Genomic DNA, 57,671 nt, shown 5'->3' with positions numbered 1-57,671 from the left:
GCCTTTAGTCACGGTTTATAATAGTGCATTTATTGGACTGTCAATTTTGTTAATGCAGTATTTCTCTTTGGCGTATCTTTGTTTTCTTAGTGGTGCAATCAATTACGGCGTGTATCGTAATTTGATTCGACGATTTTCACTTGATTTGTTTTTTGAGGAGTGGGGCAACAAGGGCGAACGGCTTGAAATGAATACTAATCAAAAACTGTAGCTTAAATTAAAAAAAAGAGGTGTTCTTATGAAAATAAAAAATCCTGTCTTATCCGGCTTTCATCCTGATCCGTCCATCATCCGAGTAGGAGATACGTACTATATAGCTAATTCAACGTTCGAATGGTTCCCTGGAATTCGTTTGCACGAATCAAAAGATTTGGTCCATTGGAAACTGCTGGATGCTCCTCTCGATTCAGTAGAGATGCTAGACATGAAGGGAAATCCGTCGTCTGGTGGAATATGGGCACCAGACTTATCCTATGCAGACAACAAATTTTGGTTGGTGTTTACCGACGTCAAAGTTGTGGATGGGGCATTTAAGGACATGACCAACTATTTGACTACCGCAACGAACATCCATGGACCGTGGACTACACCGATTCGATTGAATGGCGTTGGCTTTGATCCCTCTCTGTTTCATGATGAGGATGGCAGAAAATACCTCGTGCAACAGACGTGGGATCATCGAGAGTATAAAAATCCTTTCAATGGCATTACACTGACCGAATTTGATGTAGAAACTATGCAGTTGAAACCAGAAACTGCTCGAATGATTTATGAAGGAACGAATGTAGGATTAGTTGAAGGGCCGCATCTATACAAAATAAATGGGCGTTACTATTTATTTGTGGCAGAAGGTGGAACTGTCTTTACCCATCAAGAAGTCGTAGCTAGGTCCTCTTCACTGGAAGCTGATTCGTTCGAAACCGATCCTCATGGTCCTTTTCTAACCAATTACGATACGCCTCATTCATACTTGCAAAAGCAAGGACATGGGGCACTTGTGTCTACTCCGTCAGGCGAATGGTACTATGCATCGCTATGTGCAAGACCCTTACATCGAGAAAACGAGTCGGTGACAAATCCTCGCGGATGGTCAACTTTAGGACGTGAGACCGCCATTCAAAAAGTTGAATGGGATTCGGAAGACTGGCCAAGAATCGTTGGTGGACATGGGGGACAAACAAGCGTGGAGGCACCTAAAGATGCAGCACCTACCGAAGTTTTGAGTAGCCGCTCTCATTATGATGACTTTAGTGAGAAGCAGCTCAATAAAAACTGGCAGACCCTTCGTGTACCATTTTCAGCAGAGATGGGCAGTGTAGGCGATGAGAAACTAGAACTAATTGGAAAAGGAAGCTTAACAAATCGCCATGATCTTTCAATGATCGCACGCCGTTGGCAAACCTTTTATTTTGATGCAACAACAAAAGTAAAATTTGATCCATTTTCTTACCAACAAATGGCAGGACTAACCAATTACTATAATGACCAACACTGGTCCTTCATTTTTATCACTTGGAATGAAGAAAATGGAAAAGTAATTGAAGTAGCTGAAAACAATCAAGGAACCTATACGTCCTACTTAAGAGAAAATGCGATTACCATTGCAGATGATGTGGATTTTGTCTGGTTCAAAACAAAAGTCCGCAAGCAGACCTATAGATATGCCTATTCCTTTGATGGAGAAACATGGCAAGATTTACCAATCGAATTTGATTCTGCTATTCTCTCGGATGATTATGTATTACAAACTTGCGGCGGATTCTTCACCGGAGCATTTGTCGGACTAGCAGCGGTTGACTATGCAGGCTATGACACAAAAGCTGTGTTTTATGAATTTGATTATCGAGAGATGGATGAGGAAGGGCGCAGTTAATTATTATATTGATTTAGAGTAAACTCATTTTTTGTGAGTTTACTCTTTTTCGCTAATTTCTTTCAGTTGGCGGATGAAAAAGTGGATACCCTTAGGTGCTGCATTTTTTTTCAATCCTGATTGGCGATCTTAGTTTTCTGAGATTCCCCTATAAAGCTCATCTAACAGCTCCTAACCTTATATACATTTACATATCTAACTCTTATCTTTTCGCTTTTAGTTAGTTAAAACGCAAAAAATAAATGTGAATCCGAGCTATTTTTAAATAATTAACTAGATAATCTTCCGATTGGAACGGTTAAACAGTGAATGATTGTTAGAAAATAGATTAGGGAATGCAAGTTGTGATAAGTAAACTCATAAAAGAAGAATGCTAGAAAAGTAGAGAAAAAATAGGATTAATGAAATAATCGAGATCCTTATTTTTTAACAATTTTCGAAAACCATAAATGAATTGAAGGAAGCTTAGTGTGGGTGAAAGAATAATTACAAAAAAATATTGACTTAAAAAAATGGCTATGGTAATCTATAAACGAAAATAGTGGGAACGTTTCCAAAATGCATCTTCGTTAAATTTTTATTTTTTTAAACGAAAATGGAAACGTTTCTAAAATGTATTGGGAGGAGATTGAATTGGAAAAGACATTGGGACCAGGTGGTGAGATAAGGGCGGCACAACGGGATAAAAAAAATATCTCGAAGTGGGAAAAATTAAAGAAACAGTTGCGGCGTGATAAGTGGATGTACTTGTTGCTCTTACCAGGTATCATCATGACGTTTATCTTTAAGTATGTGCCAATGTACGGTGCTGTGATTGCATTTAAAGACTATAATCCTATGCTAGGAATTTTGGAAAGTCCTTGGTTAGGACTAGATCACTTTAGGGAATTTATCAGTTCACCAAATTTTACGCTTTTGCTAAGCAACACATTAAAAATTAGCATTTATGGTTTATTGTTAGGTTTTTTTCCACCAATTATTTTAGCACTGAGCTTGAATCAAATTATCAATAAAAAAATAAAACAGAAAATCCAGTTGATTCTATATGCGCCGAATTTTATCTCAGTAGTTATTATCGTGGGGATGCTGTTTTTGTTCCTATCCGCAAATGGACCTATTAATGGGTTAGTAGAAAAGGTTACGGGGCAACCAATTATGTTCATGTCTAATCCAGCTTATTTCAGAACGATTTATATTTTATCGGGAATTTGGCAAGGAATCGGCTGGTCATCCATTCTTTACACCGCAACACTGGCGGGAGTCAGTACCGATTTATATGAGGCAGCAAATATCGATGGGGCAAATATTTTACAAAAGATTTGGCATATCGATTTGCCTGCATTGAGGCCTGTGATGGTGATCAGCTTCATCTTGGCCGCCGGCGGTATTATGAATGTAGGATATGAAAAAGCCTACTTGATGCAAACTTCAATGAACATCCCTGCCTCAGAAATCATTTCCACTTATGTATACAAAGTCGGCTTGCAATCAGGTGATTATGCCTACTCTGCTGCTGTTGGTCTGTTCAATATGATTATTAATGTCGTTTTATTACTGATTGTCAACAATATAACCAAGCGGCTAAACGATGGTCAAGGCTTGTAATGAAAGGAGAAAATTATGAATAGTGCTTTATCAAAAATCGACCGTCAAATCTTATGGTTGAATCGAGTGATTGTAACTTTTTTAGTCGTCATCACCATTGTTCCGCTGATTTATGTACTGGTAGCTTCTTTTATGGACCCAGCTACTTTGATCAATAAAGGTATAAGCTTCAATCCGAAAGATTGGACAATACAAGGATATCAGCGGGTACTTGCAGATGACTCCATTTTACGCGGTTTTATAAATTCGTTGTTTTACTCTTTTAGCTTCAGCTTATTGACTGTATTTATTACGATGATCACTGCGTATCCTTTGTCTCGACCTAACTTGGCGGGGAAAAAGATCATTATGACTTTTTTTGTCATTACAATGTTCGTTGGTGGCGGCTTGATACCTACCTATTTATTGGTAAAGAACTTGGGCATGTTAGATAGTGTATGGGCGATTATCGTACCAGGTGCTATAAATGTGTGGAATATTATCTTAGCCCGTACCTATTTTAGTGCTTTGCCAAAAGAACTTTCTGAAGCTGCTACTATCGATGGCGCCAATGACTTGCAAATACTGTTCAAAGTCATGCTTCCATTAGCTAAACCAATTATGTTCGTATTGTTTTTATATGCCTTTGTTGGGCAATGGAACTCATATTTTGATGCCATGATTTACATCAAAGATCCCGACTTACAGCCGTTGCAACTCGTATTAAGAAATATTTTGATCCAAAACCAACCCTCACAAGACATGGTGGGAGCCAATACTGCCATGGCAGAAATGAAACAAATTGCTGAGTTGATCAAATACGCAACGATCGTCATTTCTAGTCTGCCATTAATCATAATGTATCCTTTTTTCCAAAAATATTTTGATAAAGGTGTTTTAGTTGGTTCTGTTAAAGGGTAAGAATTGTTCACTATTTGTATGAATAAAAATTATAAAGGAGATTTTAAGATGAAAGCAAAATGGATGCTGCCAATCGTTTTTACTTCCGTACTAATTTTGGGGGCTTGTGGAGGCTCAAAAGAAAAGAGTAAATCAAGCCCTGATTATGAACTAGAAAATGTCTCTTTTCCATTGAAAGAAAAAGTATCTTTAAAAATGATGTCTCAAAGTGCCCCTTTGGCTCCCAATGATCCTAATGACAAATTGATTTTCCAACGATTAGAAGAAGAGACCAATCTCCATATTGATTGGACAAACTACAGTAGTGATTTTGCCGAAAAAAGAAATTTGGATATCGCTAGTGGTGATTTACCAGATGCCATCTTCAACGCCGCTGCAGGTGACTATGATTTATTAAACTGGGCGGAAAGTGGTGTTATTGTACCAATTGAAGATTTGATCGAAGATTATATACCAAATCTGAAGAAAATTTTTGATGAAAACCCCGAATACCGACAAATGTCTACTGCACCTGATGGTCACATTTACTCTATGCCTTGGATTGAAGAATTAGGCGAAGGAAAAGAGTCGATTCATACAGTAAATGGGATGGCTTGGATCAACAAGGAGTGGTTGGATAATTTGGGTCTTGAAATGCCGCAAACCACTGATCAGTTGATGACTGTGTTGGAGGCTTTCAAGACGCAAGATCCAAATGGTAATGGTGAAGCAGATGAAATTCCTTTTAGCTTTATTAACAATGGAGGAAACGAAGACTTAAAATTTTTAATGGGGGCATTCGGTCTAGGTGATAATGATGACCACTTAGTCGTTGATAACGATGGCCAGGTACAATTTACTGCTAACAAAGAAGGGTATAAAGAAGCCATCAAATATTTCAATGAAATGAATAATAAAGATCTTATTGATAAAGAGGCTTTCGAACAAGATTGGAATACGTATGTTGCCAAAGGGAAAGAACATAAGTATGGCGTGTACTTTACTTGGGATAAAGCAAATATCACGGGTGCAGATGATAGTTATGACGTCTTGCCAGTCTTAGCGGGACCAGATGGAACGAAACACGTTACTCGTACGAATGGCATGGGTTTCTCAAGAGATCGTTTCGTAATTACTAGTGCGAATAAGAACTTGGAACTTACAGCTAGGTGGATAGATAAAATGTATGAACCGTTACAGTCTGTCCAAAATAACTGGGGAACCTACGGTGATGAAGCACAGGCGAATATTTTTGAATTAAAGGATGATATGTTAAAACATTTGCCTTTAGAGGGGACAGCACCGGGGGAACTAAGACAAAAAACCGAAGCTGGAGGACCATTAGCAGTTCTTGATTCTTATTACGGCATAGTCACTACTATGCCAGATGATGCGAAGTGGCGTTTAGATTTGATGCATGACACGTATTTGCCATATATTACAGAAGACAATATCTATCCGCGTGTCTTTTTAGAAAAAGAAGAAACAGATCGATTAGCAAAAATTGAAACAGATATGTGGGATTACATCTATCGCAAAAGAGCAGAGTGGATCACCGGCGGTAAAATCGATGAAGAATGGGAAGAATACCTTGCTGAATTGGAACGTGTAGGTTTGGAAGAATGGGTTCAAATAAAGCAAACTGGCTATGATAATTTTTTGAAGGGAGCACAATAAGTGTTAGTAGAAGAAACGGCGATTTTGGATAAAGCAAATCGATTTATTGAAATGATGCGAGGAAAAGTTAACCCTCAGTATCGACAAAACTATCATTTTTCCGCACCCATCGGGTGGATAAATGACCCCAATGGGTTTATATATTACAAAGGGCATTACCATCTCTTCTATCAATACTATCCTTACGATAGTCGATGGGGGCCCATGCATTGGGGGCATGCGCGCAGTAGTGATTTGGTCCATTGGGAAGATCTACCAGTAGCGTTAGCCCCAGATCAACCTTATGACAGCGGCGGGTGTTTCTCAGGAAGTGCAATTGAAAGAGACGGAAAACTATATTTATTTTATACAGGCTGTCAAGAAATTGATGGTATTAGCCATCAGCATCAATGTTTGGCGGTCTCTGAAGATGGTATTCATTTTAGCAAATACAGTGGTAATCCTGTGGTAGCAGAAAAACAGCTAGGTGAGAATGGGCTGATACAAGAATTTCGTGATCCTAAAGTAATTGTTCACAACGATGCTTACTATATGGTAGTAGCTACTAAATCTACACAGTCTACTGGTAGAATAGTGATGTTTCAATCGTCAGATTTGTATACTTGGCACTTTTATTCTGTGTTGCTAGAAGGGACTTCAGAGCAAGGAATAATGTGGGAATGTCCTGATTTATTCCATTTAGACGGACGAGATGTCTTAATCATGTCACCGATACAAATCAAGAAGAACGGACTGGAATATCATAATATCAGTTCTACCATGGCTTGTATTGGTGAGGTAGACTGGGAAACAGGTCAGATGATAGTTGATAATTTCCATGAAATGGATTTTGGAATGGATTTTTATGCACCACAAACAACAACAGATCCTAATGGTGGACGGGTGATGATTGCTTGGATGCAGATGTGGGATCGTACATTGCCTACACATGAGTTAGGCCATCTTTGGGCAGGCTCTATGAGTTTGCCCCGAGAGTTAAGAGTGAAAAAAAATCGATTGGTACAAAAACCCATCTCAACTGTATATAGTCATTTAGTTTATCAACAAGGCAGTGAAAATATCGCAGTGACTGACACATCAGTCGTATTTCGAAACGCACTGTCGGATTCTTCATATTTACATCTAGTCGCAGATTTGGAGAAAGCAGAAGTTTTTACAATTGAATTACTGCGGTCTAAGACGGATTGTCTCAAACTAGCCTATGACACTGCTACACAGGTTTTTGAATTGGATCGTCAGAAACTAGGAAGAGAGCTTACAGGGGCGGAAGAAGACCCTCTGAATGTCCGAAAAGTTGAAGTACCTTTGATTGATAATCAGCTCGTTCTTGAGATTTTTAGAGATACCTCATCAGTTGAAGTCTTTATTAATGGGTTAGAAGTTATGACGGCTACTTTCTATGAGCTGGAAAAAGCTCGAGATATCTTGTTTCATTCGATCGGAGAAAGTCGTATTCAAGCTTTTGAAACAGCGAGTGTGAAATAAATGTTTGATTGCTTAGGCGATGAATCAATTATTTAATAGGTTTTGAAGGATAATTTTTTAGAAAAGAACAGATAGCTAGATTTCCCATGGATTTGCTATTAGTATTTTGAAAAAATTAGTAATTTATGACAAAATTCATTATACTAAACTTGTGCAGAAATGTGAGGGATCAACTATGAAAGCAACAATGAAAGATGTCGCAAAATTAGCAGGTGTCGGAGTAGGAACTGTTTCCCGGGTATTGAATAACGGTTCTGTTAAAGCTTCTACTAGAGAAAAAGTTGAAGCAGCAATGACAGAGTTAAACTATCAACCAGATTTTTATGCCCGGGGGTTAAAGATGAAGCATACGAACACGGTTGCTTTGATTCTACCCACTGTATGGCATCCATTTTTTGGCGAATTTGCCTACCATGTAGAAACAGCATTAGAAAGACAAAACTACAAGCTTTATTTGTGTAACTCCAGTGGGAATAGTGAAAAAGAACAAGAATATATCCAGATGGTCAGCCAAAATAAAGTAGACGGCATCATTGGAATTACTTATTCAGATATCGATGAATACATTTCGAGTAATCTGCCTTTTGTTAGTATTGACCGTTATTTCACTGAAGAGGTGATTTATGTGACCGCTGACAATGCGGCCGGTGGACGTTTGGCTGCAAATGAACTTTATCGCCGAGGATGTCAGAATGTAGCATATATCGGTGGGTACCAAGAAACACCGAATGAAACGAAGAGTCGTCGAAAATATTTTGAGATCGAGTGCCGTCAACTGGGGATTTCCTATAAAGCGTTAGATATGTTAGAACCTTTAGACCATCTCTCAGAACGTGTAACAAATTTTTTGTTAGAGAATCCCGATATCGATGGGATTTTTACGATCAACGATCCAATGGCATTAGCTGTCATTGATATGCTTGAAAAAATAGGGAAAAACGTACCAGAGGATGTCCAAGTTATCGGATTTGATGGTCAAAAGATGACAGAAGGAGATCCTTATCTAGTCTCAACGATTGCCCAACCTACAAAGCAAATGGCGGAAGTGGCAGTGGCAAAATTAATTGCTGTCATTAATGGAGAGACAGTAGAAAAACGTACCGTATTGCCGATTGAATTTGGCGAAGGTGGCACAACGAAACCTTTAGTGAGAAACGATTTTGCTTAGTGCAAATACGTTTCTTTTTTTGAAGATAAGTGAATGAAAGGTGTAGATAAAATGTTATATGGTGGAATTGAAGCTGGTGGAACAAAGTTTGTCTGTGGGATTGGTAATGAACAATTACAAGTGATAGAACGGAAAAGTTTTCCTACCACAACACCAGAAGAAACGATGAAGCAAGTGTTTGATTTCTTTGATAAGTACAAAGGAAATATCGCATCAATTGGTGTAGGAGCATTTGGGCCAATTGATATTCAAATCGAATCAAGAACTTACGGATATATCACCAACACACCGAAGTTAGCTTGGCAAAATTATCATTTTGTCGGAGCTTTGGAAAACGCCTTGTCGGTTCCCATCTATTGGACTACCGATGTAAATGCTGCTTGTTATGGAGAATATATGGCAGGTTATGGAAAAGGTAAAAACAGTGTTCTGTATTACACCGTTGGTACTGGTGTTGGTGGTGGTGCTGTAGTGGGTGGGAAAATAGTCGCAGGTTTCAGTCATCCTGAAATGGGACATATGCTCTTACAACGTCATAATGAAGATCAATTTGAAGGAATCTGTCCTTTTCATCATGATTGTTTGGAAGGGTTAGCCTCAGGACCCGCGATTGAAAAGCGCTTTGGAAGAAAAGCCCAGACCATTTCATTTGATCATCCTTATTGGACGATTGAGGCAGATTATCTTGCTCAGTGTGTGTATAACACAACGTTACTATATGCACCGGAAGTAATAATTTTAGGCGGGGGTGTAATGAAACAGCCGCAACTACTCGAGTTGATTCGCCAAGCGTTTAAAGAAAAAATGGGTTCCTACGTAGATACGCCCACTCTCGAAGAATACCTACTAACTCCAATGCTTGCTGACGATGCAGGTTTGATCGGCTGCTTAGCTTTAGCAATAAAGAAGTTGGAACAATAGCAGCATGTTAAAGAACGTGTGAGAGAGTTTTTATAGCAGTTAGGATAGATAAAAAGGTTAACTAAAATGAGAGCTAGAAAAAAGGATGGCTAATAATAGATGTTCATATATATTTTTTGCGTAATCGAATGTCGCAAATAAGAATTTTTTCTTTCGTTCTCGTCTTCAGTTATATTGTTGTCTAGCTGCCTCAAAATTACTTCTTAGTGCTTGTTTTTTTCTATTAGCCCGAGCAAAGAAAAAGGAAACAGAATGTCTTATTAAAGCCAATTAGGCCTACGCCTAATTGGCTTTCTATATTCCTGTGCTAATTGTGTTTGGGTGGGATGAATATCCTTTTTATTAATAATAGTGACGGTGTAATGAACGGTTTTGCTAACGGTAAAGATTCAACTTTCTACAAACGCGAACATCCTTTGAATTTGATTTACTAAAAGCTGGGTAGCTTCTCATCAGTCATTCTCTTCATTGGGGTTAATAAAGTGTTGTCAGTCATCCTGCCCTATTCTCAACAAGTACCTGCCTAATGCCTTCTTCAAACGTTGTGATCTTAAAATGAGGAAATGCCTTTTTGAATTTATCAGAGACAAAAAGATTATCCACCGTGTATCTAGGTAATAACTCACTTAGTTCGCGCGCGTTTTTACTGAATAGCTTAGCAAGTTTAAATTGCCACAAAGGAATGACACGGTATTTCAATGGTTTGCCTTCAATTTTTTCGGCGAGATCGATCATGTCTTGGAAACTATGAGGTGTATCACAGGGCAAATGCCAAGTCTGGCCATAGGAACTAGGCGTATTTCCGATAAGGGCCATTGCTCGGCTAGCATCAGGTGTCCATATAAGTGTGCGTAAAGTGTCCTTATTGACAGGTATTTTGACGGGAGCATTGTGGACTATATTGTTTAAGACGAGTGTATTGGTAATGCTCTGGGTCTTGCCTGGGCCGTAAAACTCGGGGGCTCGACAAATCACCGCATCTAAACGGCCACTTTCCATCTCGGATAAAACCAATTGAGCCATTTTAGAGCGCACGAGGGACTTCCTGCCTGCTGGAAAAAATGGCGTGTCTTCCTTTTGGGGTGTACGATCCTTTGGATACATATAAGTATTATCAAAAAAACCAGTTTGCTCTGTGCTTCTTGGCAAGCGCGGATGACATTTTCTGTGATTTTCATAAAATTGGTTTCCCACAGCTCTGCATCCATCGGTAACCCAACAGTGAAGTAAACAATCTCACTATGTTCAATCGCTTTTTTCGTTTGCGAAAAGTCCATCAAATCTGCGGAAACGATCTGATCTGTAGGATTGATTTTTTGAGGCTTCCGGCTAACTAGCCGAAGCTCATTTGTGTAATTTTTGTATAGTTCTTTTGCTAGTTCATAGCCGATTTGTCCATTGCTTCCTAAAATTGTTTGCATGACTGTACCTCCTCAAGATATAGTTTTGCTACAGCACGTACAGAAAAAGGATTTTGGCCAGTGATGATCCGCCCATCTTTTAGGGCAAATGCTTTATAAAAGCGTCTTTTTTTGAATTGAGCGTTTCTTTCTTCTGCGGCGGTTTGATTAAAGAAAGGAACTTTGTTCATTTTCCCGGCGAGAAATTCTTCGGTTTTCGTAAATCCTGTGATTTTTTTCCCAGAAATCAAAAAGCTTCCTTCTCTATCTTTTATATTTAGTAAACCAGCGATTCCGTGGCAAACAGATAAAATATACCCATTGTTTTCATAAATGGCTAAAGCGAGTTCTTGCAGCTCTTTATTATCAGGAAAATCCCACATGACACCATGCCCTCCGGTAAAATAAATCGCATGGTAGTCATTTGGATTTACTTCTGCGGGTTTTTTCGTTTGAATCAAGCCGTTTTGAATGAAATTTTCTTCCAGATAAATGTTCATAATGGCTTGATCTATATATTTCATGCTTCTTGGATCTAGAGGAACAAAGCCTCCTAATGGACTTACGAAATCAACGTCAACCCCTTGTTGATAGACCTCATCTAGAAACTCGGCACTTTCTCCTAACCAAAGTCCGGTAGCCTCGTTCGTGCCAGCATATTTTTGAATGTTTGTTTCAACAACTAATACTTTCTTCATGAATGGTCCCTCTCGTTCATAATGTGAAGGACTTTTGTTAAAAAGGATTGGAGTTTTTTTATTTCTGTTTGCTCATGATCGAGATAGTAATAATTTTTTGTTCCTTCTTGCCTGAAATTCACGATTTTGGCTTCTTTCAAGATTTTCAAATGATGTGAAATGGCGGGTCTAGATAAATTGGTGGCCTCTAATAAGGAAGTGACCTGTAAGCCAGCACAATTTTCCGCTTCTAGCAACCGAATGATGATAGCTTGTCTTTTTTTGTCACCTAGCGCGATTAAAAAATCACTTAACTCAGAAAAATCTTGTTGCAGATTGGCATAGTCTATCATAATTGTCTCTCCATTATCGTTTAAAAGTTTAAACCATTAAACCATTTAAAGGAGATTTTTGCAATAAAAGAAGCTCGAGAGCATTCCTCTTCTCCACCATCGCTAAGGAGATTAGAATGTTTTGTAAGCAAATAGATAATAATGGAAAAGCATAAGAGCGTTTGAGCCTTTTTGTGTTTAGAAGCAGCTTATTTTTTTATGAAGTGGTTAAGAGCCGTGTGTTGCTCATTTTTTGTTGTTGTGTTATGTATGTAACATCTAGACAAAAGACGTAGTGAGATATGAGGCGGAGAATATGAGAGACTTACAGTTAGCATTTATCAGTAATCGCACAACTAAGCGCTTATTTCGAGTTTTGAGTGTGATGGAACGAGATCGTTTATTTACAATTGGTGAAATGGCAGAAAAGATGCAAGTCACACAACGCACAATTGCAAATGATCTCAAGTATGTGAAAGACTATTTTGGTGATTGTATCACCCTAATTTCGGGGAATAGTGGCTTTCTTTTTGAAGAGAAAAAACCTTCCGTGTACCAAGAAAAGAAACAAGATTTGCTAGAAAATGAGTGCTTATTTGAAATCATCGGTCATATTTTTCAAGGGGAATTGATGGATATTGACGAGTTGGCCCATCATTATCATTTTTCTGAGAGCACGTTTCGACGGTTGTTGGGTCAATCGAACAAAATATTGAGCAGTTATCGGTTAAAATGGGTGTCGAATCCATTGACAATTGAAGGGAGCGAAGCGGATTTACGGAAATTCTTCAAAGACTTTTATTACGAAGGGATTGATACTGCCCATACCCTTGTTCCCGATCCCGCATTGCATGAGTTGGTCTTAACCCAGTTAAACAACAAACTAGGACAATATGATATTGGCTCTGGAACAACACCAGCTGCTTTTTACTATACTTTTTTTATTGCAATCAAACGGGCGAGCCTTGGTTTTCCGATAACAGTCCCGAAATACTTGATTGAATTAGCCTACAAAGGAAATAGCTTCTCCCTCCTGTATTCTTTAAAAGACGGAATCAACAAGCTTTACGGCGTAGAACTAGCGAAGGAAGAATTTGCATGGATTTATTTAGTTACTATTTGTAAACGTACCTTAGATCGAGAAGCATCGGAGGAAAAGTTCTACCAGCAGTTTCATCAAGGATCAGAAATTGCCAAACTTACGGAGGCTTACTTACAAGAGTTTGAGCTCACAAATGAGAGCTATGCCAAGATAAAAATTTTCATGCAATCCTTCTTTTTGTCTAGAAAAGTGAACTATGCGTTAGCTCCTGCATTGAACAAAGAGGCACAGGATATCAAAGAATCTCTCATGCGTTCTGACAATGAAAACTATCAACGGAATTTACGATTTTTAAAGAAGCATCAAAGAAAAGACTTTTTGGCTGCACCATATCTTGAAGATATTTGTGTGAGTTTAACGATCTACAGTGATTTGATTTTTGATTTTTATTCACCAACAAAAAGAATTTATTTTCTTCTAGAAGGTGATCACTTCATCTGCCAACAGATTCGAACTCGTGCAATGCAACAGTTTGGTACAAAGCACACGTTGACCTTTTTGCCATTGCAACATCTGACACAAGAAATATTAAATGCCGATCATATTGATTTGATTGTCACAAACTATAATCGGTACCTCTTAGACTATATTATTGAAACAGATTACTTGTTATTGAAAGCTGTCCCAGATGAGCATGACTGGCGGAATCTGGAAAGAAAAATTGATCCGTATCGAAAACCATTTCTCTAATCTCCGTACACTCGTTAAAAGTATTAACGAGTGTTTTTTTTCATTTATTTCATCTGTCTATGAAAATGTTGATTCCAATTTGACCAAAAAATCAGGTAACCTTAATCATGTAAGAAAAAGGTATGCATACAAACTTACAAATAAAAGTATCAAAAACCTTCGTTTTTTAGAATAGATATTTGTTATGTATTCTCTAAAATAGAAAACCTAATCTAATAACTTTTCCAAGACATTCGATCCGATCGAATGTCTTTTTTTGTCGTCAACCCAAAAACGAAGAATTTTGAGATACAACAAAGGGGAGGATCATGATTGAGAAAACAAAAAGGTGGATAATATTTATGGGAATACTCTCAGTTTTATCATTACCGTTGGTAAACGCTGCAGAAGTCCAGCAAGTTGAAACAAATGGGACCATTGGATTTACTGGTGTCTATGAACCCATTGGTACACCTGATCCAGCGCCGCCCGAAACTATTGTCAGACCACCAATTACCGAAGTGGCCAAACCAGATGGTACGTTGCCACAAACAAACGAAATAGGACATTCATGGCACGCTTGGCTAGGCGTTTTTCTAATCAGTTTCGTCTTCCTCTTATGGAAACAAAAAAGAAATCATAATAAAAATCTAAAACAATAAGAAAGCAGGAATAACCAAATGAAATTTATTCGTTTAGCAACAATTGCCGCACTATCAACTACTATTTTAGCAGGAGGAGCAGCTTCTGTTTTTGCCGATGAAATGAGAGAAGTAACAACCGAAGGTCAAATCCAGTTTACAGCGGATGAAGACGGTGATTTGGAAGTCATCCCTCCTGTACCTGATCCGGATGTGATTATTCCACCGATTATCGATCCAGTTACAGGTCCATTGTCTATCGTACAGGCACCTACAATGAACTTTGGTACTCAGGTCATCTCCAACCAAGATCAAACATATAATATGGTTGCAGAGACTGCTGAACTCGCTAATCCAGAAGAAGGTGGGCCTACTGACGTTCCATATATTAGTTTTGCTCAAGTACAAGACGTTCGTGGAACCAATGCTGGATGGGATCTAAAAGTGAGCTTAAGTGATTTTGAAGCTCCAGAAGCACAAAATAAAATTCTAACGGGAGCGCAAATCACCTTTGCTAATGCTCAGTTAAGTTATGAAGGTAGCAATACTGATAACGAACCTACAGTGCACCAGGCTGGACTAACATTACTTCCTAATGGTGCAGCGCGTTCAGTGATGACTGCGGCACAAGGACAAGGTGCAGGAGCTTCTTCAGTTATCTGGGGAGACCAAGCAGACTTGACTGCCCAATTTGAAGCAGAGGACTTTAATCCTGAGACAGACGTTGTAGAAAACAACGCAATACAATTGTCGATTCCAGGTTCAACAGCCAAAGATGCGACAACGTATACGTCAACGCTAACTTGGGAATTAAACTTAACACCTGGAGACGAACTATAAAAGCCTTGTAACCATTTGTTTTGAAACTCTCGGCAGCGTCACAGTAAAATTGTGACGCTGTTTTTCTAAGAAAGGAGACGTAACCTTGAAACAAACAACTTTAGCTCATCGTTTTCAAAGAGCCTATTGGTGGGTACTTACGCTTCTTTTTCTTCTTTTTGGAATTTTTCCATCAGTAGCTCAAGCGGAGGAAACACTGTCATTTTATGTCACGCCTGAATTTCCTGAAAGCCAGGTAGAAGGATCAAATAGTTATTTCGATTTGAATCTAGCAGCTGGAGCAACAGAAACCTTAGCATTGAAACTGCAAAATGTTAGTAGTGACCCAATTCAAGTGCAAGTAACCCCTCATACAGCGTATACCAATGTTCATGGAGTCGTTGAGTACGGAAAAGATGCCCAAGAACCAGATAGTAGCCTTACTTATTCATTGGACGAATTGATTGACTCATCTGGCGTCATTGAACTGGCAGGAAATGAAACCCAAAAAATTAGTGTTCCTTTACATATGCCAGAAGAATCGTTTGAGGGATTTTTAGCGGGAGGTCTACGGATTTCGGAAGTCAAAGAGGAGCAAGAAGAAACGGCAATCAATGAAGAAGGCGTAGCGATCAAAAATGAATTTGCCTATGTGATTGGGATTGTTGTCAGCAATTCTCGGGATTCAGTTCAACCGGATCTCGATTTATTAGCTGTTTTTGCAGATCAGTTGAATTATCGGAATGTGATTAGTGCAACGATCCAAAACTTCACGCCTACCTTTGTCAATCGAATGGCGGTGGAAGCGACAGTACAACGAGCAGGAGAAAACGAGGTTCTTTATGAAGCGAGTGAAGAAATGATGCAAATGGCGCCTAATTCTAATTTTGATTTTCCAATCTCGTTAGAAGGCGATCGCTTTCAAAGTGGCGACTATGTATTGAAATTAAGAGCAATATCTGGTGAAGATGAGTGGGTATGGGAGAGACCCTTCACAATTAAAGCAGATGAAGCCAGGGCATTGAATCAAGCAGATGTGACCATTGATTCAAGTATGAATTGGTGGATGATTGGCGCAATCATTTTACTTGTTCTTTTACTGGGGGTCATTCTTTATCTACTTATTCAAAAAAAGAAAGCAAACCGAAGCGAACAAGAGTAGTAAAAAGGAGTGAATGGAATGACCACGAGATTAAGAAGACCGCTGCTTCTATTAGGGGCGTCTATTCTAATGATGCAAGCATTGATTCTATCGATTGGCATGGTCTACGCTGAGACAACGATGGACACTGAGGAACAAAAACAGGTAGAACACCCATCCATGAAAAATCTTCTAAAAGAAGAACAGGCTAGTGATGCGCGCTTTTTCTTTACTCAGGCGCGGATGCAAGGCACGGTAGAAGAAACCATACAAGTAACCTTCTTTTCTGATCAAGAAGTGTCAGAGGCACGAGTATTTTTACCTGAAGAAGCAACGCTTATCAACGAGCAGTTACCGGCAGGGGGATCAGTCGAACAGATAGAGCAGTCTCAGGAATGGCTGGTTCAGTCAAAACGGGCGCAAAATACATTTGTTCTTCCTTTAGTATTTGAACAGGCGGGACGCTATGAACTGTCTGTGGGAGGAGCAACGGCTTATCTTGAAATCAGTGAACAAGAAGATAGTATTGTGGAGAACCCTACTGAAGGAATAGAAGCTTCTGATGATTCTCAAACAGTACAAGCGGATCTGGAAGCGAAAGAGAATGCAGTAGAAGAGAATCAAATGAAGGAGCAGCCATCACAAAGTTTAGATAATGAATACAGTTCAAATGCTACCGTCACAAAAGATAATTTTTTGCAGCATTTTGACTTACAGGGTTCTGCAACGTATGATTCCGAAACAGGGGAAGTAACCTTAACTACAGCTAGTAATAATCAAGTTGGAAATGTTACATTGAAGGAAAAATTAAGTGTAAATTATCCATTTGTTTTGACAGGGAAGGCAAATATTGGTTCTAATACGAATGGTGCAGATGGTATGGCTTTTGGTTTCCATAGATCTGAAAATTCTGCTGTTGGAAATAGTGGAAACGGTATGGGGATTGCTGGCCTAACAGGAGGCTTTGGATTCAAATTGGATTCAAATTTTAATACAACTCAGGGAGCGGGTGCAGCTAGAGATCCGGCTGCTTTAGGTGGGGCTCCTTTTGCTGGATACGTTTATCATGAGACGAATGGTTTATTGACTACTTATATGGGAAGCGATGCTCCAGCAAAGCGAACAGGGACATTGAATGGCGCTTACGATGATATAGTCATTGAGTATCTGCCAAGTGAAGAAGCAAATATTTTCCGTATTAACTATAAAGGAGAAACCTGGGAACGAGATATATCCGATTGGCAAGGAATCGATACTACTGCATTATCTTTTTTAATCTCAGGAAGTACAGGTGCAAGAAACAATGTTCATAGCTTTATATTTGAACAGATGGACTATGTAATAGGGACAGGAGAAGTTGAAGTCAGTTATCGTGATGCAGCTACAAATGAAGAAATAATACCTAGTCAATTGTTAGAAATTCCTTTTAAATCAGAGGCAGTTCTTAATCCAAATTCAGGGATTGATGATGAACCGTACCTTCTTGGTTATGACTATAGTCATGTTGAGACAGATGCACTTTATTTCGATGAAACAAACAATACGATAAAACCAGAGGCTGAGCGTCGGAATGTTACTTACTTTTTTAATCGTGCTGAGTCCGAGGTGACAATTCATTACATTGATGATGCCGGGACAGTTATTTCGCCATCTGATACAATCATTGGTTATGTGAATGAGGAGCTAGAAGTAACGATTAAAGAAATAGAAAACTACAAGTTTTTATTTGAAAGAGACAATCAATTATTGAATACGGTATTTACTCGAGAGCAACAAAATTATTGGCTCGTTTATATCTTACAGGGCTCCATGCCACCAGTAGATCCATTGGATCCTGAAATAGAAGTGAACCCAGAAAATAAACCAGAGCTGCCAGAAAATCAAGGGCTTCTGAGTATTGACTTCATTTCCTCCTTTAACTTTGGCTCACAACCTATTTCAGTTCATGACCAAACCTATTACGCGCAACCACAACGTTTATTGGATGAAGACGGAACTGTAAATGAGATGGAAGAGCGCCCTAACTATGTTCAGATCAGCGATCGTCGATCAGCTACTGAGCGTAACGGCTGGCAGCTATCGGTTACCCAGACGAAACAATTTGAAGGATTAAAAAATCAACAGCTTACAGGTGCGAGTATTACTTTCTCAAATCAACAATTAGTGACCGCTCAAGGTGGCAATACCCCTTCTTTACAGACAGCCAACCCGTTAACGTTGGTACCAGGAAACAAGCGAGCACTGATTCGTGCGGAAGATACTGAAGGAACAGGCACATGGATCTATCGTTTTGGAGATGAGCATACCGCAAGGGAAAGTGTTACGCTCAACGTACCGAAAGGTTCAAATCCTGAAGCCACAAGCTATTCCACAACCCTGATATGGGAATTGAATACTATTCCTGACAATTAAAAGAGAAATTTCTTTTTTCCTTTTTCTGCCATTTATTAATGAGACCGCTAGATTGGTTCGAAAAAAGATGAATAGTTCGTGTATGATCCTGGTTCATTCAAAAGAAAGTCAAGCCATGACGAACAAAGAATTAAACGAGAAACTAAGCGTCATGCCACCAATAGTTAAAGGAAATATCAAACAAATCAAGACATATTTCAAAGAAATCTGTGGTTATGATCTAAGTGTAGAAAAGAAGAATTCTATCGTATTCAATGTGTCATAGAGTTTGCATAAATACAAATTATCTTAAAAAAGGCTTCAAAAAAAATTTTTTGAAGCCTTTTTTTGTTTTCCGCAAGTATTAAGATTAAGAACTAACGCTATTGTCTAATGACATAGTTAAGGGAAAACGTAAAGGTCTGATGTCAAAGCTAAACCTTAAAGGAAAAGACAGGAAAAAACGAATAATTTGGAAGTTACTATTTTTCGCTAATGAATTTAGACAGCAACATTATGGAGATAAAAGAATCACGATTAAGAAAGTTCACGATTGATAAAAACTTGCTAATAAATGAAACTATTTGACCTGTTCTTTCGTCATACCCTATAGAACAACGAAAGAGAGGAAATACTATGAGAAAAAAATTATTGTTAATAGCTATATTCTGTGCACTGATTCTTACGTTAGTAGTGGGTGCCATGTATAAGTACCTAATGAGTCAAGTGTATGGAGAAGAACAAACAAATTTTGAAACGCAAGTCGAAAAAACAATTAAAACTGAATTTTTTGATCGTGATATCACTCAGATTGAAGAATCAAAGAGTGGCGATAATCAATACAATAAATATTACCTGTACTATTCTGCGACTGAAAATAAAAATATTATAAAACAATTGGAAGCTCAAACTCAGGTTGCCTCGAAACAATTGAAGGATTCTCGGTCAATGGTGCTTTCCTATGTCAATGAGGAAAAGGTGAATGATGCCCTTATTAATCGACAATTAGTAACAAAGGAATATATTTGGGATGATAAAACAAAGTCTTTGAAATATTTAGGTGAATTAAAAGAATTATCTGAAATACTCTTATCCAAAAATCGAAATGAGCCTCGATTAAAAGATATTGTCAACGATGAATCAGACTTGCTTGCGATAAACAGAGTTGTACAAGAACAACTACTTAGTACTCGAACTAAATTAAAATCAACAATTGATGAGGAAGAATTAGATCAAGTGTTAACAAATGACTTTTTAAGCAAGGATAGTAAGATAACCATTCTCCCCCACTCAATACAAATCGCTTTTGATAAAGAGGTTTTAGGGTTGACAACGATGAATGTCGACATTGAAAAAATTCTGCCTTTTATTAATCCAGCGATCGTTTCTGATAATAATCTGCCGAAAAAATCCTTAGACCAAAAAAGAAACTATATCGCGCTCACCTTTGATGATGGACCTAATGATACGTCTACGAAAAAATTACTAGGAGAGTTAAAAAAAGAAAAGATCAAAGCAACTTTTTTTGTTTTAGGTCAGATGGTTGATAAGAACCCAGAGGTCGCGAAAAAAATAGTGGGAGAGGGGCATGAAATTGGCAGTCATTCATACACTCACCCAGACTTGACTCAAGTAACCCTGGATAAAGTCAAAGAAGAAGTACTGAAGACTGATAAGGCAATATTTCATGCTACAGGGGTATTGCCAAAACTCTTTCGACCACCTTACGGAGCAGTAAACGGCGCCGTTGCCAAAACCATCGGATTGCCTATTATTCAATGGAATGTAGACTCTGAAGATTGGCAAGTCAAAAATAAAGATTTGATTGTAAATAAGGTAATTGATACTGTAGAAAATGGATCAATCATTTTGATTCATGATATCCATGAACGTTCCGTAGAATCCATTCCAGAAATGGTAAGTCAACTAAGAAAAAGAGGCTATGAGTTTGTGACTATAAGCGAATTGCTCTCTTATGGACAAAAACCACTAAATCAGTATTTTGGTTTAGCTGACCAAAGAGAAATTAAATAGCAGTCTTTTCTAGTCCCTTGGAGAGTTGTTAAAGGAGTGATCTTTATTTTTAAGAATAGAAGTCAAACAAAAAAAGTGCGCTATTATGAGCATCTACTAGAAGAACTGATAGAAGGTAAATATGATCAAATGTATCGAATTGCCTACAGTTATGTTTATGATCATGAAGATGCTTTAGATGTCCTGCAAGATAGCTTTCAAAAGGCGTTAAAAAGCTTTAGAAACACAGTAGAAATTGATAATTTTCAAGCATGGTTCTATAAAATTTTAGTAAGAACCGCGATTGATCAATGGCGAGTGAAGAGACTAAGACCATTTGGGTTAGCCTTTGAAGAAACTATAGAACTAAGTCATTTTCGTTTCGATCAAAGTGAATTTCTTGAACTAAAGGAAATTCTAGAGAGAACGCCTAGTCCGGAAAGAGATATCATCATTTTAAAATATTTTGATGGATTTACCTTGCAAGAAATTGCTCAAATACTTAATTTAAATGAGAATACGGTGAAAACGAAGATGTACCGTTCTCTTGTTCAATTTAAGCATCTTTTAAATTAAAAAAACAAGATATGAAAAGGAGAATGAGCGAAATGAAACAGCACACGTTTGATGGAGAAAACCAAGAACAATTAAAGCGTGAAATAGTTGCGCGTTTTCAAATAGAAAAGGCAAAGGTATACGAAGAAAAGAAACGAAAAGTACTTAGAAGAGGCGTCGAAAGCGTGATCTTGGTGGTTTTTAGTTTTTTGATTATGCTTCAAAATACTACCTTTAGAGGTTTTGCATCAGAAATACCTATTTTGGGGGATTTGGTATCAATTATAACTGGGGAAACGCTTCTGTTCAGTCAAGAGGAAGCAGAAATCACTATTGATGTGCCTAAGATAACAGAAGAAAATCAAGTGTATTCGCAATTAAATGAAAAATATCTCCGTGAAGGACAACGAGCATATCAAAGTTATATAGACGTAATAAATAGGGTGGACGAAAAACAAATGTATGTCAGTGGTACCTATGATGTGAAAGTCAATGATAATCGATTTTTAGTAATCGACCGTACGTTTGAAGAGACAGTGGGGAGCACCAATGTTGAACATCGATTTGATACATTCGATAAAAAGAACGAGGTCTTATTATCATTAAAGATGTTATTTAAAACGGAAAACTATTTAGAGGTGCTGGCTCAGGAAATTGAGCACCAAATGAAAGAGCGGATGAGAGTAAATAGCGATATCAAATATTGGGTTTTAGACTATAATGATACAAATTGGTTGGAGAATGATCCGAATTTTTATATTAATGAAAATCATGAACTAGTTATTTCGTTTGATAAATATGAAGTTTCGGCTGGATACATGGGGACACAAGAGTTCATAATACCTACTACAGTATTGAAGCCGATCTTAGTTGACGAAAATTTTTTTAATTAGATCGATAAATCAGTTTAAGCTTATTCGGAAAATGATTTCTGGATAAGCTTTCTTTTTTTCGCTAGCAAGAGCGGAAAATAAAGCCTACTTTTCTAATTGGCTTTGATACCATGAGGGAAAAAATCGATGAACCCAGAGACTCTTTTATACACGTTTACTACAAAGGCAATAAAAAGTCCCTTGTTGTCTGCTTTTGTGAGTAACTTTTCCACAGTGTGGAACTCCCTGAGCCTTACTACCATTATTGGATTTGAAAATAATTAGAGATCTAATTATTAGGTAGCGAATCTTTTTATTGACTTTCCTTTTTAACCGGTGTATATTCTTTTCGAATAGTTAGATATCTAACATTTGGCGAAGGGGGAGTCGTTTTGGAGGAACTGATCGTTTCGAATTTGATGCGTTCCATTATGAATAAGTCACGGGAATCGATGGAACTGCGTATAAAAGACCTGGATATCAGTCAGCAGCAAGGAAGAATGATTGCGTATATCGCACAAAATGAAGACAAGGGATTGATTCAGAAGGATTTGGCCCAAGTGTTTCAACGTCGTGATGCCAGTATCACAAGTATGCTTCAAGGGTTAGAAAAAAAAGGGTATATCGAACGCCGCATCCCAAAAAATAATGAGCGGCAAAAAAATATATACGTTTTACCTAAAGGAAAAGCGTTGATTGATCAAACCAATGAAGCTTTTTATGCGGCAGAAAAAGAACTGGTCAAAGCACTGAATGCAGAAGAAGTCGAAGAACTGACTCGTTTGTTAAGAAAAATCGATCAAAGTCTATGAGCAATAAGCAGCCAATCACTGCTTATTGCCTAAAAGTTAGAAATCTAACAGTTAACTATCTAATAGAAGGAGGAATCATCATGGAAGAAGTCACAATGAATGAATCCAATATTTACTACTTAAGCGAAAGTCCGGTGCGAAAGGCAATTGCCCATTTATCGATTCCGATGATGGTTGGTATTTCAACCACGACGATCTATAATTTGATTAATGCCTATTTTATTGGGTTGATCCATGATACCAATATGATGTCGGCGATTACCTTGGCGATGCCCATTACGATTCTGTTGATGGCCGTTGGGAACATGCTGGGTGTTGGTGGAGGAAGCTATATCACACGACTACTAGGCAATGGAGACACTCAAAAGGGCAAGAAAGTTGCCGGCTATGCGTTTTACTCAAGCATCCTGCTCGGTGTGATCATAGGGATTGTCGCAGTAATTTTCATGGATCCGTTTATTCATTTACTAGGAGCAAGTGGGCAGACATTTTTGTATACAAAACAATATTCACTGATTTTGTTTGTAGGTGGAGCATCGTTCATTTTAAATTTTGCTTTGGAACAGTTGGTGCGTTCAGAAGGGGCATCAAAAGAATCAATGTATGGCATGTTTGTCAGTGTTGCAGTGAGTATCCTACTTGATGCATTATTGATTCTCGTCTTTAACCTACATGTGATCGGTGCAGGGCTATCACTGGTGATTGCGAACATCGCTTCAACAACGTATTATGTCTGGTTCCTAGAAACGAAAAGCGAGACATTGAAGGGCTTTTTAAAGAGCATGAAACTTTCAATCAAAGATCAGCTAGAAGTTTATAAAATAGGGATATCCGAGCTGTTTAAATCAGCTTTCATGATCGTCACCACATTATTGTTGAACAATTTTTCTGCTGAGTATGGGGACAATGTTGTGGCTAGCTTTGGTATCGCTGTTCGAATCACGCAATTACCGGAATTTTTAACAATGGGTCTATTTTTGGGCGTCATACCGTTATTTGCTTACAGTTTCTCTGCCCATAACACGAAACGAGTGAAAGAAGCACTAAAAGAAGTATCTTTGTGGATAGGTGGGATCTCCATCTTTTTTGCCTTGATTGTGTATTGGTTGCGAGTGCCTGTGCTGGGGTTATTTACAAGTGATTCTCGTGTGATCCAAGTTGGCTTAACGATTTTAGGGGCCCAGTTGGTTTCTTCGATCTTTAATGGTTTCTCTGGTTTATTCACGGGCATCTTTCAGGCATCTGGACTAGGTGCTCAGACCGGAGTGATGTCCACGATTCAAGGAACATTCTTTATTCCGATCGTTTTATTGCTGCATCATTGTTATGGATTGGATGGATTGATTTGGTCAATGACGATTACAGAAGGTATCGCGTTTGTTGCGGGTGTCTTAATGATGATTCCTTATCTAAATAAACTAAATAAGAATGATCTGCCCGCCATGCAAAACCAACAACGTATATGAATCAGATACATTCGGAATATTTGTTTATGGAAGAAAGGAAAACGAAAGGTTTCTTTTCGAACATCCTATAAGGAAAGCCCAACGAAGTTTGCTTTGTTGGGCTTCTTTACTTGCTATATATTTCCTTTTCATTAAAGTAAGAGGAGATGTTGATTCTGTTATACTTACTATTGAAAAAAACTCCATTTCAAGGATAAACGATCTTTTTCATGTATCAATAGAAGAAAAGCGTCTAAAACAAATGCTATTAGCAAAATTATCAAGCGATTGAGGAATCTACTATGCAAAAAAAAATTTATAAAGTTGTCTCTATCTCGAATAACAGTCGTCTGTTTGCGATTTTAATGGCTTTTTCAGGTGGGGCATTAGATGTCTATTCTCATAATTACTTTCATGGATTAGTTGCTACCCAGACGGGGAACATTATTTTGATGGCTTCGAATTTATCCCAATATAATTGGCAGCAAATGCTGCCTAAGATTGTATCGATCATTTTGTTTACGGTAGGATTTTTATTAGGTATTCTTCTAAAGCGCAGCAATTTCAGTCATTATTGGCGCAGTTACACCATGCTACCTGTTATTTTATCGAGCTTGATCATTCCATTGTTGTCTCAAAACTTGCACCTTTTTAAAATTGGTCTGCTTGCTTTTGGCAGTGGCTTGCTGATGCTGACGTTTACTGGAACGCAAATCGAAGGAAATCCTTATACGATCATGATGACCTCAGGAAATTATCGGAAAATGCTAAATGAATGGTATCTGTATCTGACCTCACGGAATAAAACGTCGCTTCAAAAACGCAATGCCCATAACTATACGATCGTCGTGCTCTCATTTGTCATTGGTGCTTGTTTACTAGCCTTTATCAGTCTTATTTTGAAAAAATATTCAATTTGGATCGTAACCTTCACGTTTCTGCTGGCACTTTTTATTGAAATCCATCAAGCGAAAAAGACGATTCGATAGTCAAAGAAAAACCGTCAGAGGGACTCCTGCTGACGGTTTTTCTTATAAGCTGAAACAGGAATATTTTTTAGAATGTCCTCACAGCTCCGCAATCTCCCGTACGGTATTGATGGTTCGAATCGTAATCTGTTTGCCGACGCTGGTGCTGGCTGTTTTTTTCCACCAATTGGTTTTTTGATAGTCTTTGCGGAGGTAAGACCAGAAGACGACGTCTTTGTAAGGGAAAACCTGTTCAAGCTCGGCATTCGGAGCCCCGAGTTTTTCAGATAACTCCTCGTAGGTCAGCGAAGGCATCAAAAAGATCAGGTTGTCATAGATGGTTTTATCTTCCGTTCCTGACCAGTCGGGCATATGGGTCAAGCGTTCCTGCAGCTCTGATTGGCGAATGATATAAATAGCGATATCAAAGGAAAAGTCGCGTTTGACCATTGCTTTAATCGTTTCGGCAAGGGCTTGTGGATCATCCTCTTCACTGGAAAAAATCACATTGCCGCTATTCAAATAAGTGACCACATTGCTAAACCCCAATTCTTCAAAACCGGCTTTCAATTCTTTCATAGAAATTTTGTTCTTTCCACCGACATTGATGCCTCTTAATAAAGCGATGTATCGTTGCATGGATAACCCCTCCTTTAAACCCCTTCTTTTAGCTGATTATAGAATGGATGGAGCGGAAGCACAATCCTGGCTTCTCAGCTACCCAAAATACGTGAGCGAGAAACGACGAATGCAAGCTTATTGGTGGAGTGGCTATGGCGCATGTATTTTTGCGCTGCTAATTAGTAAAAACGAATAAACAGCCTGTAAATGATAACAACTCTCACAAATCTGCTCAAGCAAGCGAATTTGTGAGGGGCACTTTCAGTCGTTTTCTCTGTTTCTGGCTTCGTTGTTAATCCACCGCAATCCTCACAGACACGGTCTGTACGGGGACATCATAAAAGGGATCTTCTCGTCGGCCTAAAAAGTCTTGGGCTTGTTGAGGGAAGAGGGCGTACATCAGCACGTCTTCTTCGCTTTTGGCATACTCAGCGATTTCTTCCCGAAAGGCTGGCAGTTGTGGTGCCAGTAGATCAGCTGGTCTGACGGTGATCACTTCAGCATCTCCGATGATTGTTTCTTTGATTTCGTCGGTGATGGGTGCTGGCGATTGACCGTAAAGTCCTTTGACGTAATCTTTGATCTCACTTGGGACAAGTTTGTAACGTTCTCCTGAAATCACATTCATCAAGGCTTGGGTACCGACCATTTGCGACAATGGGGTCACTAGTGGCGGATAGCCCAAGTCTGCTCTGACTTTTGGCACTTCTGCTAGGACTTCTTCATACTTGTCTTGCAATCCTTGTTCCGTCAATTGGCTGAGTAGGTTTGACAACATGCCACCAGGTACTTGATAGATCAAGGTTTTAGGTTCAATATCTTTGACTTTTGGATTCAGCAGTCCTTCTTCACGGAAGCGATCACGAACGGGATTGAAATGTTCAGCAATCTCAGCGACTTTCTGCAAATCAAGTCCCGTAGCAAAGCCGCAATCTTCTAAGGCGATTGCCACAGATTCGGTTGCTGGCTGACTGGTGCCGCCAGCAAAGGAGGAGATGGCGGTATCAATGATGTCTGCACCGGCTTCCGCAACTTTTAAGTAAGTCATCTCAGCGATGCCGCTGGTGGCATGGGTATGGACTTCTAGCGGTAGATCGACGGCATCTTTGATTCGGCTGACCAGCTCGTAGCCAGTTTGCGGTGTCAAAACGCCTGCCATATCTTTGATACAGATGGAATCGGCGCCGAGGTTTGCCATTTTATGGGCAAGGTCGACGAAGTAATCCACCGTATGGATTTGGCTAGTAGTATAAGAGATTGCCGTTTGACAGTGTCCGCCGGCTGCTTTTGTGGCGCGGATGGCGGTTTCTAAATTGCGGACATCATTTAAGGCATCAAACAAACGAAGAATGTCGATGCCGTTTTCAACCGATTTGGTAACAAAGTCAGCAACGACGTCATCGGCATAGTTTTTGTAGCCTAAGAGATTTTGTCCCCGTAAGAGCATTTGTAGTTTGGTCTTTTTCACTTCTTTGCGGATTGCGCGCAATCTTTCCCATGGGTCTTCATTTAAAAAACGCAGACAAGCATCGAAGGTTGCGCCGCCCCACATTTCAAGGGCATGATAGCCTGCTTGATCCATGGTTTTTAAAATCGGTAGCATATCGCTGGTAGGCATTCGTGTAGCGATCAGACTTTGTTGGCCGTCCCGCAAGACGGTTTCGGTAAATTGGATTTTTTTCATTCTTTCACTCTTTCCTGAATGATTTTACGGATCTGCTGCTGCATATCTGCTACGCTATGAGTTCTAGAACGGCCACAAACTTTGGCATCTTGTTCACAGACGTAGCAGCTTCTTGTCGGCAGTCCGATTTCGGTGCGGCTGATAGGTAAAAGCTGGTCTTGGGTTTTGGCTAAGACATCCAGATCCACCAATCGACCATAAGGATGATGGGTCTCAATCTGAACCATCATTCGTTTTAGTTCATAAGGATCTGTGGGTAGTACGAGATAATATTCCGGTCCAGTTTCCAAACTACGGTAGAGGTTTGCCAGTGGAATCAGTTCCTTGACGGCCTCTTCGATTTCCGTAATGAGTTCTTCAAAAACGGCGGTCAATGGGGCAGAATTTTTCACGGGACCGGGAATATTCATGGTGGCAACAAGCAATGCCGCTTTTTCATCCGCAGCGAGAAGCTCCCGTTGAAGCGAGCTTCTATTTTCTCGTGCCTGCAGCATATCGGTTAGCGTCACAGGGGTTCCTGAAAATAGGGCATCAGACATTTTTGACCACATCAATGATCGTGCCATCGCGGTATTCGATCAAAGCGACGGTTTTTTCCCCGTACTTGATTGGTTCGGGTTGACCGACAATGCTGTAGGCTTTTTCTTTTAATTCTTCAATGGTGTACTGGGGAATATCCAATGCTTCAAAATGGCTGATCAAGTCTTTGCGAGCAGGATTGATGGCGATCCCGATTTCCGTGACGACGACATCAATACTGGCACCCGGAGTGACGATCGTGTTGACGGTATCGACGATCGTTGGGATTCGTCCCCGCACGAGAGGAGCGATCACTAAGCTCATTTTGCACGCCATACTAGTATCTGAGTGTCCGCCAGAAGCACCGCGGATCACACCGTCAGAACCGGTGATGACATTGATGTTGAAATCCGTGTCGACTTCCAGTGCGGAAAGAATGGCGGTATCCAATTGATTGATAAACGCCCCTTTGCTTAATGGTGAGGCATACATATTGGCATCGATCTCGTAATGATTGGCGTTCTTTCCTAGCGATTGTGCGGAAGGGTGATCAAAGTCTTGGACATCGATCAGTTTTTCTACTAATCCTTCTTCTAACAGTTCCACCATGGCATTGGTAATGCCGCCGAGGGCAAAGCTGGCTTTGATCTCATCTTTGATCATTGCTTCGCGTAAAAAACGAGAGACGGCTAATGCGGCACCGCCCGTTCCAGTTTGGAAGGAGAAGCCTTGTTGGTAGTAAGGCGAGCTGGTGATGACCTTGGCTGCATACTCAGCAATCAGTAATTCCTTTGGATTTTTGGTAAAGCGGGTCGCACCTTTTGCGATCCCTGCAGGATCACCGATGGCGTCGACTTCCACGACATAATCGACATCCGTTTGGGGAATGCTGATTGGGGTATTTGGAAACGGCACAAGGGTGTCGGTGATGATCACGACTTTGTCGGCGTATTTTGCATCGACCATCGCATAGCCCAATGAGCCGCAGGTTGCTTTTCCGACGGTGCCATTAGCATTGCCATACGCATCTGAGCTAGGCGCCCCTAAGAAAGCGACATCGATGTGGATATCGCCGGCGGCAATCGCACGAGCCCGACCGCCATGAGAACGGATAATGACCGGTGCATCCATAATGCCTTCGGAGATTGCGGCACCGACTTTGTCCCGCAGACCGCTGGAGGTGATATTGGTTACGACGCCAGATTTGATATGTCCGATCAATGGTTCATGGACATTGGCGATGGAACTAGGGGCAATCGCAAGATTTTTGATGCCCATTTTTGCGATCTCGTCTAAAACGAGATTCATGATAAAATCCCCTTCGCGAAAATGATGGTGGAAGGAGATCGTCATGCCGTCCGTTAACCCTGTTTTTTCAATGGCTTCACGAATACTGCCCACGACCTTGCTTTTGCCCGGCAGGACTGGCTCGATCTTGCGACTCGCTTCTTTGTAGGCATGGATATTGGCTGTTTCATTTTCAAAGACCCCGTATTGGGTGGCATAGCATTCAGGGATGTCTTTTCCTGCTTTGTTTAACACCATAATTACACTTCCTCCTCGGTAATCAATTTCGCTGCTTTGGCAAGGGCGATCACGCGTTCCGCTCGCTCAACGATTGGCTTATCGACCATTTTGCCATTCAAGGAGATCACACCAGAGCCTTTGCTTTCGGCTTCGCGAATGGCCCAGATCACTTCTTTGGCCTGTTGGATCTCGGCTTTTGAAGGCGCATAGATCCCATTGACTAGGGGAATCTGCCGTGGATTGATTACTGATTTTCCGTCAAAACCAAGCTGCTTGATGCGAGTCGTTTCAGCAATAAAGCCATCGGTGTCATTGATATCAGAAAAGACGGTATCGATGGCGGCGATCCCTGCAGCTCTAGCTGCATGCAAAATCATACTGCGGGCAAACAACAATTCTTGCCCATCTGGGTAGCGACGGGTTTTCATATTGGTGACATAATCTTCTGCCCCTAAAGCGATCCCGATCAAACGATCGGAAGCTGTAGCGATGTCTCGGGCATTTAAAACGCCTTCGGCAGACTCGATGGCAGCCATCATTTTGGTGGTTCCTACAGGCAGATCGTTTTCTTCTTCTACTTGTGTGATCACAGCGGCAACGTCAATGATATCTTGGGCGGTTTCGGTTTTCGGTAGACGAATGACGTTGACCCCCGCTAGGACCATCGCTTCGATATCAAGGGCACCCACCGTGTCGAGGCCGTTGATGCGTACGACGGTTTCGATGGCAGAATAGTCAAAGGTTTTTAAGGCAAAATGCACCAGTGTCCGAGCGGAGTCTTTTTCATTCAAGGAGACCGCATCTTCTAAATCAAACATAACGGAATCGGCGCCATACAATGGTGCATCCCGTAGCATGGCAGCATTGGCTCCTGGTACAAACATCATCGTTCTTCTTAAACGTTCCATGTGTCGATCTCCTTCCAAGCATACTGTTCTTGTTCGGCTGCCCGATGAACGGCGGTCAGAGTTCGGGCTTTGATGGTACAGTCCAATGCGCCTTTATCGGTGGCGGTGATTTTGGCCTGTGTCACGCCTAGATGGTTCAGCGTCTCAAGGATGACGGCGCGAATTTGTTTGCCGAATTGTTTTTCGACACTGCTATCGAGGGTCAGCTCGATGGTTTGGGTTGTGGTGGGCTCGATCGCGATCAAGATATCACTGGATTCAACGGAGCCGGCAACCGCACTTTTTTTGATTTCCACTTATTATCACCTCTAAATATAGTTATGCTGCATTAAAAATGAGAACGTTGTTTCTGGCAAAAATTGCTGCAAGGAAGGTATATCTTTTTCTGCAATCGCTTTCCGAACGTTTGTAGCCGAAACGGTTGATTGGTTGATCTTCAGACGGTCGATCACGATCAGTTCAAGCTCGGGAGAAAAAACGGCAGCCATTGCCTCATTGTAGAGTTGGGTCACGGGTGAGTAAGGCTCTGAGCCTACAAAACGCGTGGTGATCGCCAACAGCGGGGCAATTTTTTCTTTGAAGAGGGTAGCATCAAAGGCGGCTTGTTTTTTGGCAATCGCCTCAGGTGCTTGCTCCTTTAAGAAATAACTGGGAAAGACCGCTGAAGAGACGAGATAGTTGTTGGTCGGCAGCACCGTTACATTTGACAGGTGAGCCAAGCCCTCCGTCACCATCTGCAGCCGTTCACTGGCAGAAAATTGTGAACGGTCTTCTGACAAAACGAACACATAAACCTGCTCCTTTTGACTCGCAGCTGTTTCAACTAAGTACAAATGTCCCTTGGTAAAAGGATTGGCGTTCATTACGATCGCGCCGTTGTTTTGTCCGATTCGCTGCCGTTGCAGTTGTTGGGCATAGCTTTCATAAGAAGGAACGCCTTGTTCCATGAACAAGATGTCTTGCGCAGCGAGCACTTCACGAAACCCGAGAGATTCAAAAAACAGACGATTTTTCGGTGCTGTATAGACGAAGGACTTGGTATAGCCCTCGTCTTTGATATGATCGCTAAGGTGCGAAATCAATTGCGTCAACAGATGTTCGGAGCGTTTTTTTTCACAGACCACCACATACTTGATGATATTGGCATAGCAAGAAGCAGTAGCAATCAAGGTTTGCTGGTCAAAAATGCCCACGGTATAGGCAACTTCTTCACCGACGGCTAAGCCAGCACGGGTGATCAATTTTTGCCATTGCAAAAAGACTTCCGGATCTTTTTGCAGCCAGATTCTTTTTAGGGTATACATACAATGCCTTCTTTATTTTTTTACTGGGAAGAGCTTCGACAAAAGCAAGGATGCGAAGTAGATGATCAGGATCACGACAAAGACGCCGCCCCAACCGAATAACAACAATTCAAATGAAGTCAGTAAATCTTGACTCATAGTTTTCCTCTCCTTTCTAGTAACCTAAGCAATCAGTGCCAGCAGTAAGCCACCGGCGATGACCGAAGCAATCTGTCCTGAAACGTTGGCACCGGCTGCATGCATTAAGATAAAGTTTTGCGGATCTTCATCTGTCGCCATTTTTTGGATGACACGGCTAGACATTGGAAACGCAGAGATTCCGGCTGCGCCGATCATTGGGTTGATTTTTTCTTTACGGAACAAGTTCAGCACTTTCGCAAACAACACGCCGCCGACCGAGTCCATAATGAAGGCAACCAGCCCTAAACCAATAACCATCAATGTATCGACTTGTAAAAATTCTTCATATTGCATTTTCACAGAAATTGATAAACCTAGGAGGATACTGATGATATTCACCAGTTCGTTTTGAGCGGTGATGGACAAACGATCTAAGACACCACATTCCCGCAAGAGATTTCCGAACATCAAAAATCCGACCAATGGCAATGAAACAGGAGCAATCAACCCTGCTACGATCGAGATCACGATCGGGAACAAAATTTTTGCCGTTTGCGAAACTTCACCGGCACGATACGTCATGCGGATTTTTCGTTCGTGCTTGGTCGTCACAGCTTTGATGGCTACCGGTTGAATGATCGGTACTAGCGCCATGTAAGAGTAAGCTGCTACCATGATCGCACCCATATATTTCGAGTTCAGCGTATTTGCGACAAAAATCGACGTTGGTCCGTCAGCGGCACCGATGATCCCGATGGAAGCTGCGTCGTTTAAATCAAAACCAAGCAGCACGGCAACGATGATCGTAAAGAAGATCCCGAATTGCGCAGCGGCACCAAACAATAAAAGAAATGGATTTTGCAGCAATGGACCGAAGTCGATCATCGCACCAATCCCGATAAACAAAAGCAAAGGGAACAATTCAGTTGAGATCCCCATATCAAACAATACTTGGAACGGGCCAGCTTCTCCACCAGCACTTAACACACCTGAGTTCGGGAAGTTCACTAACAACGTGCCCAATCCCATAGGGACCAACAAGGTTGGTTCATATTCTTTCTTGATCCCCAAATACATCAATAGACCACCGATGAGCATCATAACGATCCGTCCCGGCTCCGATCCTAACCCGACTACACCTTCAATTAACGTTTCCACTACGTCACTTCCTTTTCAATAAATTAGCCGATCGTAATCAGCAGTTCTCCTGGGTTGACCATGTCGCCCGCATTGACTGCAATGGCAACAACGGTTCCTGCTTTTGGTGCCACGATTTCATTTTCCATCTTCATGGCTTCTAAAATCATCAATGACTGGTTTTCTTGCACAGTATCCCCCACATTGACCAAGAGGCGTAAAATCGTTCCCGGCATTGGAGAATGAATCGGCTCGCCGTCAGCAGGAAGCGTAGCTGGCGCTGGCTGTGGTGCTACTTCTGGTTCTGGTGTGCTGACTGGTTCTGGTTGAGCGGGTGCCGCTGCTGGAGCCGGTGTTGGCACTGCTGGGGCAGGAGCGGTAGGTTGCGGGGCACCGATTTCTTCCATTTCGACAAGGTATTCTTGCCCATCGATCGCTATTTTAAATTTACGTAACATGTTTTTCCCTCACTTGTTTTCATTTTTTTTGGCTATTTTTTTGATTGTGAACTGAGAATCTGATAGCTCTCCGGCGGCGATACTGGCGGCAATCAGGGTGACTCGCTTAAATTCAGGATTGCGTTTCTCAATTCTTCGAATGACAAACTGACTTTCAGGGGAAGACTCGGCACCTAGTGCGGCGGCTATCAGACTGACTAACGGATAATCTTCTGCAGGCGCCGGCTGATAGCCCGACACTTCTTGCCAATCAGACGCGGGTGGGTCCGCTATCATTTCCCTTGGCTTCAGAGGAGGACTGACAGGCGCATCTGGTTCATCATGCGTTTTTTTGAACAATCTTTTAATAAGATTCATGGGTTTCTCCTTTCTCAATGATTCGTTCCCTTTCATTATAGAAACTCCCGTTCAATCAGCGAGATTTATTTCGGCTGAAAATTGTTTTTTCAGTGTTCCTTTTTTGAGAAAAGAGTGAAAAACCGATATAAACGTTGATTTATCAAGGTTTTTCTTGCGTTAATATTCTGTTAAGAACTTTTTAAACGAAAAATAAGATTTGAAAAGAGAAATTGTTTTTTTGCTGTTCTTTTTTTAAACGGGTCTTTTTTTCTATTTCTTGATTGTTTATTCTTAGACGTGTAAAGCATTCAATAACATTATTTCCTTTAAGAAAAGAAAAATATTCACAAACTAGTGACGCTTGTCGCTAACAAATTACGGGCCTGTAATTTTTTTAAAATGTTTTTTGATAACGCTTACACATTTCGATGCATGAAAGGAAGAAGAAAATGTTCTTAACAATTTTGTCCTATGCCATGATTATTGTCTTCATGTTTGTCATCATGAAGAAAAAAATGTCACCCTTTACATCCTTAGTAATTATCCCATTACTATTTACCCTCGTTGCGATGGTTGCTGGTGTTTCCGAAAAAGGCAACATCGGTGATTTTGTCCTTGAGGGCATCTCGACAACAGCCAACACAGGAATCATGTTGCTGTTTGCGATTTTGTACTTTTCCATTATGTTGGATGCCGGTTTGTTTGATCCAATCACGAAAAAAATGATTTATTTTGCTAAAGGCGATCCGATGAAAGTCTTGATGGCAACGGCAGTCGTTGCCGCTGCGGTCTCTTTGAACGGTGATGGAACGACCACTACCTTGATTTGTTGTTCTGCGTTTATTCCCATCTACAAGAAGCTGAATATGAAAATGATGAACCTTGGTGTCTTGATCATTTTGCAAAACACCATCATGAACTTATTGCCATGGGGCGGACCGACTGCCCGAGCAATGGCCGTGCTGGAAGTTGATGCGGATATCCTTTCTTATTTGTTGCCAGGAATGATTTTGTCTCTGTTATATGTGATTTTCTTCGTGGCTCGCAGAATGGGGATCCAAGAACGGAAACGTTTAGGGGTTACGGAACTGACGAACGATGAGATATTAGAAATGACGACTGTGACTGATCCTGATACATTAGCGATCCGCCGTCCGAAAAACTTTGTCTTCAACGGTATCTTAACGATCGTCTTGATTGGCTGGTTAGTAGCAAGCTCCTTTATTTCTAGTATCGCTTTACCACCAATCTTGTTATTCCTTGTAGGTACTTGTATCGCATTGATGGTCAACTACCCAATTTTGAAAGATCAATCGTCACGGATCGGTGCCAACGGCGGCGACGCTGTGCAAGTAGTAATTTTAGTTTTTGCAGCGGGCGTCTTCATGGGCTTGTTCCAAGGCTCTGGGATGGCTACTGCCTTAGCGAATAGTTTCACGCAAATCATTCCTAAACAATTGGCTGGTTTCTGGGGCATAGTTATCGCCCTGATCTCTGCACCTGGGACCTTCTTTATTTCCAATGATGGGTTTTACTTTGGGGTTCTACCGGTCTTAGCAGAAGCGGGTCGTTCGTATGGCTTCACCAATATGCAGATGGCCTTGGCGTCCTTAATGGGCCAAGCGTTCCACTTGTTAAGTCCATTGGTTGCCTTCATCTACTTGCTATTGCGCTTGACTGGCTTAGATATGGGGCAATGGCAAAAAGAAGCGGCGAAATACGCACTGGGGATTTTCGTGATCTTTGTCGTTACGATCGTACTATTAGGTCATATGCCGTTTTATATTCCACAGTAACTTCATAAAGAAACTATCGAGCAGGCTGCCATTTTGCTCGGTAGTTTTCCTTGTTTATCGATATATCTATTTTTTCCCAAAAATCTCATTTGTTTTTAGTATGATAGGAGTAAATCATGAATCCAATTATTGATGCAGTAAATAAAAATCTGGATCTGACCAAAAATAAACCATTAAAAGATTTGATCTATGAAGCGTTCAAAAAAACCATCATTTTAGGAGACATTCCCGCAGGCTCTCGCATCAATGAGAAAGAATTTTCCGATACGTTAAACATCAGCCGGACCCCAATTCGTTACGCCATGACGCAGCTGGTGGCTGAAAAACTGGTGGAACACGTACCAAAAATCGGCATCGTCGTAAAAGGGATCAGTATCAAAGATGCTTATGAGATTTACGATATCCGCAAATCATTGGATACATTGGCGACTATCAAAGCAATGGCCTTGATGAGTGAGGAGGATTTCCGGGAGATGCGCTGCTTGTTAGAACATGGCGAGCAGCTGAATCGTGAGGATGATGTGGATGGGGTCTTGAAAAACTTTTCTGACTTCAATGCGTTTATTTACGAAAAAAGCCAGATGCTGCGGTTAAAAAGTATCGTGCTGGATCTGCAAGCGTACCTCGTGTATTTTCGTGACATTGCGATTCGCTCTTCTAGAAGAAGGGATGCGGCATTGGCGGAACATTGGCTGATTTATCGCGGCATGAGAACCAATGACACGGAACAGATCACGTTGTTGACCCATGAACATTTGGATCACTCCCTGCAATTTATTCTTGCTGAAATGGAGCGAAGAAAAATTGACTGATTCCCGTCTTTTTATCGCCAGCAGCTATGCAGTCAATGCGCTGCATTATGAGGTAGCGTTAGCACCCAAGCCTGGTTTAGTAGATCCTTGCTCCTCTGGTGCGCATCAGGACATGAATGTGTTTACCTTTATCAATAGTATCACTTGTTTGGCGCCTTTTTTTCAGCGCTATAGCCAAGCTGGCTTTGCCCATACAGGCGCCCTGATCCAGCTGTTTGACCAGTTACGTGGGATCGGTCAAGAAGCAGAAGAAGCGATGCTTCAGGCAACCAAAGGCATCAATACCCACAAAGGGGCGAACTTTTCCTTTGCAGTTTTGTTGGGGGCGACAGGAGTCTATTATCAACAGCATGACAAGGCTGTGCTGACGGCTGAAGATACTAATCAGATCCTGCAGCTTGCCGCCGACATCTGCCAGCATTTGGTCAAGCAAGACCTGCAGCAAATCACCCACAAAGACCAGTTGTCTTACGGAGAAAAAAATTATTTAACCTACGGCACGATGGGGATTCGTGGAGAAGCCGCAGCTGGTTATCCAACGGTTAAAAAACTGCTGGAGTACTTACGGCAGCAACCACAAAAAACCTCCGTTTCCTTGTTACGAGGGTTGGTCTATCTAATGAGTGAAACCGAAGACAGCAACCTCGTCCACCGAGGCGGCTACGAGGCGATGAAGACCGTACAGCAGGAGATGCAAAAAATTCACGAAGCCAATCTGTCGGATACAGACTTGCTTCGTGAATTAACGACCTATGATCAAGTATTGATTGCACGCCATTTGAGTCCCGGAGGCTCGGCGGATCTTTTAGCCTTGGCCCTTTATTTCTTGCAGCTAGAAGGCGTCTCCTTCTGGTAAAAAGGTATAGCCGATCCCCCAAACGGTTTTCAAAAAACGGGCTTGCTTCGGCTCATCTTCAATTTTGTTTCGCAGATGATTGATAAAAACCATCACGGTATTGGCATCGAATTGGCCATCTTGCCAAACATTGCTGTAAATCTGTTCTTTCGAGAACACTTGATCCGGATTTTCCATGAAAAAGCGCATCAGCATGATTTCTTTTGAAGACAACTTGATGGGCTGGTCATTTTTGAAAAACTGATAGCGTTTTTGGTCAAAACGAAACATGCCGCTGCACAGATCCCCTTCCGGTTTGGCGATCCCTTTTTCTCGCAGCACGTTGCGGCGATCAAGAATCGAAACGATTTGTGCTTTTAAGAGTGCCGGTGAAAAAGGCTTCGTAATGTAGTAATCGGCACCGATCTCATAGCCGTTGATCATATCTTTTTCGTCACTTTTACCGCTCAAAAAGACGATCGGCACCGTGGGGTTTTCTTCTCGAATCAGTTGTGCCAAATGATAGCCGTCATTTTCATGCTCCAAACTGATATCCAGTAAAAAAAGATCAAAGCTGACACGAGAATTGATCGCAATCGTTTTTTCAACGGAATCAGTCTGGTAGATCAAAATGCCCGTCGATTGTAAAGATTTCCAAATCAGCCGCCGAATAGCAGGGTCATCATCAACGATTAAAATTTTTTCATCTCGCAAAATATCCGCCTCCTGTATCAATAGTATTATAGTAAATATGAAAGGGGTTTACAATGAAACCGCCATCAAAGTTTTGGCTGTATTTAAGCGTGGTCGCTACCTTATTCATTACATTGATTGGACTTATTTTTACCTTTACAAGTTATAAAAGCGCACAAAGACAAGCTGAAACCGTCGGGTTGCGGCAGTTAGAAACGGTCAACCAAGCGGCGATCAAGCTGATCAGCCGTAGCATCGAATCGTACCACATGGCTCTTGCCAATTATGCCGATGACCACCTCGAAGGTGCCGCCTTGGCTGATTTGCAGCGCCCCTTAACGTTACCAGTGATCAATTCCGCGAACAATGCCATGGTCGGATTGTTTTTGATCGACCAAACGGGTCAGGTCATCGCCCAAAATACCGCAACGTCTATCAATAAACCACAAGATCCAACGATGCAGGAACTGTTATTTAAAGATCCATCCTTAGACAAAGTATTGGCGGGTCGGCAGGTACAAAATGGGCAAGTCTATTTCGATGGTAAAGAGGCCTATTTAAATGTGTATCAGTCCCTAACCCTTGACGACAAAGAAGCGGTTCTTGTGATGCCTTTGAATCTGCAGCGCATGTATCATCATGAATTTACCACCGATCGCAATGTTTCCGGCTATACGATGGTCAAAAACGCCGATATGCGGATCGTTATGCACCCATCGGACGAACAAATTGGTTTTTCCATCGTTGAGAGCCGCAAAAAAGAATTTCCAGAGCTGGATTTCACCGATCTTGAGCGCTTGGAGCAAGAACAAATCGACAATGAAGAAGGCACCTCCGTCTATTATTCTTATTGGTGGAACGAAGAAACACTGCAAAAAGTGCTGAAATTGGCTGCTTATCAATGGATCACCATCGGCGACAGTCGGCTGATCGTCGCCAGCAATGCCGATTTTTTGGAGCAAAGCGGTCTCTTCTTACAAGACAACTTGATTTTGATCGGCCTGCTGGGTTTGTTGTTTGTCATTATGATTTTATTGACCGTCCTGATCAAAAACTACATGAAACGCAATCAAGCCTATGTCGAAAACCAAGCATTGAAAGAACGACAACGGCTGTTAAAAGAAAAGCACGAAATCGAAAAAAACATTTTGCAAGAATCAAAACTGGAAACCATTGGCTTGCTAACGACCTCAATCGTCCATGACCTAAACAACTTTTTGACGCCTATGATTGGTCATCTGCAATTGCTGATCGAGGAAAACCAACACGATGAAGTCTTAGTGGAGGACTTGCAAGAAGTCTGCAAAGCGGCGGAAAAAGGCAAAGAGTTATCCAGCAATGTGCTGCGTTTTTCGAAACTCGAAAGTGCCGATAAAACTGTGCAGTCGATCGCTACTACCTTGACAGAAGCCATCGATACTATGCGCGCACTGTTGCCAAAAGCCTTTTCCCTTACGTATGATATCCAAGAAGTAGGATATGCCGTCTACGAGAAGATCGATCTGCAAGTCATTATTTACAATTTGTTGATGAATGTGTACCAAGCAAATGCCGATTGCAGCATTCGATTGAGTCACACTTCGACAGAGAGCGCCACCTTTCCGTTTCGTAAGCAAGCTTTCTCCGCACAACAGGAGTTTGCTTTGATCGAAATCGTCGACAACGGTCCCGGCATACCAGAAGCAATCCAAGAAAAAATCTTTACCCGCTTTTTCACGACCAAGAGTGCCACTGGCGGTACTGGTCTAGGACTCTTCACTGTCTCTTCAATCGTGGAAAAAAACGACTGGTTGATCGATGTTACAAGTACGCCTAAAGGAACCACCTTTTATATTGGTATTCCTCTAACTGATCCCGAAAAAGCCACTGAACCCAACTGATCCGACGGGCTAGTTTCAGTGGTCTTTTTCTTGGGCATGCTGGAAGGCATTGATTTTTTGCAGGACTAGCAAGACCAGTACCAAGACAAAAATCGCTAGAGCAAAAAATAGGGCATCGTTCGCCATGCCTTGCGTTAACAATAGCTCGCGCAAAATCGCAGTAATACTGATCAAAATCAAGTAACGGACGGGAATATGGTGTCCGTCCTTCATATACCGCAGCAACATCAAAATGATTTCTAACAAAATGAATAACGTGGCAATTTCTTCAATCAAAAAGGACAGGTGGGGCGCTTCACTTAAAGGAAAGAGCGTCGTGCTGATCATAAAAATCGCTTTTCCCATAAAAATCAAGACGACAACGACTAAGATCGCTAACATGCTATCAATACAGATACTGATCACTCGCTCGAACATCCGGGTCAATTTTTCCATTTGCCACTCCATTTCTGCTTTTTCTTTTATTATACAAAAGAAGGCGCAGGACAAAGGGAAAAGAACAGTGAAAGAACAATCGCGGCAATATCTTTTTGACCGCGAACTTAACGGTCATTCTATGAGCGGGACCTTTGTGGCAGCTTTGAATAGCAGAAATTAGCGAGGAAAATATAGTATCTTTTTCCGATAAAATTAGAAAAAGATGAGAATGGATAGTTAAAATATACACAAATTATTACGAGACACTTAGTTTCTTTTTTTGTTACAATGGTTAAATAAAATAGAACTCTGTTGAAATGTTGCTTAAACAATGTTTTTATCGCTATCGAATAGAAAAATAGTCCGATCGCAAGATGTTTACCATTGTTAATAAAGTAACAAGTTAAGCAGGGTTCGCAAGAAAAATGCTTCTTTTCTCATCATATATGACGGGGATCAGTGAGGAGAAAAGGGCAAAAAGAAAAACGGAGGGAAACAAATGAAAAAAAGTGGATGGTCAAAATGGGTGATTGGGGCAGCCTCATTATTGTTGCTTAGTGCATGTGGTGCCGATGGCGGAACAAAAGCCAGCAGCAGTGCGGCAAGCTCTTCTTCAGAAAGTGAAGTCACTTCAGGTGCTTCCCAACAAGAGTATACCGATCCAGCAGAGTTAAAAGATCAATATGATATCGTCATCGTTGGTGCTGGCGGTGCAGGGATGGCAGCAGCCTTGTCGGCTAAAGATGCTGGAATGAATCCAGTCATTTTAGAAAAAATGCCGATCGCAGGCGGAAATACCTTGAAATCTTCTGGCGGAATGAACGCATCAGAAACCAAATTCCAAGAAGCCCAAGGCATTGAAGATTCGAATGAACAATTTTTTGAAGATACCCTTAAAGGTGGTAAAGGAACCAACGATCAAGAATTGCTACATTATTTAGTAGACAACTCTGCTTCAGCGATTGATTGGTTGGATTCAATGGGGATCACTTTAGACAATATCAGTTACAGCGGCGGTGCCAGTGTAAAACGGATCCATCGTCCTCACGACGGTTCAGCAGTCGGTACGTATTTGGTGGATGGCCTGTTGAGAAACATTCATGAGCAAGAAATTCCTTTATTTGTAAATGCTGATGTGACAAAAATCAATGAAACAGACGGCAAAGTCACTGGCGTCAACGTGAAAATCAATGGCGAAGAAAAAGAAATCGCTGGTGATGCAGTGGTTGTTACTACTGGTGGTTTTGGCTCCAACAAAGAACTGATCGAAAAATATCGTCCAGATCTGAAAGGCTATGTCAGCACGACTTCTGAAGGAAGTACAGGCGATGGTATCAAGATGATCGAAGAATTAGGCGGCGCAACGGTTGATATGGATCAAATCCAAGTCCATCCAACAGTGGTTCAAGATACAGGTATGTTGATCAGTGAAACCGTTCGTGGAGAAGGCGCCATTTTGGTGAACCAACAAGGAGAACGTTTCTACAATGAATTAGAAACCCGCGACAATGTTTCAGCTGCCATCACAGATCTGCCAGAAAGCTATGCCTACTTGATTTTTGACAATGCGTTAGCAGGTAGAGCCAAACAAGTCGATTACTACAAAGAACAAGGTGTAGTGGTAGAAGCTGACACCATCGAAGCCTTAGCTGAAAAAATCGATGTCGATCCAGCAACCTTGAAGAAAACTTTAGATACATGGAACCAAGCAGTGGCAGACAAAGCCGACAAAGATTTTGGTCGTGAAACGGCGATGGACTATGATTTGACGGAAGGGCCATTCTATGCGATTCAAATTGCACCTGGGATCCACCATACAATGGGCGGCGTCAAGATCAATACGAAGACCCAAGTGTTGAAAGAAGATGGCACACCAATCACTGGCTTGTATGCAGCAGGTGAAGTGACCGGCGGTATCCACGGACAAAATCGAATCGGCGGCAATGCTGTAGCCGACATTATGGTCTTTGGTCGCCAAGCAGGCGCGCAATCCTCTGACTATGTGAAAGAAAATGGGAAATAAGCGGCTGTTTTTTCCTAAAAAAGATCGTCTATAAAGAAAGAAACTTGGAACGAATCCTCTTAAGTGATTAGGAGGAGAATCGTTTCAAGTTTTTTTGTATTTCTAACTGAAAGGACGGAAAACTAGTCATTATAATCTTATAATGATTAAGTCGTTTATCATACATATATAAATAAACTATTTTTAAATGTAGGGTTTGCTTTTCAATGAATCGGAATCAAGGAATAAACGGATAGGATTGGTTTATTCGATGATAAAAAATTTTAGGAGGCAGAGTATGAAAAACGCATTGGTAAAATGGTCGGTCGGGGTGGCAATCTTACTTGGAGGGAGCTTGTTCTTCACGGGGAAACAAGTATTTGCTCATGGTTATGTGGAATCACCGGTCAGTCGGGGCTATCAAGGGTCTTTGGATCGCAATACGTTAGGGTGGAGCGCTGCGTTTGAGAAATATGGCAATGTCATTTCAAACCCACAATCATTGGAAACTAAAAAAGGCTTTCCAGAAGCAGGACCAGTAGATGGTCGCATCGCTTCGGCAGATGGTGGACTCGGACAAATCGGGGACTTTGTTCTTGATGAACAAGGAACCAATCGTTGGACCAAACAAGACATCAATCAAGGACCATTGCGGGTCAATTGGCATTATACAGCGCCTCACAAGACCACAAAATGGCATTACTATATCACGAAACCAGGTTGGGATCAAAACGCGCCACTTTCAAGAGATAGCTTGGAATTGATCGCTACTGTGAATCACGATGGTTCGGCTGCCAGCAATAGCCCAAGCCATACCATTACCATTCCAGAAAATCGTCTCGGTTACCATGTCATTTTAGCGGTCTGGGATGTTGCAGATACGCCAAATGCCTTTTATAACGTGATCGACGTCAACGTTTCCGGCTCAACGGTCATTCCCGAAAAACCAGCAGCACCAGCAAATGTCCGCTCAGAACGAGTGACTAGCAGCACGGTGGCTTTAGCATGGAACGGTCAAACCGATGCGAAAGAATACAACGTGTATCGCGATGGTGCCTTAGTGGCAACGACTACTGAGCCAACTTTTACCGACACACAATTAAAAGCCAACACAACCTATAGCTATCAAGTAGAAGCAGTCGGCTTTACTGCGTTAGTTTCAGAAAAAAGTGCTGCAGTGAAAGTGACTACCTCAGCAGACAATCAAGTCGAAACCCCTTCGACACCAGGCAACCTGCATCAAATGAGCGTGACAGACAGCAGCGTTTCCTTAATGTGGCAAGCATCGACTCATACAAATGGGATCGCTGGATATGATGTTTACCGCAATGGCGTCAAAATTGCTACGGCCACAGGAACAACCTATGAAGACACGAATCTAGCAGCGGATACAACCTACAATTACCAAATCAAAGCAATCAGCAAAACGGGCGAACAATCCGCTTTCAGTAACCAGCTGAGCGTGAAAACCAATGCCAAAGAAGAAACTGAAACACCTGGAGGCGGGGAGTCAGAATACCGTGTGTGGAAATTAGGTACATTCTCTGCACCAGAAGTGTATACAAGTGGTGAAATCGTGAGCCATAAAGGCAGCAATTATGTCGTGATTAACACCCACTCAAATTACGGGGACACCACTTGGTCTCCTGATCAAGCACCAACCTTGTTTAAGAAGCTGTAACCCTTGAATGAATCAGGAAAGCAAGAGCAGTGCGGAGGCACTGCTCTTTTTGGCTCTTTTATGAGGAAATGGGTGGACCTTTGTTTGATTCGTGCAACCAATTGGACGAATTCGTTTGAAGAATACAAAAAGTGCTGCTATGCATCATGCGTAGCAGCACCTGTTTTTTGTTTTAGATCAAGAATAGAAGAAACGGATCAAGATTCCACCTAGAATCAGCACGATCGCACCGCATAAACGGTTGGCCATTTGGGCAAAAGCAATCATTTCCATTCTATCAGAGGCAGACAATACAGCGATATTACCTGTTCCCCCCATCGAGTTGTTGATCATACCGGCGCCAATTGCGGTTTCAACGGGATACATCCCTAATACCATCCCGAAGAACCAGCTGGCAGCCCCCATAGATACGACACTGGTTAGGCAAAGCACGACAAATTGCCAAGTAAAGGCAGAGGCCAGTGTTGACAGATCGATCAATGCCAAACCAATCCCCGCCAAAACCGCGTGGGTCAAATTCGTCATTACAACATTGTTGAACATCACCACAGAATCTTCGAGTTTCTTAGGGACAATATTCAAGGCTTTCAGAATAAAGACAATCACGATCATAAAGGCATACTCGTGAATTTTAGGGAAAAAGTCGCTTAAAATCGCACCAACGACCAACAGTGAAAAGGAAAACAGCATCCCGACCCCGATTTGTTGGGCATCAAGCGTTATTTTTGGTTTTTCTAATTCTTCTTTCGTGGCATTGATTAGGGTGCCATGGCCATTGTATTTGGTTTTAGCAAAGGCCTTTGCGATAAATAAAGCACCAATAATGGCAAGAATATTCCCGAAAGTAACTGCTGGCGCTAATTGAGAAAAGATGGCGGCTTGATTGCCGTTTGCCAAGCCATCAGCATAAATTTGTGAAAGTGGGGTGATTCCCGCCCCCATCCCGCCAGACATCATTGGTAGAGACACATACATCACCGAATCAGCAAAGCCATTGCCTAGCAGCATACCGACAAGGCCGACGGAGAAAAAGCCTACTACCATAGTGATCAAAGCAACGGGAATGAATTTCGTAGAAGCTTTCACCAACAAATTACGGTTCATCCCTAAAATCGAGCCGCAAATCAAAGCGGCAATATAGAAATCAAGAAAGCCAAAACCGCCCCCCATGAAGTCACTGACCGCGTCAATGACTTTCGTGGGTACGAGATGGAAGGAGGCTAAAAGGGTGGCACCAAGCAGGGTAAAAACTGACCCGCCGCCAAGATAAGAATTCATGATCGGAAGTTTTTCCCCAATGAAATACAGCAGGTGTCCTAAGGCAACCAGTAAAATGGTGATCCCAACCATATTTAATGGCAACTTGTCTAAGGCAATCGCACTGAATATGACTACCATGAAAAAGAGATACAAGGGAAGACTAATTCCCGAAATCGTCATCGTTTTTAATTTATTCATTTTTCAGACCTTCCTAGTATGTTGGATACCATTTAAGATTTTGGACAGCTTTTGCCATATCGGTTTCTTGCGCTTGGGCTAACCCTTGTTCTTTGGCTTTATTGGCAACTGCTTCAGCCACTTTTATAGAAACGTCCGCAACGTATTCAAATGGTGGAAGAACTGGTGCACCGGGTTGGCTCAAGTCAACCAAACCACTTAATGAGTGAGCAGCGGCACCAATCATTTCATCGGTCAAGAGAGAGGCTTCTGAAGCCAACATACCTAATCCTAGACCAGGATAGATCAAGGCGTTGTTTGCTTGGCCGATTTGGTAGTCGACCCCTTTGTATTGGATTGTTCCTGAAGGGACACCGGTTGCCACAAAGGCTTTTCCATCAGACCATTCGATTACTTGTTCAGCCGTTGCTTCTAATTTTTTGGTTGGATTCGAGATAGGGAAAATCACTGGACGAGCAGTGTTTTCACACATCGCTTCCACAACTTCTTTGGTAAAGGCACCCGCATTGGTTGAAGTACCGACCAAAATCGTTGGTTTTGCGACTTTAATGACATTGATCAATTGCGTCATATCGCCAGCATTGGCAAAGTCAGCCCGTTTTTTGGCAAATGGTTTTTGTGCAGGAGTCAAATCGGACATATCATCGAACAAAAGCCCTTGTTTGTCAACCATAAAGAAATGATTGTAGGCTTCTTCTTCTGAAAGACCTTCGCTGACCATTTCCGCATGGACTCGACTGGCAATCCCGGCACCAGCGGAACCACCGCCATAACATAAGTAGACTTGATCCGTTAATTTTTCACCTGTAATATCCAGTGCACCGAAGATACCGCCCAGCACAACGATTCCCGTTCCTTGGATGTCATCGTTAAAAGTTGGAATTGTTTGTTTGTATTTGTCCAAAATCGTTGCAGCATTTGAACGGCCAAAGTCTTCCCAATGCAAGTAAAGTTTAGGGAACAATGATTCTGCCGTTTGAACAAATTGATCGATGAATTGGTAGTAGGCATCACCGTAGACACGTTCTTGACGATTGCCTAGATACAAATGATCCTCTAACAATTCTTTACGGTTGGTACCGGCATCGATCACGATTGGTAAAACAGAAGCAGGGTCGATCCCAGCAGCTGCTGTATAAATCATCAATTTACCGACAGAAATATCGACACCTTGGACACCCCAGTCACCAATCCCAAGAATCCCTTCAGCATCTGTGGCTACGATCAAGCGAATGTCCCGATCGCCAGCGGCATTTTTCAACGTTTCTTCGATGTTCTCTGGATGATTGATATCTAAGTATGCTGCATATTGAGGATCAACGAATAGGCGGCTGTAATTTTCAATGGTATCAGCAATCGTTGGATCATAGACGATCGGATTGAATTCAACGATATGTTGATTGAACAAATAGTAGAACAATGTCCGATTGGTATTAAAGATTTCCATTAAAAAGTGACGTTTTTCAATGTCTGATTCTTTGGTGACATATTGCAAATAAGCTTGTTCTGCTTGTTCTTCGATCGTTTGCACGTGTGGGGGCAATAAACCGATCAACCCTAGTTCTTTTCGTTCTTCTTGTGTAAACGCGGTTCCTTTGTTTAAAAATGGGTTATTTAAAATGTCATGTGCTTTCATTATGTTCCTCCAATGGATATATTTTGAGTACTCGTTCATTTCCATTAGCTACTTTAATCCTCAGACAGAATTATAGTCAATTATCGGTGGTATAATAAAAATTATTTATAACAAAACCGCTGCTAGTTTAAACCGGTTAAGGGAGGAATCAGACGATGAATATACGAGATTTAGAATACTTTAACGCTTTGGCAGAGATGCTTTCTTTTACCCAAGTGGCGCATAAATTTGCGGTCAGTCAACCAACCGTCAGCTACGCTGTCAAACGCTTGGAAGAGCATTATGGCTGTGATTTGATCGTGCGAGAAGCCTCACATCGCTCCATCTCATTGACCACGGAAGGGGAAATTTTGAAGGCTCATGCGCAATATATCTTAGATGAATTTGTGACCTTAGACAGAGCCATCGACCATGCCAAAAACAATCGGACCCACATCGGTTTGCCGCCAATCATTCGTTCCAAAGTCTTTTCAAAACTCTTAGATGAAAAAGAGATCATCCGCTTTATTTCGAATTTCCACTTAGTATCTGGGGGATCCAATGAATTGCTTTCGAAACTATTGTCAGGAAAAATCGATTTTAGCTTGCTGGGCAGTGTCAATCCCCTCGTCCACCCGAATCTGCAGGTGAAGTTGCTGCACCAGCAAGAGTTTTTTATCTTTGTGTCAAAAGAAAATCCATTGGCAGAAAAAAAGGAAATCTCATTCGAAGAAGCTGCTGAATATCCCTTTATCCTATTGGAAAAAGGCTATACCCATATGCGCGCCTTTCAGAATTTAAGTGAGAAATCAAAGAAGAAGCCAGAAGTCCCCTTTTATTTTTCAGACGTTCAGACGATTGGTCAGTTGGTCAGTTCCAATATCGGCATTACCCTGATGACGGAATTTCCCGTGTTTCAAGAAATGGAAGGCTTAGTGAAAATACCACTGGTCCCTGAAGATAAGGAGATCTTTTATATTCAATATGCCTACTTAAAGAGTGCGATGTTGAATCAAGAGGTCCAAAAGTTGATCAGGATCTTGGATGAGCTGTCTTGGGAGGAGGAAAGGTGAGGAGTGGGGATTTCTTGAGGTAAGGTCAGAGAAAAATGGTGCAGGTGCGTGTTCTTCGGATGTTGAAATAAAAGGGATCTTTCAATGCGGGACAAGACGAATGGATGGTTCCTTTAACCAATGAAACTAGAAAAAAATCCCTTTACTTAGACCGTTCTTATCGCATGAAAAAACGCTAAAAACCTTGATAACTATCGGTTTTTAACGTGGATTTTTGGTATAATAGTAGGACAGTAAAGTTTGTGACGGTGGCTATCTTTTGAAAGGTGGTGGTGCTTATGAAAGTAAGTGCTAACTCTTTAGAAAGGAGAAGCCTTTTGTCTGTAGCTAAAGCATTAGGGCTAATGATTAGTTTCGGTTCTTTAATCGCAACGATTATCTTTGGCATCCTAACTGCAGCAAAAAACGACAAAAAAAGTAACCAGTCACTAAACTTTGGCGAGTTGACTGATTACTAAAATAATATAAAACTTGCCACCGTCTTAAACGGTGCTGTAGGGGAGTTGTTGACGCAACTCCTCTTTACACAGTAATTATAGCAAGATTTCAGTAAGATATCAATCATTGACGCTACAGACGTGCTTTGCACGTCTATTTTTTGTCCTCCTAAGTGGTGGGGAGCAGCTGGAAGGGGGAGGTAAAAAAGATCGCTTTTCTTTCTTATAAATTTCTAAGTGCTACCATTGTTCCATAATTTAATAACACATTTTCTCGGTGTTATTAATCCATCGGGTACTTGAAATATCTTTCATGTGCATGAAGAAACTGAATGAACAATGGAAAATACCAATAACGCCCTACAATCGGCGCTTATACTGGCCGCCTAGCTGAATCAAATGTGATTGTGGTGAGTTAGCAAAACAAGTTCGTGTCAGAAAAGGGGACGTTCTTTATCCTAATTGTCATTATTTATGTAAAGAGTGTCAACGAGAGTATCAGAAGGTCGATGGAAGAGATCACTTTATCCTGGTCAAACCAAATGAAGAATGATGTAGGAGGTAAACTAATTTCTCTTGAAGATAGAGGAGAAAAGGTTTGGACAGTGATCGTTTTCAACCATTTTTCTAAGGAACTGATGGGATATTTGAGTAACGCTGCGACGGTTGAAAATTTGCACTTTACGCAAAGAAAAGAAGAGTTAGGTATTTTTAAGGAGAACGAAGCAAAGGCAATCCTTGATGCCATACTTGCGCTAAAAGATGAAGAGGATGTGATCCGCAAAACTTTTACAGATAGCGGTCATGTAGACTGGGTATCTGGAAAGTATTTTGATTTTGAAATTGCAAAAGTAACGTTCGAATAATCACTGAAGGAATGGTCAAAACCAATTAGAGGAGGAACAACAATGGAGGAATTATTTCTAAACAAGAAACACATTGCTAGGTTTAATTACATGATGGAAGAATTGGGTTTTACAGATCTTCGAGATCCTTATTGGCGTAGCTTGGTTTTTATCTTCACTGGTGATGAAAGATTATTTAACCAACGTCGCTCGATGGTTAATTTTGTCCAAAAAGAAATCAATAGTGACCTATGGTTTGATGGCACGTTGTCTGGCGGTGAACAACGACTGGTTGCTTTAGCCTATAACTTGTTTACCAATCAAGATTTCTATGAATTCGAAAACGGCAAGAAGTATAATATTTCGCCGTTAGAAGTATTTTCTGGTGTTGATGAAGCTGGTTACCAACTGGCCGAGAATGCGATTGATATTAGACTACAGTTTTACTAGAACCGATCAAGGAAAGAATGAAAACCTTGGTATTTCATTCTTTCCTTGTAAAATCAGTATAACAGATCACCTTTTTTGTAATAAAAAAATATTAATGTTTTAAAAAATACTGTTATCATTTTACTTAACTGAAGAGTTATTGTATAATTCTGATAATTCCTATTGATACTATTTGGCATATTAGAAAAGGAGAGTTTTTATGAAGGATAAAGAAAAGAAAAAAGATAATGATGTTTTTTCTACCATCGAAAAAAATCGTAGAATAGAAACTGGTATGCCTGCAGGAGATCCTAATATCGGTACAAAATGGACTGATACTTTAATTTACATTGGAGTTATTGTTGTCCTATTTATTTTGTATGTTTTGTTTTTTAAATAGACAAGGAGGAATGTAGAATGAAAAGAAAACTAGCGTTGTTGTTACCGGTACTTGCTCTTGCTGTATTTGCGTTTTTTGGAACGTCGGAGGTCAAAGCAGATGAAACGTCCCCCCCTGAAGCAGTTGCTTATTTGATTAATGATCAAACTGGAGAGAAAACACAGTTGAATGTGAAAGATGTATCTCCAACAGAAGATTTATTGAATCAATTTCAGCTTCGTAGTTTTAGTGATGAAACCAATCTAACTAAAACCTATGAAGTATTTACTGAAATACCAGATGGAACCATTACTACATTTGATAGTTCTGGTGGAAATAAAACGGGTGGCGGCGTAACCGCAAAAATTAATGTAAACTACGATATTAGTGGAACTGACAAAAACAAAGATATCAGAGTAAATAGTTACAATGGTAGTTGGACTCCTAGTTCAAAGCTTTATGTAGTTGGTAGCCGAGTATCTGGTGTACACTCAGGATTAATTACAGGCGGAAAGAATAGACAGGATAAACCAACTTCAAATTCATTCAGCTATAAAACTGGATGGGGGTATAATGTCCTTATCAAAGGTGGCAATAGCCCTAGAGCTTGGATGGACTGTAAAATTTCAGTTTCGGGAATGTCTGGCACATCATATACACTTTCTTTAGAAGTTACATTTCCATAAAATAATGCAGAACTGATACATGTATGTCTGAAAATCAATTTTAATAATAAACAAGGGATCAGAAACTTAAAAGTTTTTGACCTTTTATTAGGTTACCATTTTACTTCGTTGACAACATCACAATGAACACTAAAAATAATTAGTTTTCATGGCATTTAATATGGTTTCAATTATATAGAAAGCTCTATATTATTTGACACCGATGTTATTATATATGATTGGGAAAAATTGAAAAATACACAGAGAACTCTTTAATAAATAAATTTATGTTAATTACTATTATAAATCAAGTATTCCCAGCAGATAAATGAAAAAAGTTACTCTAAACATTGAGTAACTTTTTTTATTAAGCTATTTTATAAAAAGATTATAGTACCCTAAACAAAGAATTCCTATACCAATTATTGTAATACCATCCACAAACTGAGAGCCATATCTAAAATAATAATATGCTTGTAGAGACACAATCAGTATTCCCATGATCATAATAATTAGTGAGAGTATATTAGTAATGTTGAGCTCTTTGTTAAATATTTTAAGCACCTAGATCACCTACTTCTTTTTTGTATCATTGTAGCCATTCCAAAATCCTAAAGCAGCAGCTCCAGCAAGCGTTGTTACACCAGCAGCAATTAAAGCAGCGGCTTTCCAACCGACAAATGTAATGCCTGCAATTGTAATGATTAAACCACCATTAACATCATATAATTCGTCACTATCAACAGTGACATAACGCTCATCTAAAAAATTCAGATTATTCATACTATTCACTCGTCCTCTCTTATTTTACGTAAGCCCAACCTTTACCAAGAACATAACCAACTCCATAAGTTCCACCGATTATGGCGCTAATCAGAGCAACTCCACCAGCAATCGCTTTAGCGGTTAATACTAAAGTCACACCACCTAGAGTAATTATAATTCCACCATTGATGTCGTACATATCCTCTAAAGTAACAACTTGATACTGATTTTCTAAAAATCCTAATTGACTCATTACATTTCCTCCTTTTTGGTATTTTTTTAGTTACAAGTTTATTGTATACTATAAATATTACCAAAAAGAAAAGGGTTGCAAATATGCAAAAATTAAAGGAGGAGTGTTTTGGAAGTTAATAATATTAATAAAATAGTTGATTCGTTGATAAAAAATAGAAACAGATCGATCACGAAAGCTTTACATGGCGTTATGTCTAAATCTAATTATTATAGATTTGTTAATGGAGAAATCGATATTAGCCTATCAAAATTTCTGAAGTTAATAAAATACAATGATATCGCTTTGAAAGAAATTTCTTTCACTGCTAATAATTATACAGATGATAAGTTTATAAATCAATTAACTGCAATCATAAGTAGTTATAGAAGGAACGATTTGAAATATTTAAAAAATTTTATCCGTAATAGTTCAAAACTAAAAGATCTTTCATACAAACAAAAAAACGTACTCTATTTAAGTGAAATATACTTGGAATTATTAAAACATGGAAATTCAAATGAAAATAAATTGACTTATCTAACCTCATTCTTCTACGAGTTAGACGAGTTAGCCTATTTTGATATTGTTTTTTTAGCTAACACAATGAATATATATTCTCCAGAGTTTAATCATTATATGTTTAAAAAATTAATTGATAAAAGTAATAGTTATTATAATTATGAAAAAAATGAGAATATTTTTATTCACATAATTATGGCAAGAATTGCTTACTTATTCGAAATTGGAGAAACGAACACTATAGGAAATTGTGTGAAAATATTGAATCAAATTAAAATTTCGAATAATCAAATATATGAGAAATTATGTGTGAAATTTTTTAATGAAATTAATGATTTATTTCAAGGTACATCTAAAAATACGACAAAAGCAGAATACTATATTAGTATCTTAAAAGATTTAGAGGACCAGAGATATTTACTTTTAGAAGACATTTTAGTTAATTTAACGGAAAGTAGAGGAATACTTTTTGAAAAAGTACAAGTCGGTAAAACAAAATGATTTAAAGGATTGTGGGGCAGCATGTATCTTAACTGTATTAAAACAGTATAAATCTGATGTAAGTATATCTAGAATTAGAGAGACTATTGGTACAAGTAATACAGGTACCAATCTGTTAGGGATCGTAAAAGGTCTCGAAGAGTATAATTTTGAAGCAAAGGCCATTAAAGCAGATATGGAAATTTTTGAAGATGATAGTTTACCTTATCCAGCCATTGCCCATATCTTGAAGGATGGAATGCTTCTTCATTTTGTGGTTATTCATAAAGTTTATAAAGATAAAATTTTGATTTCAGACCCTGCAGAAGGCTTAAAGAAAATTTCAAAAGAAGAGTTTAAAGAAGTATGGACGAAATATATCATATTTACTGTTCCAACAGAACAATATATTCAAATAAAAGATAAAAAAAATTCATTGGGAACATTTTTTAAACAAACATTGAAAGATAAAGGACTAATTGCTCAGATAGTTGTTGCAGCTACTATAATAACGATTCTAGGAATTATAGCCTCGTTTTATTTTCAGATATTGATAGATTCAATAATTCCTTCAGGATCGATTAAAACATTAGCATTAATTTCGCTAGGGGTCATAATTGTCCATGTGTTTGAAGTGGTTTTTAATTTTATAAAAACATATCTATTAGTTATTTTTGGAAATAGAATGAGTATCAGAATTATGCTGAGTTATTACAATCATGTATTAAAGCTTCCATATAACTTTTTTTCTACTAGAACGTCTGGAGAAATAATCTCTAGGTTTTCTGATGCTAATAAAATAATTAATACTTTAGGATCTTCAATACTTACAATGATATTAGATGTAAATATGGTCATCGTCATTTCTTTAATCATGTTTTTCCAAAATAGTACTTTATTTGGTATAGCTTTGGTATCGATACCATTCTATACAATTATAATAACGTTTTTCTTGAAAAAATATGATAGTTATAACCATAAGGAAATGGAAGAAAATGCTTTGCTAAATTCGTTTATAATCGAAAGCTTCAATGGAATAGAAACAATAAAGTCTTTGCAAGGAGAAAAGGCAGCGAGTAAAAAAGTCGATAATTTATTTTTATCATATATTAATGCTTCGTTTAAAACAGTACAACTGGATACTACTCAGATGTTTTTCAAGCAACTTGTTCAATTAACAATGAATATTATTGTTTTATGGATCGGATCCCAGTTTGTTATTAAAGGGGAATTAAGTGTAGGACAATTAATTACATTTAATATTTTACTTTCTTATTTCACAAATCCATTGCTAAATATAATAAATCTACAACCTCAATTACAATCTGCCAAAGTAGCTTCTGATCGTTTATCCGAAATAATGGAGTTAAAGCAAGAAAAAAATCAAAATGAAGAAAGAATTAGTATTAAGAATATTTCTGGAAATATTCAAGTTAAAGGTTTGAATTTTCACTATCCGATGCAAAGAGAATGCTTATCTGATATTAACCTAGAGATATTACAAGGAGAAAAAATAGCAATTGTAGGGAGAAGTGGCTCGGGAAAATCAACATTGGCTAAACTGCTCGTTGGTTATTACGATATAAGTGAAGGTGACATTCTATTTGATGGTTATTCAATAAAGAATATACAAAAAGAAGCTCTAAGAAAATCTTTAATTATGGTACCTCAAACAAACTTTTTGTTTAATGGGACCATATATGAAAATTTAACTTTTGGTTTGGAAGAACAAATTGAGTTAAAAAATATAATTGAAGCATGTAAATTAGCTTGTATTCATGAAGAAATTGAAAATTTAACATTGGGATATGGGAGTTTAGTTGAGGAGAATGGTTCGAATTTTTCTGGTGGACAAAAACAGCGGCTAGCAATTGCACGTGCAATTTTAAGAAATCCTAAAATCCTTCTTTTAGACGAGTCGACTAGCAATATTGACAGTTTTACTGAGAAATTGATATTTAATAACCTTTTTAAAATAAAAGATTTAACTTTGATTGCAATAGCCCATAAATTATCTCTAATCAAAAATGCAAACAAAATATTTGTGATAGAAGACAAAACTATTGTAGAAGAAGGCACACATGAAGTTTTAATAAATCATGGTGGTAAATATAAAAGTATGTGGAAGATATTTAATTAAAATAAAAAAGTTGAGGTGGTCTCCATGAACGATATGAGTTATATAAAAACGAGTGCTGAATTGTTAGCCAAAAAACAAGGATCAACGAGTGCTTTTATTGTTTATCCATTTCTATTCCTTCTTGTATCTATTGCTATATTTCTTTCTCTTGGAAAAAAAGAAACTTATATAGAAACGTACGGTGTTTTAGACATTCCAGATATAAGTACCCAAATAGTAAGTCCATCTAATACAGAAATTACAAATATAAACGCAGAGAATGGAAATTTTATTAATAAAGGTGATATTTTAATAGAATTCGATACTACTGCTTTGAAGACAGAAATAGATTCAATTTATAAAAAAATTGAAGAAAAAGAAGAAAAATTAGTATATTTAAATAATTTTTTGACTAGTATTAGTAAAAGCGAAGATAAATTAAAAGATAATAAGTTCGGATACCATAGTAAATTCAAAGAATATTTAAATAAAGTAGAAAGCTATTCTTTGGAAGATAGTATGAAGTATGATGAAATTAATCATTCAAATAATAAATTGAGTACTATAGATGATAGTATAAGTATGAAGAATACCCAAATTAATGACTACAAAAAATTCATTAAATACATTGATGGAGAGTTTAATACCTACGCCGCTACGGATCCCAAGCTTAAAGAATCATTGGTAAATTTCGAAGAAGCAGTCAAAAATAGTAGTAATGATTCCCTGGAATCTGTAAAAAATTCACACAAGTCTGCTAGTTATTCATCTATAGACACATTAAGCACTGAGATAGAAGCTTTATCAGACGAAAAAAATCAGTTAAGTACATTGATAGAAACAGGATATAAGCAAATCGAACTAAACAAAATAAATTTTGAAAATGAAAAGAACAATATAATTTCTGAAGCTGAAATTGAGAATTCAAATGTCAAAACAGATTTAGAAAGTGAAAAACAAAATTTAGTTAATTATGAACATATGTTAGACAAAAATACGATAACTGCACCATCGGATGGGACATTTGAACTTTCAGAAAATATAAAAGTTGGCTCTGTTGTACCTGAGGGTACAAAATTAGGAGAAATGATCAATGCGGGTGATAATCTTAATGTTAACCTTAATATATCAATACCAAGTAGTGAGATAAGTAATATATATGAAGGTCAAAAAATACGATTTACAGTTAATAGCACAAATGATAATAGAAGAAAGGTAATTCTTGGAGAGATTCAGAGTCTTTCTGTACAACCAAAACAAACGGAAAACGGAAATTTTTATTGGGCATATGCTACGGTTAAAGGAAACCAAGATGAATTTTTACATGGACTTGAGGGAACTGTCTCTATAATAACTGGAGAAAATACGTATAAGGACATTATAATAAACAAACTATTTGGGTAGTCTTATTTCACTATTTTCATTAAACAGTAAGCTTTTCAATAAGACCTAGTTAAGGTGCAGAATCAATTTTGTTGCTTTGTCATATTTTAACTAAAAGGGTCAAAAACTTAATAGTTTATGACCCTTTTTAAGAATAACTTATAAACAGAATTATTTATAAAAGTGCTATATTTAAGATATTTTAAATATGGCCAATAAGATGGTCTCAAATATAAGACCTAATGCAATTTTTATTTAAAGGAGACTATAATGAAAACCGCAACAATAATTTCAGAAAATTAGGAATGAATTTAAAACTGCTTTCGGTTGTGTTTTTTATCACAATGATGCTCAGCTGAAACATTTATTTAGAAATTTATAGGAGAGTAAATAATGAAAAAGAGAGTTATAACTACTACTTTAGCTGCGGGATTTATTCTAGTGTTTGCAGCGGAAGCTCATGCGGATACAATCAATGGTCATCATGTTACACGTTTAAGTGAAAGCCGAGCAGTTGATGATAAGGGAGATAGATGGTCTAAGGACGGCAATGTCTGGTTCAATGATGAAACAAGAGAATACGGCAAGATCGTCTCCGATTCATTAGAATCAATACAAGGCTCATCATATTACCCTGAACTAAAGGAACCTGACTCAGACAAACCGAACGAATTAGTTCAAATACAAGTGCAAGATGAAGGAACATCGGTACACCAACAAATGTTAACAACAGCAGGTACCACAGAATCTAAATCAAACCAAACAAATGAATCAACAGTAGAAAGTCAAACGGGAATGACTGTTGGAGCAACTGTAGAACAACCAACAACAAAAGATCCGACATTAGGAACGACAACGATCACAAAAGAAGCTGTACCAACCACAACAGAAGCAACACAGCCCGAAGAAGATACAAGAATGGCTGGTACCACAAAGACAAGATCAAACCAAACAAATGAATCAACAATAGAAAGTCAAACGGGAATGACCGTTGAAGCAACTGTAGAACAACCAACAACAAAAGATCCGACATTAGGAACGACAACGATCACAAAAGAAGCTGTACCAACCACAACAGAAGCAACACAGCC

At 39.7% G+C, this 57,671-nt stretch carries 53 protein-coding genes and 3 pseudogenes (1 of these 56 only partly in view); 36 read left to right on the top strand and 20 right to left on the bottom strand.

Going from position 1 to position 57,671, the window contains the following annotated elements; genetic code table 11:
• The 8 genes from ACIPK1_RS14030 to ACIPK1_RS13995 form a co-directional block, all read left to right on the top strand.
• Positions 1 to 211 carry the 3' portion of a hypothetical protein gene (locus ACIPK1_RS14030; RefSeq protein ID WP_400451171.1) on the top strand. 506 nt of this gene lie to the left of the window's left edge, so the window shows 211 of its 717 coding nt (coding positions 507-717); the start codon falls outside the window, past its left edge; its stop codon occupies positions 209 to 211.
• A 27-nt stretch (positions 212 to 238) separates the two neighbouring features.
• Complete coding sequence (locus tag ACIPK1_RS14025; RefSeq protein ID WP_400451170.1) at positions 239 to 1,873, top strand: glycoside hydrolase family 43 protein; 1,635 nt, start codon at positions 239 to 241, stop codon at positions 1,871 to 1,873.
• Between the two features lie 612 nt (positions 1,874 to 2,485).
• A complete protein-coding gene (locus ACIPK1_RS14020) occupies positions 2,486 to 3,478 on the top strand; it encodes an ABC transporter permease (RefSeq protein ID WP_400451169.1) in 993 nt (330 codons plus the stop codon).
• A 15-nt stretch (positions 3,479 to 3,493) separates the two neighbouring features.
• Entirely contained in the window at positions 3,494 to 4,378 is an 885-nt protein-coding gene (locus ACIPK1_RS14015) for a carbohydrate ABC transporter permease (RefSeq protein WP_008381795.1), read from the top strand.
• Between the two features lie 48 nt (positions 4,379 to 4,426).
• Complete coding sequence (locus tag ACIPK1_RS14010) at positions 4,427 to 6,034, top strand: ABC transporter substrate-binding protein (RefSeq protein ID WP_400451168.1); 1,608 nt, start codon at positions 4,427 to 4,429, stop codon at positions 6,032 to 6,034.
• Positions 6,035 to 7,519 (top strand): glycoside hydrolase family 32 protein, encoded by a 1,485-nt coding sequence (locus ACIPK1_RS14005; protein WP_144809470.1) that lies wholly within the window; start codon positions 6,035 to 6,037, stop codon positions 7,517 to 7,519. It abuts the gene before it with no gap.
• Between the two features lie 175 nt (positions 7,520 to 7,694).
• Complete coding sequence (locus ACIPK1_RS14000; protein ID WP_015510589.1) at positions 7,695 to 8,687, top strand: LacI family DNA-binding transcriptional regulator; 993 nt, start codon at positions 7,695 to 7,697, stop codon at positions 8,685 to 8,687.
• A 51-nt stretch (positions 8,688 to 8,738) separates the two neighbouring features.
• Positions 8,739 to 9,608 (top strand): ROK family protein, encoded by an 870-nt coding sequence (locus ACIPK1_RS13995; RefSeq protein WP_042890387.1) that lies wholly within the window; start codon positions 8,739 to 8,741, stop codon positions 9,606 to 9,608.
• Between the two features lie 492 nt (positions 9,609 to 10,100).
• Here ACIPK1_RS13995 and ACIPK1_RS13990 read toward each other — a convergent pair.
• From ACIPK1_RS13990 to ACIPK1_RS13980, 3 genes and pseudogenes are all read right to left on the bottom strand, one after another.
• Positions 10,101 to 11,029: pseudogene (locus ACIPK1_RS13990) on the bottom strand (NAD-dependent epimerase/dehydratase family protein).
• Entirely contained in the window at positions 11,014 to 11,706 is a 693-nt protein-coding gene (locus ACIPK1_RS13985) for a type 1 glutamine amidotransferase domain-containing protein (protein ID WP_008381806.1), read from the bottom strand. The pseudogene ACIPK1_RS13990 and the gene ACIPK1_RS13985 overlap by 16 nt, the downstream one beginning before the upstream one ends.
• A complete protein-coding gene (locus ACIPK1_RS13980; protein ID WP_086316684.1) occupies positions 11,703 to 12,038 on the bottom strand; it encodes a helix-turn-helix transcriptional regulator in 336 nt (111 codons plus the stop codon). The genes ACIPK1_RS13985 and ACIPK1_RS13980 overlap by 4 nt, the downstream gene beginning before the upstream one ends.
• Before the next feature lie 295 nt (positions 12,039 to 12,333).
• Here ACIPK1_RS13980 and ACIPK1_RS13975 point away from each other — a divergent pair, with 295 nt between their 5' ends.
• From ACIPK1_RS13975 to ACIPK1_RS13925, 11 genes are all read left to right on the top strand, one after another.
• Positions 12,334 to 13,809 carry a helix-turn-helix domain-containing protein gene (locus ACIPK1_RS13975; protein WP_400451167.1) on the top strand — a complete coding sequence of 492 codons (1,476 nt, stop codon included), beginning with the start codon at positions 12,334 to 12,336 and terminating at the stop codon, positions 13,807 to 13,809.
• 341 nt (positions 13,810 to 14,150) lie between these two features.
• Positions 14,151 to 14,450, top strand: a complete 300-nt coding sequence (locus tag ACIPK1_RS13970) for an LPXTG cell wall anchor domain-containing protein (RefSeq protein WP_082741604.1) — start codon at positions 14,151 to 14,153, stop codon at positions 14,448 to 14,450.
• Positions 14,451 to 14,468: 18 nt separating this feature from the next.
• A complete protein-coding gene (locus ACIPK1_RS13965; RefSeq protein WP_400451166.1) occupies positions 14,469 to 15,269 on the top strand; it encodes a WxL domain-containing protein in 801 nt (266 codons plus the stop codon).
• 85 nt (positions 15,270 to 15,354) lie between these two features.
• Positions 15,355 to 16,410 (top strand): DUF916 and DUF3324 domain-containing protein, encoded by a 1,056-nt coding sequence (locus tag ACIPK1_RS13960; protein WP_400451165.1) that lies wholly within the window; start codon positions 15,355 to 15,357, stop codon positions 16,408 to 16,410.
• 18 nt (positions 16,411 to 16,428) lie between these two features.
• Positions 16,429 to 18,801, top strand: a complete 2,373-nt coding sequence (locus ACIPK1_RS13955; RefSeq protein WP_400451164.1) for a WxL domain-containing protein — start codon at positions 16,429 to 16,431, stop codon at positions 18,799 to 18,801.
• A 615-nt stretch (positions 18,802 to 19,416) separates the two neighbouring features.
• Positions 19,417 to 20,814, top strand: a complete 1,398-nt coding sequence (locus tag ACIPK1_RS13950; RefSeq protein WP_301389347.1) for a polysaccharide deacetylase family protein — start codon at positions 19,417 to 19,419, stop codon at positions 20,812 to 20,814.
• Positions 20,815 to 20,850: 36 nt separating this feature from the next.
• Positions 20,851 to 21,369 (top strand): RNA polymerase sigma factor, encoded by a 519-nt coding sequence (locus ACIPK1_RS13945; RefSeq protein ID WP_005233050.1) that lies wholly within the window; start codon positions 20,851 to 20,853, stop codon positions 21,367 to 21,369.
• Between the two features lie 32 nt (positions 21,370 to 21,401).
• Complete coding sequence (locus ACIPK1_RS13940) at positions 21,402 to 22,241, top strand: RsiV family protein (RefSeq protein WP_301389348.1); 840 nt, start codon at positions 21,402 to 21,404, stop codon at positions 22,239 to 22,241.
• Between the two features lie 410 nt (positions 22,242 to 22,651).
• Positions 22,652 to 23,032, top strand: coding sequence for a MarR family winged helix-turn-helix transcriptional regulator (locus ACIPK1_RS13935; protein WP_400451189.1), 381 nt, complete (start codon positions 22,652 to 22,654; stop codon positions 23,030 to 23,032).
• A gap of 80 nt (positions 23,033 to 23,112) precedes the next feature.
• On the top strand, positions 23,113 to 24,498 hold the full coding sequence (locus tag ACIPK1_RS13930) for an MATE family efflux transporter (RefSeq protein ID WP_301389350.1): 1,386 nt from the start codon (positions 23,113 to 23,115) through the stop codon (positions 24,496 to 24,498).
• Positions 24,499 to 24,779: 281 nt separating this feature from the next.
• The gene (locus tag ACIPK1_RS13925) at positions 24,780 to 25,466 is read left to right on the top strand and encodes a YoaK family protein (RefSeq protein WP_301389351.1); all 687 of its coding nucleotides are present in this window, start codon (positions 24,780 to 24,782) and stop codon (positions 25,464 to 25,466) included.
• Between the two features lie 78 nt (positions 25,467 to 25,544).
• On the opposite strand, the gene ACIPK1_RS13920 is transcribed toward ACIPK1_RS13925, so the two are convergent.
• From ACIPK1_RS13920 to ACIPK1_RS13870, 11 genes are all read right to left on the bottom strand, one after another.
• Positions 25,545 to 26,084: a DUF1697 domain-containing protein gene (locus ACIPK1_RS13920; protein ID WP_086298865.1), complete on the bottom strand. Its 540-nt coding sequence runs from the start codon at positions 26,082 to 26,084 to the stop codon at positions 25,545 to 25,547.
• Positions 26,085 to 26,358: 274 nt separating this feature from the next.
• Positions 26,359 to 27,750: an oxaloacetate decarboxylase subunit alpha gene (locus ACIPK1_RS13915; RefSeq protein ID WP_101699532.1), complete on the bottom strand. Its 1,392-nt coding sequence runs from the start codon at positions 27,748 to 27,750 to the stop codon at positions 26,359 to 26,361.
• The gene (citX, locus tag ACIPK1_RS13910) at positions 27,747 to 28,301 is read right to left on the bottom strand and encodes a citrate lyase holo-[acyl-carrier protein] synthase (RefSeq protein ID WP_373193205.1); all 555 of its coding nucleotides are present in this window, start codon (positions 28,299 to 28,301) and stop codon (positions 27,747 to 27,749) included. Before citX ends, ACIPK1_RS13915 begins: the two co-directional genes overlap by 4 nt.
• Positions 28,282 to 29,814, bottom strand: a complete 1,533-nt coding sequence (citF, locus tag ACIPK1_RS13905; protein ID WP_301389353.1) for a citrate lyase subunit alpha — start codon at positions 29,812 to 29,814, stop codon at positions 28,282 to 28,284. The genes citX and citF overlap by 20 nt, the downstream gene beginning before the upstream one ends.
• 2 nt (positions 29,815 to 29,816) lie before the next feature.
• Complete coding sequence (gene citE, locus ACIPK1_RS13900) at positions 29,817 to 30,704, bottom strand: citrate (pro-3S)-lyase subunit beta (RefSeq protein WP_005230463.1); 888 nt, start codon at positions 30,702 to 30,704, stop codon at positions 29,817 to 29,819.
• Positions 30,692 to 31,000 (bottom strand): citrate lyase acyl carrier protein, encoded by a 309-nt coding sequence (gene citD, locus ACIPK1_RS13895; RefSeq protein ID WP_005230465.1) that lies wholly within the window; start codon positions 30,998 to 31,000, stop codon positions 30,692 to 30,694. The genes citE and citD overlap by 13 nt, the downstream gene beginning before the upstream one ends.
• A gap of 12 nt (positions 31,001 to 31,012) precedes the next feature.
• Complete coding sequence (gene citC, locus ACIPK1_RS13890) at positions 31,013 to 32,008, bottom strand: [citrate (pro-3S)-lyase] ligase (RefSeq protein WP_301389354.1); 996 nt, start codon at positions 32,006 to 32,008, stop codon at positions 31,013 to 31,015.
• Between the two features lie 12 nt (positions 32,009 to 32,020).
• A complete protein-coding gene (locus tag ACIPK1_RS13885) occupies positions 32,021 to 32,146 on the bottom strand; it encodes an OadG-related small transporter subunit (protein ID WP_008381833.1) in 126 nt (41 codons plus the stop codon).
• A 24-nt stretch (positions 32,147 to 32,170) separates the two neighbouring features.
• On the bottom strand, positions 32,171 to 33,286 hold the full coding sequence (locus ACIPK1_RS13880; RefSeq protein ID WP_005233072.1) for a sodium ion-translocating decarboxylase subunit beta: 1,116 nt from the start codon (positions 33,284 to 33,286) through the stop codon (positions 32,171 to 32,173).
• A gap of 23 nt (positions 33,287 to 33,309) precedes the next feature.
• Positions 33,310 to 33,723 carry an acetyl-CoA carboxylase biotin carboxyl carrier protein subunit gene (locus tag ACIPK1_RS13875; RefSeq protein ID WP_140966066.1) on the bottom strand — a complete coding sequence of 138 codons (414 nt, stop codon included), beginning with the start codon at positions 33,721 to 33,723 and terminating at the stop codon, positions 33,310 to 33,312.
• 9 nt (positions 33,724 to 33,732) lie between these two features.
• Entirely contained in the window at positions 33,733 to 34,116 is a 384-nt protein-coding gene (locus ACIPK1_RS13870) for a hypothetical protein (RefSeq protein WP_301405329.1), read from the bottom strand.
• A gap of 395 nt (positions 34,117 to 34,511) precedes the next feature.
• On the opposite strand from ACIPK1_RS13870, the gene ACIPK1_RS13865 reads away from it, so the two are divergent.
• The 3 genes from ACIPK1_RS13865 to citG all read left to right on the top strand — a co-directional run bounded on the left by ACIPK1_RS13865 (position 34,512) and on the right by citG (position 37,526).
• Positions 34,512 to 35,858 carry a CitMHS family transporter gene (locus tag ACIPK1_RS13865; RefSeq protein ID WP_008381841.1) on the top strand — a complete coding sequence of 449 codons (1,347 nt, stop codon included), beginning with the start codon at positions 34,512 to 34,514 and terminating at the stop codon, positions 35,856 to 35,858.
• A gap of 116 nt (positions 35,859 to 35,974) precedes the next feature.
• Positions 35,975 to 36,670: a GntR family transcriptional regulator gene (locus ACIPK1_RS13860; protein WP_005233081.1), complete on the top strand. Its 696-nt coding sequence runs from the start codon at positions 35,975 to 35,977 to the stop codon at positions 36,668 to 36,670.
• Entirely contained in the window at positions 36,663 to 37,526 is an 864-nt protein-coding gene (gene citG / locus ACIPK1_RS13855) for a triphosphoribosyl-dephospho-CoA synthase CitG (protein WP_008381844.1), read from the top strand. The genes ACIPK1_RS13860 and citG overlap by 8 nt, the downstream gene beginning before the upstream one ends.
• Here citG and ACIPK1_RS13850 read toward each other — a convergent pair.
• The gene (locus ACIPK1_RS13850; RefSeq protein ID WP_400451162.1) at positions 37,503 to 38,219 is read right to left on the bottom strand and encodes a response regulator transcription factor; all 717 of its coding nucleotides are present in this window, start codon (positions 38,217 to 38,219) and stop codon (positions 37,503 to 37,505) included. The genes citG and ACIPK1_RS13850 overlap by 24 nt on opposite strands.
• A 53-nt stretch (positions 38,220 to 38,272) precedes the next feature.
• Between ACIPK1_RS13850 and ACIPK1_RS13845 the strand changes: the two genes are divergently transcribed.
• Positions 38,273 to 40,078, top strand: coding sequence for an ATP-binding protein (locus tag ACIPK1_RS13845; RefSeq protein WP_400451161.1), 1,806 nt, complete (start codon positions 38,273 to 38,275; stop codon positions 40,076 to 40,078).
• A gap of 15 nt (positions 40,079 to 40,093) precedes the next feature.
• On the opposite strand, the gene ACIPK1_RS13840 is transcribed toward ACIPK1_RS13845, so the two are convergent.
• Positions 40,094 to 40,513: a phosphate-starvation-inducible PsiE family protein gene (locus ACIPK1_RS13840; RefSeq protein ID WP_008381850.1), complete on the bottom strand. Its 420-nt coding sequence runs from the start codon at positions 40,511 to 40,513 to the stop codon at positions 40,094 to 40,096.
• A gap of 481 nt (positions 40,514 to 40,994) precedes the next feature.
• On the opposite strand from ACIPK1_RS13840, the gene ACIPK1_RS13835 reads away from it, so the two are divergent.
• A complete protein-coding gene (locus tag ACIPK1_RS13835; protein WP_005233089.1) occupies positions 40,995 to 42,518 on the top strand; it encodes a flavocytochrome c in 1,524 nt (507 codons plus the stop codon).
• A 277-nt stretch (positions 42,519 to 42,795) separates the two neighbouring features.
• Positions 42,796 to 44,178 carry a lytic polysaccharide monooxygenase gene (locus tag ACIPK1_RS13830; protein ID WP_034878234.1) on the top strand — a complete coding sequence of 461 codons (1,383 nt, stop codon included), beginning with the start codon at positions 42,796 to 42,798 and terminating at the stop codon, positions 44,176 to 44,178.
• Between the two features lie 177 nt (positions 44,179 to 44,355).
• Here the strand turns inward: ACIPK1_RS13830 and ACIPK1_RS13825 are convergent, their stop codons facing one another.
• Complete coding sequence (locus ACIPK1_RS13825) at positions 44,356 to 45,636, bottom strand: 2-hydroxycarboxylate transporter family protein (RefSeq protein WP_005230514.1); 1,281 nt, start codon at positions 45,634 to 45,636, stop codon at positions 44,356 to 44,358.
• Between the two features lie 13 nt (positions 45,637 to 45,649).
• Positions 45,650 to 47,311: a malolactic enzyme gene (locus ACIPK1_RS13820; RefSeq protein WP_276525021.1), complete on the bottom strand. Its 1,662-nt coding sequence runs from the start codon at positions 47,309 to 47,311 to the stop codon at positions 45,650 to 45,652.
• Positions 47,312 to 47,427: 116 nt separating this feature from the next.
• On the opposite strand from ACIPK1_RS13820, the gene ACIPK1_RS13815 reads away from it, so the two are divergent.
• The 7 genes and pseudogenes from ACIPK1_RS13815 (at position 47,428) to ACIPK1_RS13785 (ending at position 51,100) form a co-directional block, all read left to right on the top strand.
• The gene (locus tag ACIPK1_RS13815) at positions 47,428 to 48,324 is read left to right on the top strand and encodes a LysR family transcriptional regulator (protein ID WP_301389357.1); all 897 of its coding nucleotides are present in this window, start codon (positions 47,428 to 47,430) and stop codon (positions 48,322 to 48,324) included.
• Positions 48,325 to 48,602: 278 nt separating this feature from the next.
• Positions 48,603 to 48,782: a putative holin-like toxin gene (locus ACIPK1_RS13810; protein WP_400451160.1), complete on the top strand. Its 180-nt coding sequence runs from the start codon at positions 48,603 to 48,605 to the stop codon at positions 48,780 to 48,782.
• Positions 48,783 to 49,074: 292 nt separating this feature from the next.
• Positions 49,075 to 49,314 (top strand): annotated as a pseudogene (locus ACIPK1_RS13805) (hypothetical protein).
• The gene (locus ACIPK1_RS13800) at positions 49,271 to 49,627 is read left to right on the top strand and encodes a hypothetical protein (RefSeq protein WP_301389358.1); all 357 of its coding nucleotides are present in this window, start codon (positions 49,271 to 49,273) and stop codon (positions 49,625 to 49,627) included. Before ACIPK1_RS13805 ends, ACIPK1_RS13800 begins: the two are co-directional and overlap by 44 nt.
• A 42-nt stretch (positions 49,628 to 49,669) precedes the next feature.
• Positions 49,670 to 50,056, top strand: coding sequence for a DUF6075 family protein (locus tag ACIPK1_RS13795; RefSeq protein WP_301389359.1), 387 nt, complete (start codon positions 49,670 to 49,672; stop codon positions 50,054 to 50,056).
• Positions 50,057 to 50,255: 199 nt separating this feature from the next.
• Positions 50,256 to 50,435, top strand: a complete 180-nt coding sequence (locus ACIPK1_RS13790) for a hypothetical protein (RefSeq protein WP_200127067.1) — start codon at positions 50,256 to 50,258, stop codon at positions 50,433 to 50,435.
• 17 nt (positions 50,436 to 50,452) lie between these two features.
• The gene (locus ACIPK1_RS13785) at positions 50,453 to 51,100 is read left to right on the top strand and encodes a hypothetical protein (protein ID WP_301389360.1); all 648 of its coding nucleotides are present in this window, start codon (positions 50,453 to 50,455) and stop codon (positions 51,098 to 51,100) included.
• Between the two features lie 552 nt (positions 51,101 to 51,652).
• On the opposite strand, the gene ACIPK1_RS13780 is transcribed toward ACIPK1_RS13785, so the two are convergent.
• The gene (locus tag ACIPK1_RS13780; protein WP_301390027.1) at positions 51,653 to 51,862 is read right to left on the bottom strand and encodes a class IIb bacteriocin, lactobin A/cerein 7B family; all 210 of its coding nucleotides are present in this window, start codon (positions 51,860 to 51,862) and stop codon (positions 51,653 to 51,655) included.
• Positions 51,863 to 51,881: 19 nt separating this feature from the next.
• Entirely contained in the window at positions 51,882 to 52,097 is a 216-nt protein-coding gene (locus ACIPK1_RS13775) for a hypothetical protein (RefSeq protein WP_301390025.1), read from the bottom strand.
• Positions 52,098 to 52,205: 108 nt separating this feature from the next.
• Here ACIPK1_RS13775 and ACIPK1_RS13770 point away from each other — a divergent pair, with 108 nt between their 5' ends.
• The 4 genes and pseudogenes from ACIPK1_RS13770 to ACIPK1_RS13755 all read left to right on the top strand — a co-directional run.
• Positions 52,206 to 53,099, top strand: coding sequence for a hypothetical protein (locus ACIPK1_RS13770; protein ID WP_301405327.1), 894 nt, complete (start codon positions 52,206 to 52,208; stop codon positions 53,097 to 53,099).
• Positions 53,068 to 55,218, top strand: a complete 2,151-nt coding sequence (locus ACIPK1_RS13765; protein ID WP_301405325.1) for a peptidase domain-containing ABC transporter — start codon at positions 53,068 to 53,070, stop codon at positions 55,216 to 55,218. The genes ACIPK1_RS13770 and ACIPK1_RS13765 overlap by 32 nt, the downstream gene beginning before the upstream one ends.
• A 24-nt stretch (positions 55,219 to 55,242) precedes the next feature.
• Positions 55,243 to 56,601 carry an HlyD family efflux transporter periplasmic adaptor subunit gene (locus ACIPK1_RS13760; RefSeq protein WP_301405323.1) on the top strand — a complete coding sequence of 453 codons (1,359 nt, stop codon included), beginning with the start codon at positions 55,243 to 55,245 and terminating at the stop codon, positions 56,599 to 56,601.
• Positions 56,602 to 56,973: 372 nt separating this feature from the next.
• Positions 56,974 to 57,671 (top strand): annotated as a pseudogene (locus ACIPK1_RS13755) (hypothetical protein); the annotation flags it as partial.

The sequence above is a fragment of the Enterococcus sp. NPDC086594 genome (assembly GCF_044746145.1).
In the GTDB taxonomy this organism is placed as follows: domain Bacteria; phylum Bacillota; class Bacilli; order Lactobacillales; family Enterococcaceae; genus Enterococcus_D; species Enterococcus_D entomosocium.
The sequence above is the reverse complement of the archived record's forward strand: the minus strand, read 5'-3'. Positions and strand labels throughout refer to the sequence as shown.

What these genes read in the sequence shown, in the direction of transcription:
- ACIPK1_RS13835 (WP_005233089.1), top strand. Translation starts at nt 40,995, where the DNA reads ATGAAAAAAAGTGGATGGTCAAAATGGGTGATTGGGGCAGCCTCATTA.
- ACIPK1_RS13965 (WP_400451166.1), top strand. Translation starts at nt 14,469, where the DNA reads ATGAAATTTATTCGTTTAGCAACAATTGCCGCACTATCAACTACTATT.
- ACIPK1_RS13840 (WP_008381850.1), bottom strand. Translation starts at nt 40,513, where the DNA reads ATGGAAAAATTGACCCGGATGTTCGAGCGAGTGATCAGTATCTGTATT.
- citC (WP_301389354.1), bottom strand. Translation starts at nt 32,008, where the DNA reads ATGTATACCCTAAAAAGAATCTGGCTGCAAAAAGATCCGGAAGTCTTT.
- ACIPK1_RS13935 (WP_400451189.1), top strand. Translation starts at nt 22,652, where the DNA reads ATGAATAAGTCACGGGAATCGATGGAACTGCGTATAAAAGACCTGGAT.
- ACIPK1_RS13780 (WP_301390027.1), bottom strand. Translation starts at nt 51,862, where the DNA reads ATGAATAATCTGAATTTTTTAGATGAGCGTTATGTCACTGTTGATAGT.
- ACIPK1_RS13815 (WP_301389357.1), top strand. Translation starts at nt 47,428, where the DNA reads ATGAATATACGAGATTTAGAATACTTTAACGCTTTGGCAGAGATGCTT.
- ACIPK1_RS13790 (WP_200127067.1), top strand. Translation starts at nt 50,256, where the DNA reads ATGAAGGATAAAGAAAAGAAAAAAGATAATGATGTTTTTTCTACCATC.
- ACIPK1_RS13870 (WP_301405329.1), bottom strand. Translation starts at nt 34,116, where the DNA reads ATGAAAGGGAACGAATCATTGAGAAAGGAGAAACCCATGAATCTTATT.
- ACIPK1_RS13865 (WP_008381841.1), top strand. Translation starts at nt 34,512, where the DNA reads ATGTTCTTAACAATTTTGTCCTATGCCATGATTATTGTCTTCATGTTT.
- ACIPK1_RS14020 (WP_400451169.1), top strand. Translation starts at nt 2,486, where the DNA reads ATGTATTGGGAGGAGATTGAATTGGAAAAGACATTGGGACCAGGTGGT.
- ACIPK1_RS13955 (WP_400451164.1), top strand. Translation starts at nt 16,429, where the DNA reads ATGACCACGAGATTAAGAAGACCGCTGCTTCTATTAGGGGCGTCTATT.
- ACIPK1_RS13925 (WP_301389351.1), top strand. Translation starts at nt 24,780, where the DNA reads ATGCAAAAAAAAATTTATAAAGTTGTCTCTATCTCGAATAACAGTCGT.
- ACIPK1_RS13775 (WP_301390025.1), bottom strand. Translation starts at nt 52,097, where the DNA reads ATGAGTCAATTAGGATTTTTAGAAAATCAGTATCAAGTTGTTACTTTA.
- citF (WP_301389353.1), bottom strand. Translation starts at nt 29,814, where the DNA reads ATGGTGTTAAACAAAGCAGGAAAAGACATCCCTGAATGCTATGCCACC.
- ACIPK1_RS13970 (WP_082741604.1), top strand. Translation starts at nt 14,151, where the DNA reads ATGGGAATACTCTCAGTTTTATCATTACCGTTGGTAAACGCTGCAGAA.
- ACIPK1_RS13885 (WP_008381833.1), bottom strand. Translation starts at nt 32,146, where the DNA reads ATGAGTCAAGATTTACTGACTTCATTTGAATTGTTGTTATTCGGTTGG.
- ACIPK1_RS13760 (WP_301405323.1), top strand. Translation starts at nt 55,243, where the DNA reads ATGAACGATATGAGTTATATAAAAACGAGTGCTGAATTGTTAGCCAAA.
- ACIPK1_RS13950 (WP_301389347.1), top strand. Translation starts at nt 19,417, where the DNA reads ATGAGAAAAAAATTATTGTTAATAGCTATATTCTGTGCACTGATTCTT.
- ACIPK1_RS13915 (WP_101699532.1), bottom strand. Translation starts at nt 27,750, where the DNA reads ATGAAAAAAATCCAATTTACCGAAACCGTCTTGCGGGACGGCCAACAA.
- ACIPK1_RS13980 (WP_086316684.1), bottom strand. Translation starts at nt 12,038, where the DNA reads ATGATAGACTATGCCAATCTGCAACAAGATTTTTCTGAGTTAAGTGAT.
- ACIPK1_RS14015 (WP_008381795.1), top strand. Translation starts at nt 3,494, where the DNA reads ATGAATAGTGCTTTATCAAAAATCGACCGTCAAATCTTATGGTTGAAT.
- ACIPK1_RS13995 (WP_042890387.1), top strand. Translation starts at nt 8,739, where the DNA reads ATGTTATATGGTGGAATTGAAGCTGGTGGAACAAAGTTTGTCTGTGGG.
- citX (WP_373193205.1), bottom strand. Translation starts at nt 28,301, where the DNA reads ATGTGGTCAAAAATGTCTGATGCCCTATTTTCAGGAACCCCTGTGACG.
- ACIPK1_RS13975 (WP_400451167.1), top strand. Translation starts at nt 12,334, where the DNA reads ATGAGAGACTTACAGTTAGCATTTATCAGTAATCGCACAACTAAGCGC.
- ACIPK1_RS14025 (WP_400451170.1), top strand. Translation starts at nt 239, where the DNA reads ATGAAAATAAAAAATCCTGTCTTATCCGGCTTTCATCCTGATCCGTCC.
- ACIPK1_RS13875 (WP_140966066.1), bottom strand. Translation starts at nt 33,723, where the DNA reads ATGTTACGTAAATTTAAAATAGCGATCGATGGGCAAGAATACCTTGTC.
- ACIPK1_RS13795 (WP_301389359.1), top strand. Translation starts at nt 49,670, where the DNA reads ATGGAGGAATTATTTCTAAACAAGAAACACATTGCTAGGTTTAATTAC.
- citE (WP_005230463.1), bottom strand. Translation starts at nt 30,704, where the DNA reads ATGGAACGTTTAAGAAGAACGATGATGTTTGTACCAGGAGCCAATGCT.
- ACIPK1_RS13985 (WP_008381806.1), bottom strand. Translation starts at nt 11,706, where the DNA reads ATGAAGAAAGTATTAGTTGTTGAAACAAACATTCAAAAATATGCTGGC.
- ACIPK1_RS13830 (WP_034878234.1), top strand. Translation starts at nt 42,796, where the DNA reads ATGAAAAACGCATTGGTAAAATGGTCGGTCGGGGTGGCAATCTTACTT.
- ACIPK1_RS13860 (WP_005233081.1), top strand. Translation starts at nt 35,975, where the DNA reads ATGAATCCAATTATTGATGCAGTAAATAAAAATCTGGATCTGACCAAA.
- ACIPK1_RS13810 (WP_400451160.1), top strand. Translation starts at nt 48,603, where the DNA reads ATGAAAGTAAGTGCTAACTCTTTAGAAAGGAGAAGCCTTTTGTCTGTA.
- ACIPK1_RS13920 (WP_086298865.1), bottom strand. Translation starts at nt 26,084, where the DNA reads ATGCAACGATACATCGCTTTATTAAGAGGCATCAATGTCGGTGGAAAG.
- ACIPK1_RS13785 (WP_301389360.1), top strand. Translation starts at nt 50,453, where the DNA reads ATGAAAAGAAAACTAGCGTTGTTGTTACCGGTACTTGCTCTTGCTGTA.
- ACIPK1_RS13940 (WP_301389348.1), top strand. Translation starts at nt 21,402, where the DNA reads ATGAAACAGCACACGTTTGATGGAGAAAACCAAGAACAATTAAAGCGT.
- ACIPK1_RS13800 (WP_301389358.1), top strand. Translation starts at nt 49,271, where the DNA reads ATGGAAGAGATCACTTTATCCTGGTCAAACCAAATGAAGAATGATGTA.
- ACIPK1_RS14000 (WP_015510589.1), top strand. Translation starts at nt 7,695, where the DNA reads ATGAAAGCAACAATGAAAGATGTCGCAAAATTAGCAGGTGTCGGAGTA.
- ACIPK1_RS13930 (WP_301389350.1), top strand. Translation starts at nt 23,113, where the DNA reads ATGGAAGAAGTCACAATGAATGAATCCAATATTTACTACTTAAGCGAA.
- ACIPK1_RS14010 (WP_400451168.1), top strand. Translation starts at nt 4,427, where the DNA reads ATGAAAGCAAAATGGATGCTGCCAATCGTTTTTACTTCCGTACTAATT.
- ACIPK1_RS13845 (WP_400451161.1), top strand. Translation starts at nt 38,273, where the DNA reads ATGAAACCGCCATCAAAGTTTTGGCTGTATTTAAGCGTGGTCGCTACC.
- ACIPK1_RS13825 (WP_005230514.1), bottom strand. Translation starts at nt 45,636, where the DNA reads ATGAATAAATTAAAAACGATGACGATTTCGGGAATTAGTCTTCCCTTG.
- ACIPK1_RS13820 (WP_276525021.1), bottom strand. Translation starts at nt 47,311, where the DNA reads ATGAACGAGTACTCAAAATATATCCATTGGAGGAACATAATGAAAGCA.